Source organism: uncultured Roseovarius sp., assembly GCF_913054395.1.
Classification (GTDB): domain Bacteria; phylum Pseudomonadota; class Alphaproteobacteria; order Rhodobacterales; family Rhodobacteraceae; genus Roseovarius.
In genome coordinates this window covers 1-53,647 of record NZ_CAJXIP010000004.1, presented here as the reverse complement: position 1 = coordinate 53,647, position 53,647 = coordinate 1, and the positions used below count along the sequence as shown (strand labels likewise).

Here is a 53,647-nt window from a genome sequence, read left to right as displayed (position 1 = left end):
CCTCGCTTGATGTTGCGCCCGGCGAATGCGTGGCCCTTGTCGGGGCGTCGGGGGCGGGAAAATCCACCCTGATGCGGATGATCTATGGCAACTACCTGACCGCCTCGGGGCGGATCATCGTGGGGGATGTCGATGTCACAGGGGCCGCCCCGCGCGAGATTATCGCGCTGCGCCGGACCACGCTTGGCTATGTCAGCCAGTTTTTGCGGGTCGTGCCGCGTGTCTCGACGCTGGATGTGGTGGCCGAGCCGCTGCTTGCAACGGGAACCGCGCGTAGCGCGGCAATCGCCACCGCCCAGGGCCTTCTGGCGCGGCTCAATATCCCCGAGCGGCTCTGGTCGCTAAGCCCGACGACCTTTTCGGGGGGCGAGCAGCAGCGTGTGAACATTGCGCGCGGTTTTGCCTATCCCTATCCGGCGTTGTTGCTGGACGAACCGACGGCAAGCCTTGATCCGACCAATCGCGCGACCGTACTTGCGATGATCTGCGAGGCGAAGGAGCGCGGTGCGGCGATCATCGGCATTTTCCACGATCACGCGGCGCGCGATGTGCTTTGCGACCGCGAGCTGGACGTGACTCGGTTCACGCCGGGCCTTGCCGCATGAGCGGGCGCTTCATCGCGATTGTCGGCCCCTCGGGCGTGGGCAAGGACAGCGTGATGCGCGCCCTTGCAGCGCGCGATGCCCGGTTCGTGCTTGCCCGTCGGGTGATCACGCGGCCCGTTGATGCGGGCGGCGAGGTGTTCGACAGCCTCACCGAATCCGCCTTCGCCGCGCAAGAGGCCGCCGGGGGCTTTGCCCTGAGCTGGCGTGCGCATGGGCTTTGCTATGCGATCCCGGCCTCGGTCGATGCGGTGCTGGCCTCTGGGCGCGACGTTCTGGCCAACCTGTCGCGCAGCGTGTTGATCGAGGCAAAGGCGCGCTTTGCCCGCCTTGAGGTGATCGCGCTGAGCGCCGGGCATGACGCCCTCCTGGCGCGGCTTGTGGCGCGCGGGCGCGAGAGCGAGGCCGAGATCGCCCGCCGACTTGAACGCGCGGATTTCACCCTGCCGCCGGATATTGCGGCGCATGTTGTAGAGAACGACGGGGCGCTTGACGATTGTGTCACGGCCATCCTGTGCCATCTTGATCCCACCATGACTGCGCGAAAAAGCGAGATATACCAATGACAAAAGACACAATACTCGCCAACGCGCGGCTTGTTCTGAAGGATGAGGTGATCCTTGGATCGCTTCGGATCAGGGGCGGGCGGATCAGCGGCATCGACAGCGGCGGAACGGTGCCTTCGGGGGCGTGTGACATGCAGGGCGATTTTGTGGCGCCGGGATTGGTCGAGCTGCACACCGACAATCTTGAGCGGCACATGTCGCCGCGTCCCAAGGTGGACTGGCCGCATCGCGCCGCGATTATGGCGCATGATCGCGAGTTGGCCGGCACCGGGATCACAAGCGTGTTCGATGCCATCCGGGTCGGGTCAATCGTCTCGGGCGACGGGCGGCGCTATGGCAAATATGCGCGCCAGATGGCCGATGAAATCCTGTCGATGCGCGCAGCGGGTGCGCTTCGGATCAGTCACCATATTCATCTGCGCGCGGAAATCTGTTCCGAAACCCTGATCGAGGAGCTGGCCGAGTTCGGCCCGGAGGATCGCGTGGGCATCGTGTCGATGATGGATCACACCCCCGGTCAGCGCCAGTTCAGCGATTTGCAGAAGTACAAGGATTACGTCTGTGGCAAGCACGGCCTGGATTCGGCGGCATTTGGTGATTACGTGACCTTTCTGCGTGGTCTGCAAGAGCGGTTCGGCACCACGCATGAGGCTGCGACTGTTGCCGCCGCCAGGCGCTATGGCGCCACGCTGGCCAGCCATGACGACACCACCGCGGCCCAGGTCGCCGCCAGCCATGCCCATGGTGTGACCCTGGCCGAGTTTCCGACCACGCTTGAGGCGGCAGAGGCATGTCACACGAACGATATCGCCACCATCATGGGCGCGCCCAACCTGATCCGGGGCGGGTCGCATTCGGGCAATGTCGCGGCGCTTGATCTGGCGCAGGCGGGGCGGCTTGATATCCTGTCTTCAGATTACGTGCCGGCCGGTTTGCTGATGGCTGCGGTCCAGCTTGGCACGCTTTGGGGCAACATGGCGCGCGGGCTTGCGACGGTCAGCGATACCCCGGCAAGGATGGTCGGGCTTGGCGATCGCGGGGTGCTTCGCGTTGGCGCGCGCGCGGATATGGTCCGCTTTTCGATCCTCGAAAACACGCCGGTCCTGCACGAAACATGGTGCGAGGGGCGGCGTGTGTTCTGATCAGGCAAGCGGCAGGCCCCTGGGTGACGGGCGGTGATGCCCGTGGATGGCATCACCCAAGCGCATGGGTCATGACATTGCGAAGCAGGCGCGAGACGTTGTTGTCGTAATCGTTCCAGGGCAGGCTTCCGCAAAAGGTGATCGAGCCGGTGGCAAAGACACGCCCGCCGCCGGGGTATTCGGCATAGATCATGTCGGCATGCATTGCGTCCGCCGCGCTGCCGCCGGTCAGGTTGGTCAGATGGGTCAGCTGCTCTTCCGGGACCAGCATGAAACCGGTGTCGCGGGTGACCGAGCGCGCCAGAAGGACGGCGTTGTCCGGGGTGCCGATGCGATGGTCCATATGATCAAGCTCAAATCCCGCCGCACCATTTCCCGAGAATCCGAAATCCCCGATCAGCTCGTCGTCGATCCCGTCAAAAACCCAGTCGTATTCGGGGTCTGTGCAGACCCGGCAATAGGGGTCGCCAAAGAATTCGCCCTGTGCGGCAAAGCCGATCCCGACAAGGTCTTGCGGGGCACGTCCGTTGCGCCGCCAAAGCCCGCCATAGCCACCGTCAAAGGCGTTGTAATACTCGCCCGGTTCCGCCGCCCAGGCCCGGATGCCATCCTCGGCGCGGCGGATTTCAAGCAGGCTGTCGTTTTCGTCGTGTACCGCTATGCGCCAGTAGAACCCATTGCCGCCGAGATACATCAACATGCCGCCGCCATCGCGGTAATCGCGCAGCGCATCAAGGGTGTTGGCGGTGTGGTATTCGGGATGGGTCGCGGTGGTCACGACGTCGTAGCCACTTATCGCCGCGACGCCGTCGTCATGCAGCTCGCGGTCGGTGATCACGTCATAGTCGATCCCCATCGCATGCAGCCAGCTTATCAGGTGCGAATCGGCGGGAAAATGGCGCAGGCCCGAACAGGGCGTCGTGCCAAAGGTCAGGTAACCGGGGCGCAGGTTGAACAGCGGGCGGTGATGCGAGCCATGGCAGATTCCCGAGCCGTCGGCATGATAGTTATAGGTCGAGAGCCCATATTGCGGGTACTCTGCGGGGTTGTATGGATAGGCATCCCATTCGGCGATGCGGTCTTGCCAGGAGGGCTCGTAATCCGGGCGGGCGTGGTTGCCGTAGATCGTATAGGTAAAGGTCGAGATCAGCACACAGAGCCTGGCCTTGGGCCGCCCGAGCGGGGCGCAGACAAAGAACGGGATCGCGTCCGCGTGCCCGTCACACTCAAGCCGCATTACATAGACGCCCGATGGCATGTCCTCGGGCAGGGTAAAGGTGAAATCGGTGTCCCAGCCGAAATCATAGATGTCATCATTGTGGAAATGGATCGCCGCGTAATGCGCGGGTTTGTGGGTCCAGTTCATTTCCGACCCGTCCCAGGCCGAGCCGGTAACGGCACGCGCGGGAAAGTTCACAAGGCCAAGATCGGGGCCTTTTATCGCCTCTGCGGTGGTTGTCCTGATGCCCTTGGAAAAATCCCAGGCCGCGAGAATCCGATCGTCTACAGCAATGCCCGGCGCCTCGATTTTTCCATTGAAATGCTGGCTTGCCGTATCCCCGTCATGGCGCGCGGCGACGGTTGGCTGTGCGGTGGTTGCGAGGGCACCAATGCCCGCGCCACTCACCACGCAGGGTGCCCGGTCGCGTGCCGCCAGCGGGTGTTGCTCAAGGATGATGGCGTCCTTCGTCACCCGTGCCTCGATCCGGGCCCATTTGCGCAGCTTGAGGGGCTGGCCGGTGGTGATCACCCGGCCCTCCACGCAAAGGCTCGCGGCGCCGGTCTCGTCAAGACGCAGGTCATAGGGACCAAACCCAAGCACGGTTTGAACCGTGCCGGTAATCAGCGTGGGATAGACTGTCGCCGAAAGGGTGATCGACGCCTCGGGATCTGCGCGCAGTTCACCCTTTGCGATCCCGTAGGACCCTGCCGCAAAGGGGCGGTGGACAGAGGGAAAGGATTGGGTGGCGAAAAACGCGCATGCGTCCTCTTCCACGATGCCTGCCCCCTCGGGGTTGGGATCGGCGCTTATGGATCTCACAAGGCGCGCTGTGAAGGGCTGCGCTGCGGTCGACGAGACCTTGAAGGCCAGTGTTTCGCCGGGTCGCGCCGACAGGCGGTCCACATATCCCAGAAGAGGCAGGTCTTGGGGGTTTGTTGTCATCGTGTTGGTCCATAAACAAGATTTGGAAGATAGGTGACCCAGTCCGAGTAAAACACCAGAAGCAGGATCATCAGCCCATAGGGGATCAAAAGCGGCAGCACTCCGACCGAAATCTCTTCGATGGAGATCTTGCTGATCCGTGCGGCGACGAACAGGTTGACGCCGATGGGCGGGGTCAGAAAGCCGATCTCGCAGGTCATCACGGTGAAGATGCCAAACACCACCGGATCGACCCCGAGGCTTGTCACCAGCGGAAAGAACACGGCGGTGAAGATGATGATCTGAGGGATGCTTTCAAGCCACATGCCGACAATGATGTAAAACACGCCGATCAGCAGCATCACCAGCCAGGGGTACGCAACCAGCCCCTGGAACAGGGCAAGCACCGAACTTGGGATGTCAAAGATGGTGACCAATTGGCCAAAGGCCTTGGTCGAGCCGAGAATGAACAGAACCGAGCCGATGACGATGGCCGTGAACTTGAACGCATGGAACAGCTTGGCCCAGGTCAGGCCGCGATAGATGAACATGCCGACAAACAGGCCATAGGCAACGGCCACGCCCGCGGCCTCGGAGGGGGTGAAGATGCCCGCGTAAATGCCGCCAAGGATGATCACCGGCGCCATCACCGCCCATTTGCCCTCCCAGAAAGCCGTGAGAAGCGGCCCCCAGCGGAATTTCTCGCCGGTGCCGCCATAGTCGTTTTTCAACGAGATCACGAAGACCACCACCATCAGCATCAGACCCAGCACGATGCCAGGCACGATCCCGGCCAGGAACAGGCGCGGGATCGACACATCGGTGACAAGCGCGAAGATGATCAACAGGTTTGAGGGCGGAATCATGCTTCCCAAAGCGCCGGCAGAGGCGGCGATCGCCCCGGCAAAGCGCGACCGATAGCCCTCGGCCTGCATGGCGGGGATGGTGATTGATCCGATGGCCGCCGTGGTCGCAGGCCCAGAGCCTGAAAGCGCGGCAAAGAACATGCAGGCGACGACGGTCACAAGCCCCAGGCCGCCCTTGTAGGCGCCGACAAGCTTTTGCGCGATATTGACCAGCTTTTCGGACATTCCGCCCTGTTCCATGAGCTGCCCGGCCAGAATGAACAGCGGGATGGTCACCAGCGGAAAAGGTTCGAACGCGGTCCAGGCGGCCTGGGCCATCAGGGTCATCGGAATATCGGCGATGATCAGCCCGGCAACGGTGGCAATGCCGGCCGCAAAGGGAATGGGCACGCCGATCGCCATGGCAAAGACAAAGACGACGGCCATCAGGATCGGCCCGTTGGCCCCGCCGAGGACGGCCATGATCAGGGCGACAATCATCGCGACAAGCACGATGACCGGAATGACGGAAATCCGGGGTTTGGGATCGGTGATATCGTTCATAGCGGCAGCCCCTTGAAGGCGTCAGAGCGCCAGCGCCAGTAGACCTGGAGAATGCGAAACAGCATCAGGACGAATAGCATCGGAATGAACATCTGGATCCAGCGCTGTTCGATCCCGAGGCCAGGTGTCTGATAGGTGACATTGAACAAAAGCTGCGTATAGGTGGTTGTCTGTGCGATCATGAAGAGAACGAAACCGACCCAGAGCGCATCGGCCAGCACGACACAGCCGACCTGAAGCGCGCGGGGCAGGCGGCTTATCAGAAGGGTGATGCGGATATGCGCGCGCTCGCGCACCGCCATCGTCGCGCCAAGATAGACCGCAAAGATCATCCCATAAACGGCGGTCTCTTCGGCCCAGGCGGCGGCAGAGTGAAAGAAGAACCGCAGCACCACCTGCATCAGGACAGAGCCGACGACGATACAGAGAAACAGGGTACAGAGGACTTCCTCGAAATACCGGTCAAGTTTGGCGAGCACTGCGACCTCCGGGTGATTGCGCTAAAGTCATCGGGAAAAACGGGCGCGCAGGGATAGCGCGCCCGAAAAGCCGGGAGAGATGGGGGCGGGCCTAGTTTGCGGCCGCGCGGATGGCCGATACCAGGGCGGTGAAAGCCTCACCCTTGTCGGCGGCATAGCTATCCTGCACCCGCTGACCGGCGGCGATGAAATCGGAGCGGTCGAACTCGGCTGTTGTCATGCCGCCTTCGCCCACGAGAAAGGCGCGGATTTCATCGACCTGACGGGTCATTTCCTCTTTCTGGTACATGCCCGCTTCGCGCGCGGCGCGCATCACGGCGTCGCGCTGGTCATCGTCGAGCTTGTCCATGATCCGCTGGCTGGCGAACAGCGGCGAGAAATAGGTGAAATGCTCAAGCGCCGTGAAATAGGGCATGATTTCATAGAATTTCTGCGACTTGATAAAGGATGTGCCGTTGTCGGCGCCCTCGACCGTGCCGGTCTGCAGGGCGGTCGGCGTGTCCGCCCAGGGAAGCGGAATGGGGGCTGCGCCAAATTCGGTGAAGGTATCAATCATCACCTGGTTCTTGGGCACACGCACCTTGAGGCCTGCCATATCCGCCATCTTGGTGATCGGGTTGCGCGAGTTGTAGAAATCGCGGTCGCCGACAAAGCCGTAGGTCAGAAGGTAAACCCCGGTCGCGGCGTGAAGCTGATCGGCGAAGTCCTGTCCGACCTCACCTTCGAGCACGCGGTAAGCGTGGTCCTTGTCCTCGAAGATATAGGGCAGGACGAACGCATCCATCAGCGGGAAGTGGGGCGAGATGTTGTTGCCGGTGATCACATGCATGTCGACGGTGCCAAGCTGCATCGCCTTGAAGGCCTCGTCTTCGCCCATAAGCTGACCGCAGCAGCGGACTTTGACGTCAATCGTGCCGCCGGAATATTCTTCGGCCAGTTCCTCGAACTTGTCGGCCAGCACCGCGTAGGTGCTGCCTTCGGCGGCGGCATAGCCAAGGTTGATGACAACATCCCCGGCCATGGCCGATTGTCCGGTAAGCGCAAGCGCAAGTGCAGATGCCGCCACGGGCAGCGATTTGAAAATTGGCATTGATCTCTCCATGTCGTGCGTTTGGTTTTTTATTATTCGGACAGGTTGGCATGAAGGGCCATGCAAGTATAATATCAATTTGGTTCATTCTGATACTTTTTGGGCATCATGCAATTTGGTCTTCGCCATATCCGCTACTTCATGGCCGTCGCGGACGAGCTTCACTTTCGCCGCGCCGCTGAACGTCTGGGCATCGCGCAGCCCGCGCTTAGCCGGGCCATCCGCAATCTTGAGGATCAGCTTGGGGTGGAGCTTTTTGATCGCTCGAACCGCAGGATTGCGATCACGCAGGCGGGTAAGACCTTTCTGGATGGCTGTCGCGGGGTGATCAATGCGGTCGAGCATACGGTCGAGAACACCCGCCGCGTGCATCAGGGCCAGATCGGGACCCTTCGTATCGGTTATACGGATATGGCGATTGCCGGCTTGCTGCCGCGACGGCTCAAGGATTTTCAGGAACAACAGCCGGGCCTTGTGTTGCAGCCGCATCACGATGTGACCACGACCCAGCTTCACAAGCTGGAGGATGGCGAGCTTGACGTCGGCTTTGTGACCGGCCCGATCAGCCGCATTGGTTATGATCAATGCCTGATCCAGTCCGAACGATTTGTCTGTGTGCTTTACGACCATCACCCGCTGGCAAAGCGCAAGAGCATCCGCCTCGAAGAGCTGGCGCATGAGGTTTTCGTTCATGGCACCTCGAAGGATTGGGAGCATTTTCACGCCTATCTCATTCCCTTATGTCGCCGGTCCGGCTTTGTGCCCCGCGTCGTTCAGGAAGCGTTCAACACGGCCGGCATTCTTGGGCTTGTGGCCTGTGGCATGGGCGTCACGATCCTGACCGAGAGCGTGCGCGGATCGGCGGGGGCGGGGCTTGTCGTGCTGCCGCTCGAGGATATTGCCGAACAGCTTCAGACCGTGGCGATCTGGAAGGCCCGGAGCGGCGACCGGGCCACCGGGCTGTTCATAGATTTCCTGCGCGAGGCCGGGGAGGAATAAGGCCGGGTGCCACTCTTGGCTTGCCATGCGCGGCCTCTCGCCCTAATCACGCCCCCACAGCACTTGACCCAATCAACATCGGGGGGCCACGCCTTGCAGACGCCTTTTTACCTTATTGATAAGTCACGCCTTTTGCCGAACATGGAAAAGATCGCCTGGTTGCGCGAAGCCTCCGGCGCCAAGTCCCTTCTGGCGCTGAAATGCTTTGCGACATGGTCGGTTTTCGATTTCATGTCCGAGTACATGGATGGGTCCACCTCATCTTCGCTATATGAGGTAAGGCTTGGGCGCGAGAAATTCCCCGGCGAAACCCACGCCTATTCAGTGGCTTACGCAGATCATGAGATCGACGAGGTTCTGGCGAATTCGGACAAGATCATTTTCAACTCGATCGGTCAGCTTGAAAAGTTTGAGGGCCCGTCGCGGGGCCATGTGCGCGGATTGCGGGTCAATCCCGGTGTCTCGACCTCTGATTTCGATCTCGCCGACCCGGCCCGCCCGTTCAGCCGCCTTGGCGAGGGCGATCCCGAAAAGATCGCGCGCGTGGCCGACAGGATCAGCGGGCTGATGTTTCACAACAATTGTGAAAATGACGACTTTGCGCGTTTCGACGAGATGCTGACGCTGATCGAGGACCGCTTCGGGCCGATCATCCGGGGAATGGACTGGATAAGCCTTGGCGGCGGCATTCATTTCACCGGCGAGGGCTATCCGCTTGACCGTCTCGCAGAGCGCCTGAGGCGGTTCGCAGAAGACAATGGCGTGCAGGTCTACCTTGAACCGGGCGAGGCGGCGATCACCGGAGCGGCAACCCTTGAGGTCAGCGTTCTGGACACGCTTTACAACGGCAAGAACCTTGCCATCGTCGACAGTTCGATCGAGGCGCATATGCTCGATTTGCTCATTTATCGTGAATCTGCCAAGGTAAGCCCTGACACTGGCGATCACGAATGGATGATCTGCGGTAAATCCTGTCTTGCCGGTGATATCTTTGGCGAATTCCGGTTTGACGCGCCGCTCAAAGCGGGGGATCGGATTTCGTTCCAGGACGCGGCGGGCTATACGATGGTCAAGAAGAACTGGTTCAACGGGGTGAAGATGCCCGCCATCGCCATCCGCGAACTTGATGGTACGATCCGCCTTGTGCGCGACTTTGACTATGCCGATTTCTCGGCAGCCCTTTCCTGAACAAACACAAGAGGTCTTTTGGATACATGAAACGCAACGTTCTCATCATTGGCGCCGGCGGCGTCGCTCAGGTTGTGGCGCATAAATGCGCGCAGAACAACGATGTGCTGGGGGATATCCATATCGCCAGCCGGACGCTCTCGAAATGTGAGGCGATCCTGGAGAGCGTGCGTGACAAGGCGGCGATGAAGCAGGACGGCGTTCTTGTGGCGCATGAGGTCGATGCGATGGACAGTGCCGCCGTGGCCGCGCTGATCAACAAGACCGGCGCGCAGATCGTGATCAACGTCGGTTCGCCCTTCGTGAACATGACCGTGCTCGAGGCCTGCATCGAAACCGGGGCCGCCTATATTGATACGGCGATCCATGAAGACCCCGCCAAGATCTGCGAGACGCCGCCCTGGTACGCGAATTACGAATGGAAGCGCCGCGATGCCTGCGCCAAGGCCGGGGTGACGGCGATCCTTGGGGCGGGTTTCGATCCCGGCATGGTCAACGCCTTCGCGCGCTTTGCCGTGGACGAGTTCATGGACGAGGTGACGTCAATCGACATTGTTGACATCAATGCCGGCAGCCACGGCAAGTATTTCTCGACCAATTTCGACCCCGAGATCAACTTTCGCGAGTTCACCGGCACGGTCTATAGCTGGCAGGAGGGCGAGTGGAAGACCAACAAGATGTTCGAGGTCGGGCGCGAATGGGATCTGCCGGTGGTCGGCAAGCAAAAGGCCTATATGTCGGGCCATGACGAGGTGCATTCGCTTGCCGCCAATTATCCGCAGGCCGATGTCCGGTTCTGGATGGGCTTTGGCGATCACTACATCAACGTCTTCACCGTGCTGCAAAACCTCGGCCTTCTGTCCGAACAGCCGGTTGTGACCGCTGAGGGGCTGGAGGTCGTGCCGCTCAAGGTGGTCAAGGCGGTGCTGCCCGATCCCTCAAGCCTTGCACCGAACTATACCGGCAAGACCTGTATCGGTGATCTGGTCAAGGGTACCAGGGACGGCAAGGAGGTCGAGGTGTTCGTCTATAACGTGGCCGATCACAAGGACGCCTATAACGAGGTCGGCAGTCAGGGCATTTCCTATACCGCCGGCGTTCCGCCGGTCGCGATGGCGATGCTGATTGCCGATGGCACCTATGACACGGCGAAAATGGTCAATGTCGAAGAGCTTGACCCCAAGCCGCTGTTTGCGCTGCTTGACCGGATCGGATTGCCGACCCGCGTCAAGGATGAGGCTGGCGACCGCTCCTGGGCCGAGGTCTGATGCCAATGGCGGGTTCGGGCGCTTTGCCCCGGATCCGCGCCCTTGGGGGGCAACAGGCAGCGATCAATGCCGTGCCCGGTTCGCAGACCCCCGCCGCCCGGTAGACGACACAGCCCGGAACGCGGTCCCGGCCCTAGCCGTCGGGGGGCTGTGGGATTTGAACGTTATGTTCCAGCGCCGGTTCCGCAGATGAGCTGTTCAGGATCACGATCGGACAGCGGGATGCATTCAGCAGCGCTTTTACCTGATCGCTCGAGCGTACCGGACCGCGCGCCAGATCAATCACCACGGCCTGTGCGTTGATCCGCGCCAATTGGGCAAGGGCCGCTTGCAGCGTGACAAAGTGCCGGGCCGCGATCTGGCCCTGTTCGGCCTGCGGCGGGGTGTCGGCGCCAATACGATAGACCACGGTTTGCGCCTTGAACTGATCGGCGAGCACCTCGCCCATGGCAACAGCCTCGGTGTGTGCGGTGGTGGTGTTTTCAAACACGACAATCTTACCCGGAACAGGATGAAGCGCGCGGTAGCCGAAAATCAGGATATCCCAATCCTGCCCGGATTTCAGCGAGCTTTCCACAAGATCGCCCGCGCCCTGTTCAAACGTCCAACGCGAGGTCGAGGGCGCGGCGATTTCTGCCAGACGGCGGCGAAAAGCCTGCGCATCGGCGTTCATCATGGTGCGTATCTGAGTGGGGGAGGGAAGGTAGATCAACGTGCCGCTGGCCGAGATCACCCGCTGATTGGGACAGTGGCATATGCTTCGCAGGGTTTCGTCCTCTATCAGCAATCCGCCCAGTTGCCCGGTTGGCCCAGCCAGCATGTTGCGCGCGATGCGCAGCGCGGCCTGGGCATCCGCAAAGCTGCTTGCCCCGATAAGAATACGCATGTTTGTACGGCTGGTCGGTGTCATCCGTTTTTGCCCTTTTCGTCCGCCCCGGTGGCTTTCTCGCCAAAACGTTTTCGGGTTTGCGCGTAAGATCTCAGGCGGTCTTCTATCAGGCGGTTCAATGTGCCCTTGGGAAATATGCCGCGCCGGTCGCGTCGTCCGGCGGTCTTGCCGGTCAGGATTTCAATGCCCTCGTCGATCGTCGTGACCTCGATCACGCGAAACTTGCCGTCGCGCACGGCTTCGACGACATCTTCGCGCAGCATCAGGTGTTCGACATTCGACGCCGGAATCAGCACGCCCTGCCGCCCGGTCAGCCGCCGCGCCTTGCAGATATCGAAAAAGCCTTCGATCTTTTCGTTGACGCCGCCGATCGCCTGCACTTCGCCCATCTGGTTTACCGATCCGGTAACGGCCAGCCCCTGATACACGGGCACGTCGGACAGGGCCGACAACAGCGCGTAAAGCTCGGCCGACGAGGCGCTGTCGCCGTCGACGCCGCCATAGCTTTGTTCAAACACAAGGCTGGCATGCAGCGACATCGGGACATCAAGCGCGTATTGAGTCGACAGATAGCTTCCAAGGATCATGACGCCCTTGGAATGCAATGGTCCGCCCAGTTCGACCTCGCGTTCGATGTCGATGAACTTGCCCGTTCCCATGCGCACGCGGGCCGTGATCCGCGAGGGGCGGCCAAAATGATGCTCGCCGATTCCGATCACCGACAGGCCGTTGACCTGGCCGACGACCGATCCGCTTGTGTCGATCAGGATGGTTTTGCGCACAACTGCCTCTTGCAGGCGGTCCTTGATCCGCGAGGCCCGGTGATCGGCTTCGCGGATGGCCTTTGCGATATCGTCCCGTGTCATCACCGCGCGTTTTGCCAGACCGGCATAATGGTCGGCCTCGCGCATCACATCCCGCAGCGCCCCCAGTTGCAGGGTGAATTTCTGCGTATCATCCGCGAGCCGCACCGCATGATCCAGAAGCCGTGCCACCGCCTCTGCGCTCAGCGGTCGCAGCTTTTCCTTGCGCGCGTGCGTGGCCACCACCTGGGCCATCAGTTTCGCGCTTTTTGCCGACCGCGGCATGTCGTCTTCAAAATCGGCCTGTAGCTTGAACAACTCTCCGAATTCAGGGTCAAGCATCAGCAATAGCATATGAAGCCAGCGATCGCCGATCAGAACAACCCGCAGATCAAGTGGAATGGGCGCCGGCTCAAGCGAGACGGTCGAGGACAGCCCCATGCGATCGGCCAGCGAGGTAATGGTGATCGAACGGCATTGCAGGCAGCGCTTCAGCCCGTCCCAGGCAAATGGCTCGGTCAGGATCTGACGCGCATCAAGCACCAGATAACCACCATTCGCGCGATGCAGCGCACCCGGTTTGATATAGGTGAAATTGGTGACCAGGGTGCCCATTTCTGACATGTATTCGATCCGCCCGGTCAGCTGGTTCAGCGTCGGCAGGGTTTCGAAGATCACCGGGGCAGCAGAGGATTGCGCGCTTTCATGCGAGACCATGATGTTCACGGCGTAACGATCGAACTGCGGCTCGCGGTGGTACTTGTGGATGGCTTCGGGAAAGGGGCCGTCACTGGACTGGCTCTTGGTTTCAAGAAACAGTTCGGCATTGGAAATCATGTCTTCTCTGACGGCTTCAAGATACTCAAGGATGTTGGTTTTGCCCGAGAATGCGTTGGCCACCTCGCCGACCCTGACGGAAACGACCCTTTCGGCCATGCCCGCGTTCAGGTCTTCGATCCGCTTGCGGTGTTCTTTTTCAAGTTGCGGCCCGTGTTTGAGAATGGCGGCCAGTTTGTCCTGCAAACGCTCGATCTTTTCGTCTATCTTCTCGCGCTCTTGCGGATCGAGGGCCTCATAGGCCTCGGGCTTGATCGGTTGGCCATCCTTCACCGCCGCCAGCATGAACCCCATGGGCGTTCGCAGCAGGGCGACATCCTCGGCCTGCGCCTGTTCGGCAAAATCGGCGATCGGCTCTTCGTGTCTCTCGCCGAATTCCTGTTCGATGGAACGGCGTTGGGTCTGGTATTCTTCGGATTCAAACAACGCCGGAATTTCATTGGCAAGATCGTCCACAAGGTCCTGCATCGCCAGTTTGAGAACCTCGGCAGAGCCGGCGGCTAGGCGCATGGCGTGGGGTTTGTGCGGCGCGTCGAAATTGTTCACATAGACCCAGTCATTCGGCGTCGGGCGCTTGGCCGCGTGTTTCGACAACAGGGTTTTGACGGTCGAATGGCGCCCCATGCCCGGCGTGCCCAGAACGTAAAGGTTGAAATCCTGATGACTGATGCTGGCAGAGAGTTCTATGGCCCCGATGGCGCGCTCCTGGCCGATCAGCCCATCATGCGGCTTCAGATCCTCCGTGGTATCGAACCCAAGCTCCGCGGGGTCGCATTCCACCCGGAGTTGGGCCGCAGGAATTTCACCGGGCAGAGGGTCGGGCGTTGCTTTTCTGGCGGTCATCCTGATCGTTTCCCTTCATGTGCCAGTGGCAGCGTGACCCAGGCAGGTCCATGCCCAGACATCTTTGAACCGGCCCCTTAAAGGCGGTTTGGGTGTTCGGCGGGGGGCTGATGGCGGTGGTAAATGACGCACCACTCGCAAAGATGGGCAAGCCGTTCGTCCATGTCGTCATCGGCGATCACCTTGCAGGACCGGGGCTTGATCTTGAGGGCTTCGATGATCTCTTTCACGCCCTCTACGCGCGAATGAAGCTGCAAGGGGCGCAAGTCGCCAAGATCGTCCCAAACCGTCCGGTGCAGGGTGACGACACCATCCTTGACCGAAATTCCGATATTGCCCGCGTCGATCCGGCAATTGCAACTGATCTGTTCCCAGATGGCCTTTTCTATCCGTGCATCCGTGTTCATTTTCCGTTCTCTTGATCCCGCTTGTATTTCAGGGGCAGATTGCCATGGAAATCCGAGTTTAACTTGACGTACATCAATTGCCGGCATCGCCCGCCGCGCGATGCCCAGAGGAGGCCCGGGGACCATCCGGAGGCCACCCGGAGATTGCCCGCGCGACATTGACCTAGGTCAGGTCAGCCGTGTTGCCGAACCACTAGGATGAACTCTGACGCAGCTTTTATCGAGTACAGCCATGGAACAGACCGAAAGTGATATTGCGGCGACCCTGAAAATCGGGGAGTCGCAGTGGTGGCAGGCAGGTTGGGTCAAGGTCTTGGGCCTGGTGGCCGTCATTGCTGCGGGCGCTGCCTATTGGATGGTGAGCGGGGCCAGGCAGGAGCAGGTCGAATATGTGACCGCCGAGGCCGCAATCGCCAGTTTCAGGGTCACTGTGACCGCAACCGGGACCGTCGAGCCGACAAACCTTGTCGAGATTTCAAGCGAGTTGTCGGGCACGCTGGCCAATGTCTTTGTGGATTACAATGATCGCGTCGAGGTGGGCACGGTTCTGGCCGAGCTTGATACCGTCAAGCTCGACGCGCAGCTCGCAGTGAGCAAGGCGGCGCTGGATTCGGCGATTGCGCGGGTCGCAATGGCGCAGGCGACGCTGGACGAGGCAAAAGAGCGCTATGAAACGGCGCTTAGTCTTGAAGGGCGCGGGATCACCTCGCGTCAGGATTTCGTGGCGCAACGCGCCGCCTATATCCGCGCGCAATCCGAATTGCAGTCGGCGCGCGCCGACCGGGCCCTGGCCGAGGCCAGCCTTGATTTGCAGCAGGCCGAACGCGACAAGGCCTGTATCTGTTCGCCGATCAAGGGGGTCGTGCTTGATCGCGCGGCCGATGCCGGTCAGATCGTGGCCTCATCGCTCTCGGCGCCAATCCTGTTCACGGTGGCCGAAGACCTGAGCAAAATGGAACTGCGGGTCGATGTGGACGAGGCCGATATCGGCCAGATCGCGGTTGGCAACAGTGCCGAGTTTACCGTCGATGCCTATGATGAAGAACGCTTTCCCGCCGAGATCGCCGAGATCAGGTTTGCCCCCGAAACGGTGGAGGGCGTTGTGACCTACAAGGCAATTCTGACCATCGACAATTCGGACATGCGGCTGCGCCCTGGAATGACGGCGACGGCCGATATCGTGGTGGCCCGATTGAGTGACGTCCTTAGCGTGCCCAATGCCGCGATACGTTATACGCCCCCTGTCGCGCCGGGGGAAAAGCAGGAGCGCAGCGGATTGCTTGGCATGCTGATTCCTTCGGCGGGCAATGACCCGCAAAGCGGGAATGCAAAGACGCTTTGGGTTTTGCGCAACGGCGTGCCCCAGGAAATCGCCATTCGCGCCGGGGCAAGCGATGGCAGGCTGACGCAGATTCTTGAGGGGGGCCTGGCGCCCGGCGACCTTGTTATCACGGATCGTATAGATGGCTGACACCCCGCTCATTCAACTGAAGGGCATTTCACGCATCTATGGCGCGGGGGAAACCGAAGTGCGCGCGCTTGACGGCGTTGACCTGACCATACGCGAGGGCGAATTCGTGGCGATCATGGGCCCCAGCGGATCGGGCAAATCCACGGCGATGAACGTCCTTGGCTGTCTTGATGCGCCGACCGGCGGTGAATATTACTTTGGCGGCGTCGAGGTCGATAACCTGAGCGCCGATCAGCGTGCCCTTCTCAGGCGGCATTATCTTGGCTTTGTCTTTCAGGGCTACAACCTTTTGCCGCGCACGAGTGCGCTTGATAACTTCATCCTGCCGCTGATCTACAAGGGGTTGGCGCGCGCCGAGCGCGAGGCCCTGGCGATGCAGGCGCTTGACAAGGTCGGGCTTGCCAATCGCGCGGGGCACGACCCCTCCGAACTGTCCGGTGGCCAGCAACAGCGCGTCGCCATCGCGCGCGCGCTGGCCGGGCGCCCCAAGGTCGTGCTTGCGGATGAACCGACCGGCAATCTCGATACCCGGAAATCCGCCGAGATCATGGAGGTCCTGCGCCACCTCAACCGGTCCGAGGGGCTGACCATCATCATGGTGACCCATGAAGAGGATATGGCGGATTATGCCGACCGGCTGATCTGGATGGTGGATGGCCGTATCGAGCGCGATACGCCGACACGAAAGGTGGCCTGAGATGTTGTGGGAGACAGTCAAGCTTGCCCTTCAGGCGATCCTGCGCAACGCGCTGCGGTCGTTCCTGACCGTGCTTGGCATCGTGATCGGCGTGGCCGCAGTGATCGCAATGGTCACGGTGGGGCAGGGCTCGGCCGATCAGGTGACGGCGGATGTCGAAAAGCTTGGCAGCAACGTGTTGATGGTCATGCCCGGTCAGGATGCCATGCAGGGCGGGCCGGGCAATTCGGCGGCGCCGCTGTTTTCCCTGCGCGACAATGAACGCGTGCAGGAACAGCTTGGCGTGGTGGATATCGCGGCGCCGCTCAGCGCGACCCGGTCGCGCGCGGTCTTTGGCAATGAAAATCACCGCACCGATGTGGTCGGCGCCGACAACCGTTATTTCGATGCCGCCGGCTGGGAGGTCGAGCGCGGCCGCCTTTTCGAGCCGTCAGAGCTTCAGTCCGGCAAGCCGGTCTGTATCCTGGGCGAAACCGTCCGCAAGGAACTTTTCGGCGCGGCGGACCCTCTGGGCGAGACGATCCGGATCAGATCCCTGTCCTGCGAGGTGATCGGATTCCTGCGCTCCAAGGGGGCCTCGACCTTTGGCAGCGATCAGGATGATTTCGTGATCATGCCGCTCAAGGCCTATCAGCGCCGCCTTGCGGGCAATACGGATGTTTCGTTTTTCTATGTTGCCGTGCATGAAGGCGTGCCCACCGACCGCGCCAAGGACGAGATCGAGCGCCTGATGCGTGAAATCCGCCGCATCGGTCCGGGTGAAGAGGACGATTTCACCGTCATGGACATGAAGCAGCTTGCAACGATGCTGTCGGGTATCACCGATATCCTGACCGGGCTTTTGTCGGCGGTTGCCGCCGTCAGCCTTTTGGTCGGGGGCATCGGGATCATGAATATCATGCTGGTATCGGTCACCGAACGCACGCGCGAGATCGGCATCAGGCTTGCTGTCGGTGCGCAGGCCCATCAGGTGCTGATGCAGTTTCTGGTCGAGGCGATCGTTCTGTCGCTTATCGGCGGGTTGATCGGGATCGTGCTGGGCCTGATCCTGGGCCTTGTCGGGGCGAATGCCCTGTCGGTGCCTTTCGTTCCCGACCCGAAAATCGTGCTGTTGGCCTTCGGGTTTTCGGCGGCGGTGGGCGTGATTTTCGGCTATTTTCCGGCGCGGCGGGCGGCGCGGCTCAATCCGATTGACGCCCTGCGCCATGAATAGGGGGCCGCAAACACCTCAGGAGGATCAAATGGCAGGATTTCAGGATCGTGAAGATGCAGGAAAGGCGCTTTTGGCGGCCCTTCAAGAGGTTGATCCGGCAAACACCGTTGTCATTGCCCTGCCGCGTGGCGGGGTGCCAGTGGCGCAGGAGATATGCAAAGCGCTGAAGCTGCCGCTTGATCTTGTGTTCGTGCGCAAGATCGGCGCGCCGATGCAGCCCGAGCTTGCGGTCGGCGCCGTCGTCGACGGGGCCAGGCCCGAGGTTGTGGTGAATCACGAGATTGCCCGCAACCTTGGTCTGTCCGATGCGCAGGTCAGCGAGATGGCACAGACCCTTCTGCCCGAGATAGCCCGGCGCCGCGCGACCTATCTTGAGGGGCGCGCCCCGATTGATCTTGCGGGGAAAACCGTGATCGTCGTTGATGACGGCATTGCCACGGGGGCCACCGTAAAGGCCAGCCTGATTGCGGTGCGCAACAGGGGTGCGGCGCATATCATCCTCGCGGTGCCGGTCGCCCCGCCGGACACATTGCACGAGCTTGAAACCCTGACCGACGAAATCGTCTGCCTGTACGCCCCCCGTTATTTCGGGGCTGTCGGTGCCCATTACAGGTATTTCCCGCAAGTGAGCGACGCTGAGGTGATCGCGGCATTGCAGGACGCGCGCCGCGCGCCCTGATTTCAGAGATGCCTTGAAATCATCAGGCGGGAAAACGCCTCGTCAATCAGCTTTTCGCTTGTGTCCTGCGAGTCTGCCAGTGCCAGAAGGTTTATCGAAACGCCGTTTTGCGCCGTCGGGGGCGCGGTCAAGATCACGCCTTCGCGGGTGTGGCGCGCGTGGTAGAGCAGGTCGTCAAGCCGGGCCAGACAGGTCGCCGTGTCGAGGGCGGTGATTTCGGGACGAAGTTCCTGCACCACAAGGAACCCGGCCGGAAGCCTGCCTGAATTGAGGGTCTTCGCCAGCGTCATGGGAATGGAGACACCGCCCCATCTGCCGTTGCATTCGATCCAGTGGAGCGTTGGCGCCCCGCTTTTCGTGCGACAGACAACGGCATCGAAACTGCACCGTCCGAAATATCCCAGGGCCTGCAAGACGCTCGCAATCGCGATCGCGCCCGAGGTAAGGGCGGTTTGCAGATCGTCGGGCAGAGTAGAGCGCGCGGCCCCGACAAACGCGGCCCCGGTGCCACGCACATGTTGCTCGAAGACACCTTCCGGGTGGGGTGGGCCCTGGTCGGGATGCGGTATCCAGAGCTGGACAGAGGGGCTACAGAAAACGTCGCTGTCCCAGACGCCGATCAGGATCGGGAAGCCTTCGTTCCAGCCGCTCTCCAACAGTCTGGCGTGCAGAAAACTCTGGATATAGGCAGGGCTCTTGTCGGCAAAAACTGTGCTTTCGAACCTGATGTTGCCGGACGAACCGGCACTATCGGGCACTTTGGCAACCACGCGGTCCGCGCGTTTGGACAGATAGGAAATCTGCGCCGCCGCCGCGACGAGGTCAAATCCCATCATGGTCGGAGGCGTCGCAGTTGCGCCGAACAGGCGGTGTACCAGATCTGCAAACCAGAGCTTGTCGTTGACCCGGCGCGATACGCGCGGCGAGGGGCCGCAGACATGCATGAGCGTTCCGGTCGCCTCGCCAAGGCGTTTTGCCAGATGCCAGGTACTTCGCGTTGTCAGATAGGCCTTTAGCGTCAGGCCGTTACCGGACGCCGTGATCGCCCCGAGATGATCGACCAGTGCAGGCCAGGTGTCGGCCTCTTTGCTGATGATCCCGCGGAAATTGTCCGGAGCGCTCAGATAGCTCACCTGCGCATGGTCGAGGTGTTGGGCAAGATAGCTCTCGTATACCCTGTCGCGATGTCTGACCAGCACAAGGTCGGACGGGCGGGCAAGGAGTGCCATCCGGTAATCCCGGCGCGATTGCATGACCCCGTGTAGCAACGGGATTTCGGCCTGATCCCCGATCAGAAGGGAGGTGCCCGCCGCCTGACCCTGTTGCACATAGGGGCCGAAATCCAGCGAAGAGCAAAGCGCGGGTTCATCCCTGAGCAACTGGCGGGCCAGTTCCTTTGTCGCGTGTCCCTGTGATCCTCCAGCCGTGTCCGGCACCCTGTCACCTTTCATCAACGATACGCCCGAGGCTAGCCAATGTTGCCGGATACAAATTGACCTGTGTCAGCCGGGCATGAAATCCGCGCTGCTAGGGTGATCCGAACGACAGGGAGCTGTGACCATGTGCCGTCTTTATGCAATGCACGCCAACGAGCCGACGCGCGTCGAATGCGGGCTGGTCAAGGCCCAGAATGCGCTCATGATCCAGAGCAAGGGCGACATGATGGGCTATGCCCACGGCCACGGCTGGGGCGTGGCGGATTATCCCGATGGCGTGCCGATGATCGAAAAGCAGACATGGGCCGCCTTTCACGGTGAACATTTCACTCGCAAGGCGGCGCGGATCTATGCGCGCACTGTTGTGGCGCATGTGCGCCGGGCGACGGTTGGGGGAACCAGTATCGAAAACACCCACCCGTTTCATCACGGGCGCTGGATTTTTGCCCATAACGGCACGATCCCCAACTTTGACGAGGTGCGGGTCAGGATGCTTGATCATATCGACCCGTTGCACCGGGTCGAAATTCTGGGCACCACCGACAGCGAGCATATCTTTCGCTACCTGATGAGCCTGTTTCTGCATCATCCCGAGCGCGGATTGCTTGAGGTCGTGCAACAGGGGTTGCGGCAGGTTCTGGCCTGGTCCGCCGAGATCGACCCCGAGGCACGGGTGGGCCTGAATATCATCCTGACCGACGGTCTGCATCTGATCGGGTCGCGTTATAACCGCTCGCTCTTCAGCCTGCGCCGCGATCACGTCTTCATCTGCGGCATCTGTGGCAAATCCCATGTTCACCACGCGTTGCGCACGCCCTATCGGTCGCTTGAGGTCGCCTCGGAGCCGGTCACATCCGAGGATGACTGGATAGAGGTGCCCGACAAAACGGTGTTTTGCGTGACGGATGACTATCGCCTGGAACAGCACCCGCTCTGAAATGAAGTACTCAGGTCTCACCGGGCGGTTGCGGGATTTCCGGCGGCGGCGCGGGCACGTCTTCCGGCATCTGCGGTGACGGGGCCGGATCGGTCGGCTGTGGCGCCTCCGGGGGGGTGGGCACCGGCCTTGGGTCGCTGGGGTTGGGCACCTCGGGTTTCGGCTCGTCTGGCGGGCCGGCGATGCTCTGCGGGGGATGATCGGGATGTTCGGGGGGCTGATGTGTCATGACGGTTTTTATATCTCGGCTAGTCCAACAACGTAATTCTCGCCATAGGCCTCAGCGCATCTTGGACAGGTGGTGTAGAACATGAAGATGCGCCTGGCCTCGTGGCCCATGGCCCTGGCGGCGACTTCCATTTCATGCGCCCATTCCGCCGCGTATCTGTACGGCCCCTCAAACACGCGAGTGATGAAGGTGCCCGATAACCGGACCATTTCCTCGCCTTCGACATCGCCTGTCGCTGCAAAGTAATGCTCGGCTTCCCAGGGGGACAGATCGCGGCTCAGGGTGAGCATATTCCTGGGGTCGAAGGCGCCATCGGTTTCCATACGGTTCTGAACACGTGAGAAAACCGCCCCCATGTTCATCGGCACATGCATGACGCTTTTCGAGGTTGCGCGCACAAACAGCTTGTCCTTGAAATGCAGGGTGCGATGGTCCCAGCCCTTGGGGTCAAATCGTGGACAACAGCCGGTCGTGTTGTCGGTGGTATCGTGATCAGGAAGTTTATTGACCTCCATTGCGGGTCTCCTGTGCGAGAATGGTTCAGTCTAGCGATTGTCCCGAGCGGCGCTTTGATTTCAATCAGTCGGGACAGGCGCGCGCACATCCCTGAGCCGGGCAATGGCGCCGGGGCAATGCGTTTCAATCTCGTCCATGTGAATTCTCCAGCATGCTGTTTCATGATCTCTTGATGATGACAAAATTTAGAGCCGGTGAATTGACCTTGATCACTTCGTTCGCGGGCAGGTCGTGACATTATCCCAACGGACTGAAAACGGAGACTGTCATGAAACCTGTCGTTACCTGGATTGTGCTGGCGAATGCCCGCACCGCGCGCATCGTGCAAAACAAAGGCCCCGGAAAAGGTGTCATCCCGACGAAAGAGCCGGTTCTGCAAGCGCCTGACCCTGTCGAGTTTTCCGACGATTCCGGGGTGTTTCAGAATAGTGCCGATCACAGCCATCTGGCGGGGGATCGGACCGATCCCAAACGCCTGAGCGAAACCGCCTTTGCGCGCATGATCCTCGAGCGCTTGACAGAGGCGTCCGTGCAGGGGGATTTTGACCGGCTTGTTCTTGTTGCCGGGCCGCATATGCTTGGCACGCTGCGCGCCGAGATGCCCGAGGGGTTGCGCGATGTCGTGACGAGCGAGGTTGACCGGGACCTGACGAATATGACGCTGGACGATCTGCCCAAGCAGCTTGGTGAATTCATGGCCGTCTGAAAGGTGGCGCGGGTCAGCGGGCTTGCTGACCCGCCTGTGCTTCAGGTCTTGTGAATCTCGACCTTCTGAATCGACTCTCTGGTTTCGGGCGGTTTGGCGATATGCAGACTGAGGACGCCATCGCTGAACTTAGCCTTCACGGCACCTTCCGCAGGCTTGAAGCCAAGCGGGATTTGTCGGCGAAAACTGCCATAGCTACGCTCGATCCGGTGATAGTCTTTCTCTTTCTCCTCGTGGTCGCTGCGCTTTTCGCCCTTCAGCACAAGAACCTGACCCGAGATCGAGACATCAAGATCCTCTTCCTTGACACCGGGCACTTCTGCCGTGACTTCCACGGCGTCATCACTTTCGGCGAGATCAATGGCCGGGAAAAGGCCGTTGAAGCCAGGTTTGGATGTCTCATCGGTATACAGCCCGGGATAGCCGCGGAACCGGTCAAGCATGTGGTTCATTTCCTTTTGCAGGGACTGAAAAAGTGTCGGCGTCATCCCATCATCCGAGAAAAGGCCGGGCAGCGTGTTCCTTGTCATCTGAGATCTCCTTTCTTCAGAAAAGATGCAAAGGCGCATCACGGATATCGGTAGCAGTTTTGCGGCCCGCCAGATTGACCCGGATCAATCCGCGCGCCCTCAGGCGGGATATGATCACAGGTGAAACTTGCCCGGAGATTCCGATGCACTCGCCTCGCCGTTTTTGCGCAATCCTCGCCCTGATCTTTGGCTGGACCGCTCTTGCCGGGCCGGTCAGGGCCGAACCGCAGGCCTTCACACATGGCGGTGACCGGTTCCTTGCGGGCGATGCCGTCAGTGTCGGGGGCCCGATCTTCGGGCGGATGATCGGCAAGGCGCCTGATGCCCCCGAGAGCGGCAAGACCCCGATTGCCACGCAATGATGTCGCTTTTTCAAAAGGAGACCTGCAATGTCAAATCAAGGGCTGGAAGTTATAGATCATACCGTCCATCTCACGCATGAATGGATCAATGACCTTTCGGAACGGCTTGGCTGGTCGTCAAAGTCGAGCACGTTACGGATGCTGAGGACCGGGTTGCACCAGATCCGCGATCATCTCGGTGTCAACGAGGTGGCGCAGTTTTCCGCCCAGTTGCCTCTGCTTCTGCGCGGGATGTTCTTTGAGGGCTGGGTGCCTAAAAACACCCCGCTAAAGGAACGTCACGCCGCCCAGTTCATCGCGGCGATCGAAGAGCAGGTCGGGCAGGTGACGGAATACCGCGGCGCCGAAGATATCACGGCGGTCTTTCACCTGCTGAATGCGCGTATCTCGCGTGGCGAGATCGAGGGTGTTCGCGCCACCCTGACCAAGGAGATCCGCGCGCTTTGGCCCGCACCATGACAGATGGCGCCGCGGTGATGGCGGGCCCCGGCGATCGTGCCGTCCGGTCTTAGGCGTCGTCGCCTTTGGCGGTGGTTCTAAGCGCGTCAGGCCTGAGGATGACCACGGTATAGATATGTTCCACCCGGAGAATCCCGGCCTTGCGGAGTTGGCCAAAGGTGCGGCTTATGGTTTCTGTGGTCAGCCCCAGGAAATCGGCTATGTCGGCGCGGCTCATGGGAAGTGTGATCCGGTCATCGCAGTCCAGGCCGTTCCCGGCGCGTTCGCATAGCGTCAGAAGAAACGACGCCAGCTTTTCCGAGGCGGATTTTCGGCCCAGCATCATGAAATGATCCTGCATGGCGCTGATCTCCTGAAACGCGGCCTCAAGAAGGGCGCGCTGCAAGTGCGGGTTGTTGGTGCCATCTTCCAGCGCCGAACTGCAATAGGGCCTTACCTTGGCTTCCGTCAGCGCATCGCAATCGGTATGATGCCGCCCGTTGCTTGGAAAGCCGACTATATCGCCGGGATAGCCGAATGCGATCACCTGTCGGCGGCCATCCTCCAAAAGGCGGGTCAGGCGCAGCACGCCCTCGATTACCTCATAGACATGCATGACCTCATCGCCTTCGCGATAAAGATATGCACCGGACCTTATGGTCCTGACAGGACCTGATTTCGAGGGGACGACAGCGGGGACGGCAGAACCGATGGAATTGAATCGGTGATACTCCGTGGAAAAGGTGACATACATTTGTGATCCCCCGAGTCGGCCCGAGATAACCTTGGATTTTGTTTGTCGCAGGAGGTGTCACCTGTTTGTAGTGAATTGTATCAAATTGTATTTTCTACATTGATCGGTTAAGAATGCTGTCTATCATTGTTTGAAAATTAGCTGGCAACAATCCGTCTCAAGAGGGGGTTGATATGCGTAGCACGAGTGTATTGGTTGTTGACGACGACAGTAAAATGCGAAAATTGCTTCGAAACTGCCTTGAAGGGGACGGTTTCAAGGTGTTCGAGGCCGCCAGTGCCGCTGGCGTGTTTGACGTACTTGGACAGAACGATATAGCGCTTGTAACGCTTGATCTTCAGATGGCGCCCGATGACGGTTTCGATATTGCCCGCCGGATACGGCAAAATTCTGCTGTACCCATCATCATGGTCACCGGACGGGATGACGTTATCGACCGGGTCGTCGGGCTTGAGATCGGGGCCGATGATTACATCACCAAGCCGTTCCACATCCGCGAAGTTCTGGCGCGGGTGCGCAGCGTCCTGCGGCGTTCGGTCGGGACAGGGGTGAAGGCCTGCGGTTGCAGCGGGCCCTGCAACTGCGAGGAGGACAGTCGCGCCAAACGTGAGCCGATCTATGTCTTCGATAATCTCGTGGTCAGGCCAGACCGCCTTCAACTGGTGGACCGTTCGGGCAATGACTGTCCGCTTACAAGCGGCGACTTCCGGCTGTTGCAGGTGTTTCTGGATTGCCCGAAGCGTCCACTTTCGCGCAATCAGCTCATGGATATGACCGGCGGGACAGAGTGGAACCCGCTTGACCGGACCATCGACAATCAGGTCGCCCGGCTTCGCAAGAAGATAGAGCGCGACCCGGCCAATCCCAAGCTGATCAAATCGGTGCGCGGGGTCGGTTACATGTTTGCCAGCGACGTCAAAAAGACAAACGCTCAGGATTCATCGGCCAGCAGCGCGGCCAATCTCGATACGAGATCGGCCTGACGATAAGGCTTGTGCAGGACGTCGAAACTTACATCGTGCGGCAGTTTTGCGCTGATGATATCGCTGGTATAGCCAGAGGTGATCAAAAGCTTGACGGTCGGGAATTCCGCTTTGATCTTCGCCGCAAGATCGTATCCGCTCATCTTTCCCGGCATCACGATATCGGTGAAAACGACGTCGACCTTCAGCCCGGCCTGTAACAGGGCATAGGCCTGATCGGCGCTCGTGGCCTGATGTGTCTGCAAGCCCAGATCGCGTATCCGTTTGAGCGACAGCTTCAGAACCTGCGGGTCGTCCTCGACAATCAGGATCTGCCGTTCAAGCCAGCGTTGCGTGCGCGCGTCGGTCGGTACGGTGGGGGGGCGGGCCGCAGTCATGGTATCACGGGCCGGGAAATACAGCCCGAAGCTGGTGCCAATTCCGGGTTCGCTGTAAAGCGTGATATGGCCGCCGGACTGACGCAGGAAGCCGTGCACCATAGCAAGGCCAAGACCGGTGCCGCCATCCGCCTTGGTGGAAAAGAAAGGCTCGAAGGCGCGGCGCTGCGCCTCGCGGTCCATGCCGTCGCCGGTGTCGCTGACGGACAGGCGGACATAGGCGCCGGGGCTGATGTCGAGTTCCTGTGCGATATAGGCGTCGTCAATGACCACATTCGAGATCGAAAAGGCAAGTTCGCCCGAGCCGTGCATCGCGTCAACCGCGTTCATCACCAGATTGACTATGGCCGATTGCAATTGCGATTGATCGACCAGGATCGTGTCGGTGTTATCATCAAAGTCGGTTGTGATCGCATAGTTGCCGCCAAGCGTGGTCTTCAAAAGCGAAATCGTGGCATTGCACACCTCGCGCAGATCTGTGGCAACCGGTTTCAGGTCGCCCTTGCGCGCGAATACCTTGAGCCGCGAAATAAGATCGGCCCCAAGTTCCGCCGCATCCTGCGCATCCTCCACGAATTCGCGGGTTTTTTCATCGGTGCAGCGCAGCCCCAGAAGTTCGAGGTTGCCGATTATGACGGTCAGAAGATTGTTGAAGTCGTGAGCGATCCCGCCCGTCATCTGGCCAACCGCATCCAGACGCTGTGTGCGCGTCAGCGCGTCTTCGCTGGCATGGCTTTGTGTCAGGTCGTGCAGTGTGGCAACAAAAAGATCCTCGCCGCCGATCCTGGTGTGCCCCACCGACACATGCAGCGGGAAGATGTCGCCGGTCCTGCGCCGCCCCTCGATGTCACGCCTGATGTCGATGACGCTTTTTTCGCCGGTGTTCAGATAGTGGGTCATGAACCCGTCATGTGTGTCGGCGTGGTCGTGCGTCATCAGAGTGTTGATGCTCTGGCCGATCAACTGCCCGTCCTCATAGTCGAACAGGCGGTCCGCGGCGGCGCTGGCGCGCAGGATGGTGCCCCCGCCGTCAGATATGATGATCGCATCAACAGCGGCCTGCATGATCGCAGTCAAAAGAGCCGTATCTGTTGCACCTGTCATCTGGCTGTTTCCTCGTACCCGGACAAATCTGCCAAGTGTCGACGTTGAACTTCAAGCGGATTTCGGAGCGCTCCTTTAATCGTGAAGTTTATACACGGTCTGGTCGCGTGACTTTCGGGTGTCGCTCAACCGGACCGCGCATTGGGCCATATGGTCCTTTCCTTCGTATGCAACGTGTTGAACAGGTTGATATAGCCCAGCAGATCGGACAGCGTCACAACCCCGAGCAAAGTGTGACCGACGGCGACCAGGTACTTTCGCTGACCTGTTGCCGTGATCCGGTTCAGCAGGTCCTGAACCGGCATGTCCGGCGGAACGCAGTTGTTCGTATCGGTGGCAATGAACACATCGCCCACTTTCGTATTGGACCAGTTTTCCTGATCAATCAGGCTTAGAACATGGCTGTCCACAAGCCCCAGAAGAACACCGTCTTCCACAACCGGCACGAAACTGCTGCGCTGCACCAGCATGATCCGGTTTACCAGCATCGAAAGCGTTATGTCCGGATGGCAGGTCACCGGGTTCTTGCTCATCAGGCTTTGTACGGTCTTTCCCCTGAGAGAGGTTTTCATCAACTGCTGCTCATAGCCTGAGCGCGCGGCCAGTAGCAGGAATATGCCAATGAAAATTTGCCAGAGCCCGCTGGCGGTTTGCCCGCCGAACAAGAGCAAAAGCCCAAGCGCCATCAGCACATAGGCAAACGTGCTGCCGGAATTGGCGGCGATTTTGGTCGCGGAAAGGACGTCGCCGCTGCGGTGCCATAAATAGGCCCGCAACACGCGGCCCCCATCAAGGGGAAAGGCGGGGACGAGGTTGAAGAGGGCAAGGACCAGGTTGATCAGCCCCAGGTAGGACAGCACTTCGGTGATCGGCGCCCCAAGCCCGGCGAACTGGCCGACTCTGGCCAGAAACCAGAACATCGCTGCAAGCGCCACGCTCATTGCCGGCCCGGCCAGGGCGACCCAGAACTCTACGCTGGCCTCCTCCGGCTCGGCTTCCAGCTCGGCCACGCCGCCAAACAGAAACAGGGTGATGCTCTTGATCTTGACCCCGTAAAACCGCGCGACAACGGAATGGGCGAGCTCATGCAGGATCAGCGAGCCGAAAAAAGCCAACATCGCAAACAGCGCCATCAGGAGATACGTGGTTTCCGGCTGGCCTTCGACAACCTGCGGAAAATACTGCCGGGACAGGGTCCAGGTGATGAGGGTCGCAATCAACAGCCAGCTTGGGTCAAGCCTGATGTCAAAGCCTTGCAGGGTGAAAATTTTGACGGCACGTGAGAACATGGCGCACTTCGATCATTTTTCTGGAAACCTACCAGTTTGATCGACTACGGAATTGACTTCCCTCAATTTCCACGCGCGCCTTGGCGTCAAGGCCCGGCGGCTACACGGGCCTTGGCGCTGGCATGGCGCCGGATCAGGACAACTCCGCCCTCATGCCGTCAAATCAGATCAGATCGCAACGCAGTCGGCGAAATAGTGCACGACACCGTCATTCCCGACCTCCTGTACAAGACCGTGGATATCGGTCTCGAAGCCCGGACATTCGCGACCGAACTCGCGATTGAATTTCAGATATGTCACGATTTTCCTGTTGAACACCTCACCGGGAATCAACAGGGGGATGCCCGGCGGATAAGGGGTGACAAGGCTGGTGGTGATGCGCCCTTCAAGATCGTCGATCGGCACGCGCTGTGTGGTCCGGCGCGCGATATGCGAAAACGCCTCGCTCGGGTTCATCGCCGGCGTCAGATCACTCAGGTACATATCGGTGGACAGGATCGCCACATCGTACTTGGCATAAAGGCTGTGGACATGCTGGCACAGATCCTGAAGCCCCATGCTTTCATAGCGCGGCTGCTTGGCGCAAAACTCGGGCATCGCACGCCACATCGGCTGGTTCTTGTCGTAATCGTCCTTGAACTGCTGCAAGGCGGTCAAAAGGGTGTTCCAGCGGCCCTTGGTGATGCCGATGGTGAACATGACGAAAAAGCTGTAGAGGCCGGTCTTTTCGACGACGACGCCGTGCTCGGCCAGGTATTTGGTCACGATAGAGGCCGGAATGCCGGTCTTTTCAAAGCGCCCGTCAAGATTGAGGCCGGGGGTGATGATCGTCGCCTTGATCGGGTCGAGCATGTTAAAGCCCGGCGCCATCTCGCCGAAGTCATGCCATGACTCTTCGCCGTCCGAGGGCTGTACGCCATCGGCATCGGTCTTTTTCAGAACCCAGTCTTCGGCCTCGCCGATGCCCTCATCGTCAAGCACATCGGGGCCCCAGACCTGAAACCACCAGTCGCCTTCACCGAATTCCGCATCCACCTTTTGCATGGCGCGCCGGAAATCGAGCGCTTCGGCGATACTTTCCTCGACAAGCGCCGTACCTGCGGGCGGTTCCATCATCGCGGCGGCCACGTCACAGCTTGCGATGATGCTGTATTGCGGGCTGGTGCTGGTGTGCATCAGGTAGGATTCGTTGAAGAGGTGGCGGTCAAGCGGTGTTTCCTGGCTGTCCTGCACAAGCACGTGGCTTGCCTGACTTATCCCGGCCAGAAGTTTGTGGATCGACTGGGTGACATAGGTCACCGAATGCACCGGGCGCTCGCGGTTGTTCCCCATGGCGTGGAAATCGCCATAGAACGGGTGAAACGCGGCGTGCGGCAGCCAGGCCTCGTCGAAGTGGAGGTTGTCGACATAGCCGTCGAGCACCTCCTTGATCGTCTCAGTGTTGTAGAGCACGCCGTCATAGGTGGACTGCGTGAGGGTCATGATGCGCGGCTGGACGGTATCGGCATCGACACCGGCCAAAAGCGGATTGGCGCGGATCTTGGCCTTGATCGAGTCGATCTCGAATTCGCTTCGCGGAATCGGGCCGATGATGCCGAAATGATTGCGCGTGGGTCGGAGGAAGACGGGAATCGCACCGGTCATGATGATGCTGTGCAGGATCGACTTGTGACAGTTGCGATCGACCACCACCACGTCGCCCGGCGCCACCGTGTGATGCCAGACCATCTTGTTGCTGGTGCTGGTGCCGTTGGTGACGAAAAAGCAATGATCGGCGTTGAAGATGCGCGCGGCATTCCGCTCGGAGGCGCCGATGGCACCGTCATGGTCAAGCAGCTGGCCCAGTTCTTCGACCGAGTTGCAGACATCGGCGCGCAGCATGTTCTCGCCGTAAAACTGGTGATACATCTGCCCGACGGGGCTTTTCAGGAAGGCCACGCCGCCGGAATGTCCGGGGCAATGCCACGAATAGGAACCATCTTCGGCATAGTCGAGCAGCGCCTTGAAAAACGGCGGCTGAATGCCTTCCAGATAAAGCTTGGCCTCGCGGATGATGTGGCGGGCGACGAATTCGGGCGTGTCCTCGAACATGTGGATGAAGCCGTGCAATTCGCGCAGGATGTCATTGGGCAAATGGCGGCTGGTCTTGGTTTCGCCGTAGACATAGATCGGCACCTCGGCATTCTTGCGGCGGACCTCTTCGACAAAGTTGCGCAGGTTGGTGATCACCGGGTCAATGTCCGGGCCGGGGCTGAATTCCTCGTCGTCAATCGACAGGACAAAGGCACTTGCACGCGATTGCTGTTGTGCGAATTGCGTGAGGTCGCCATAGCTTGTGACGCCCAATACCTCGAATCCCTCGTTCTCGATGGCCTGCGCCATGGCGCGGATGCCAAGGCCCGAAGAATTTTCAGAGCGGAAATCTTCGTCGATGATAACGATGGGGAAGTGGAATTTCATGAAACTCTCCTTTCAGGAGACCAGCAGATGGGGCCGACGCGCAGTCCGTAACCGAGTCAGTCCGGGAATCCGGGCCGTTTCGGTCTGGAATCCGTTTGTTTCCTTTGATCCGGTCACAGTCAAGCCCTGCCGCATCACCGCTTGCCGCGTCTCGCGGCCGCGCCGGTGCCTAGCTCGATGATCTCTGCCGTGATGGCCTCTTGGCGTACCCGGCTGAGCGTGGCCTGAAACGTTTCGAGTTCGCGCGCGATCTCGCTGCCTGCGGAGGACATCGCTTCCATCCTTGCTTCGTTTTCAGACGCAAAGGCATGAAGCGCTGCCTTGCAGACCTGCGCATTGAAGTAATCCTGCCCCAACGACGCGATCAGGGTGTCGTCGGGCAATTGGGTCAACGGGCGCTCTGCCGTGGTCTTGGGAAGATCGGCCAAATCTATCGGAAACAGGCGCTGCCTGACTAGGGCAGGGCGGGCCGATTTCCAGCCGGTGAACACAACGTCAAGGCAGTCGATGCGCCCTTCTGCAACCGCGCGATAAATGGCCGTGGTGATCTGATTGGCCAATCTGGGAATGCGGGGCGTGTGCGAGGGCAGGGGCGCCGTCCAATGCGGTTTCAGCCCGCGGGCGGTGGCGATCGACAGCCCACGGTTACCGATGAGGAACAGGTAGGCCGGATCGTCCCGCGCACCGATACTGTCAAGCACGCGCTCGCTGAAGGCGCCTGCGAACCCGTGCTCGGCACAAAAGACCAGAAGGCCCGGCCGATCATCCCCGCTTTTGGCCGCGGTGCCGGGGGGTGTCTTTTCGCGGGCGAGAACCCGCGACATGGCTGCCGCGATGGTCGCGGCATAGCTGTCGACGGCAAAGGCCTGTGCGCGGGCCTGTTGGGCTCGGGCGCCGGCGATGCCTTTCATGGCATTCACCACCGCCCCCAACTGGCGGATGCCGTCGATCCGGGCGCTGATATCTGCCAGCCGTTCGGTCATGGGCCGGTTTCCCCTTCAGGGGGTGCGTTCGCCCCGCCGGTGTCGCCTGCGAGCGAGCCGGCGAGACGGGTGAGCGTTTTCATAAGCGCGGCGCGGCCCGTTTCATCAAGCTTTCCGGTCTCGGCAAGGCGGCGGAGCGCGTCGGCTGCGTCATTGTCCAGAGCGCCTGGCAGTGCGGTGCGGAAACGCGCAACCGCAGCCAGCGGCAAGGGGTCGAGCAATCCGTTCTGTACCGCCAGCATAAGCGCGATCTCATCCGCCAGACGGTATGGCATATGCTGCGGCTGACGCAGGGCCTGTCTGATCCGGGCGCCGCGGGTCAGCTGTTCGCGCACGTGGCTGTCGGGCATGCCGCCGAACCGGGTAAAGACCTCCAGTTCGAGAAACTGCGCATAGTCGAGCCGGAGCGAGCCTGCGGCCTTGCGCAACACGGGGGCCTGCGTCTTGCCACCGACGCGGCTGACGCTAAGGCCGATATCCACAGCCGGTTTCTGACCCTGATGGAACAACGCAGAGTCGAGCACGATCTGCCCGTCGGTGATAGAGATCAGGTTGGTCGGGATATAGGCCGACAGGTTGCCCGACACCGTTTCGGCAATCGGCAGGGCGGTCAGCGAGCCGCCGCCACGTGCCTGTGACAGCTTGGCGGCGCGCTCCAGCAGGCGGGCATGAACATAGAAGACATCGCCGGGATAGGCCTCTCGTCCGGGCGACTGGCGGGTCAGCAGAGCGATTTCGCGGTGGGTGGCCGCATGCTTGGAAAGGTCGTCGATCACGATCAGCACATGTTGGCCCTTATCGCGGAAATATTCGGCCATGGTCATGCCCGCATAGGGCGCGATCCACTGCAATCCCGGCGCTTCGGCGGACCCGGCAACGATGACGATGCAGCGCGCAAAGTTTCCCAGCGACTGAAGCGCGTCGATTGCGCGGCGGACGCTGGATGTTTTCTGCCCGATAGCGACATAGATGCAGATCATGTCGCTCTGCGCCTGCGCGATCATCGTGTCTATCGCCAGGGTGGTCTTGCCGGTCGAGTGGTCGCCGACGATCAATTCCCGCTGGCCACGGCCAAGCGCGAAAAGCGTGTCCACCACGACGATCCCGGTCTGAACCGGATCGGTCACGAGATCGCGCTCGGTGATGGAGGGGGCGGGTTGCTCTATCGGCATGTGCGGCCCGGTTTTGATCGCCCCCCTGCCGTCGAGCGGTCGGCCAAGCGGGTCGACGATCCGCCCAAGGAGCCGCTCGCCGACGGGAACGCTCACGACCTCTCCGGTGCCAAAGACCGCATCGCCGGCCTCGACATCGGTGGCGGCATCCAGAAAGACGCAGCCGATCATATCGGGGTCAAGCACGCGGGCAAAGCCGACCTGCCCGCCTTCAAATCGCAGCACTTCGTCAAGGCACACATTGCGCAGCCCCGAGATCATCGCAACGCCGTCGCCGATCTCTTCGACCCGGCCCCGGTGTTCGGTGCGCGGTCCCAGAACCGCCTTGTTCAGCGCGACATGCGCCGCGCCGACCCAATCAGGAGTCTCATTGGCCATCTGTCACCGCTTTCCTGATCTGCGCCAGATCCGCCTGCCAGCTGTTGTGGAGAACAAAATGCGGGCTGCGCAGTTCAATCCCGGCGATCAGGCCGGGATCGGTGACGAAGCGCAGCTTTGGTGTGCCGCCAAGGGCCGTCTGTATCGCCTTTTCGATCTTCTCGTGGTCGGCATCGGTATTGCCGGGGGTGACAACTTCTAGGCCATTCGCCCCATCGGCCAGTGCTGCGCGGTCAGCGGCAGGCATCTGTTCGATGGCCGTGATGAGTTGGGACAGAAAGGCGGATTGTGCCGCGGGGCCGTTCATCCGTTCCAGAAGCCGCGCCGCAATCTTCAGTGACAGTTCGGACGCCCGCGCTGCATTGGCTTTGCGCGCGATCTCGGCATCGCGTTCCATGGCAGTCGTGGCGGCTTTCATCATTGCGTCGGCTTCGCCGCGGGCCGCAGTGAGGATCGCCCTTGCCCGTGCCTCGGCCTCTGTTCTGGCGTCGTCAAGTGTCGCACTGCGCTCAGATGCGATGCCTGCGCGGGCCTGCATTGCCTCGGCCAGTGCTGCATCGGCCCTGGCCTGTGTCGCCTCGGCCGTCGCGATGACCGCATTTGCCGTGTCCTGACGTCTGGCGATTGCGGCGGCGACAGGCCGCCAGAACAGGCGCGACAAAAGCCACACGAGGATCAGGACGTTGATCGCCTGCAATCCGAGCCCCCAGACGTCGATTGTCATCGGATCAGGCCAGCAACGGATTGGCAAAAAGCAGCAAGAGCGCGATCACCAGACAGTAGATCGCGGTCGTTTCGATCATCGCGAGGCCGACAAACAGCGTGCGCGAGATCGTGTTTGCCGCTTCGGGCTGTCGTGCGATTGCGTCCATCGCGGCGGCGACGGCTCGGCCTTCGGACAGCGCCGGGCCAAGGGCGCCAAATGACACGGCGAAGGCGGCCGAGATAATGCTGGCCAAACTGAGATAGTCCATCAGGTATCCTTTTGAGTTGGGGAAGGGGAGGGGTCCGCATCCGGTGATCCGGCCCTGCGGTCCTGGATGGTGGACGAGATGAAGACCATTGCCAGAACCGCAAAGATATAGGCCTGAACCAGTCCGGTCAGAAGGTCGAGCGCCATGAGCGGGACAGGAACCAGAAGCCCGGCCAGTGAGGCGACGATGCCGATGACAAAAACGCCGCTCATCACGTTGCCGAAAAGGCGCACGAACATGGAAAACACCCGCGTCAGGCTTTGCATCATGTTGAGCGGGATCATCACCGGGTTGGGGGCCGCGAAGGTCCTGAGATAGCCACCGACCCCGCCCCGGCGCACACCGAACCAGACGATCGACAGAAAGACCAGTGCGGCGAGGGCGGCGTCGGTTTCCAGATGTGCTGTGGGTGGCTCGACGCCCGGCACCAGCGAGGACCAGTTCGCCATCAGGATGAACAGGAACAGCGTGCCGATGAAGCCGCGGTAGGGCGCCGGATCCGCGCCGCTGGTCTCGGCTATCTGTGTGTCGAGCATGCTCACCACAAGTTCGAGCGCAGCCTGGCGCCGCGTCGGGCGAAGCTCAAGTTGACGGGTCAGCAGGACCGCAGCCGTCGCCAGCACCGTCATGATCGCCCAGGTGGTGACTATCGCTTCGGTGATCGCAACCGGCCCCAGTTGAAACAGTATGGCGGATTCCAGTGGAGAATTCATGCGCGGCCCCCTTCCGTTTTGCCAAGCATCAGCCGCCTGGCAAGCAAAACACCGCCCAGTGCGGTCAAAAGTGCAAAGCCCCCCGCCAGGACGGCAAGATAAAAGCCGGCACCGAGACCGGCGAACCGGCCCAATGTGAGAACAGCCGCAAGAAGGGGGGGGCCCCCGCCGAGGATCAGCTCCGTTGTCCGGCGCAAGGCGCTGAAATATGCGAGCCCGAGCAACAGGCCGACGGCAAAGCAGATCGGCAGGCTCAGCGACAGGGGAACGGCGTGCAGGTCGATCATCGTGAGTTCATCCATTTCCATGCGCTCCAGCCTCCAAGGCACAGCCCCAGAAGCATCAGGGGCGCGCTCCAGAAGATGCCGGTCCCGTGGCGCGCATCAAGCCAGCGGCCGATGAACAGGCCCGCCAGTGTCGGGGCCACGAAGATCCAGCCAAGCACGCCTATCTGCGCCAGTCGGCGGCCGATCGACATTTCACCCTCGCGCAGCCAGCGCTCGTGGCGTTCCCGGCGCAGGCGGGCCTGTGTCACCAGCGGATCATCGTCCGGGGTCTTGGGATCGGGGGCGCTCATCGGAACTCGCCTGCGTTTGCGCCGAGCGTCAGGCGGCTGACCATGCGGCGGATCGCATCTATTTGCAGGCGCATCGTTTCGACGTGCTCGATGCGTTCCTCGTCTGCGTCGGCCTGAAACCGGGCGAGCACCCGTTTGTCCAATGTGGCCAGGTCGTCGCCCGGCACCGCCTCGCGGGTTGCGATGTCAATGGTTGACGCGCCCCCGACGGTCATCACCCCGCCGCGCAGGGCGCAAAAGCGCTCGCGATTTGCCGCGCGCCAGCTTACGATCGAGATCGCAAGCGCGGTCAGGAATGGCGCATGGCCGGGCAAAACGCCGAAACTTCCGCTTGCGTCCTCGGCCCGCAGTGCGTCGATGTCCTCGTCGATCACGACCGCAAGGGGGGTGATGATCCGGAGCCTCATGTCATGGCCCGGATGTCGGGGGGGCGTTCCGCCGAGGCCTTCATCTTTGCATCCTCCAGTGTGCCGATCATGTAAAGCGCGTGTTCCGACCAGTCATCGGTCTCGCCATCAAGTATCGCGCGGCACCCAGCAAGCGTGTCGGCAAGCGGAACGCTGGCACCCGGCGTTCCGGTAAAGGCCTCGGTGACCATGAAGGGCTGGGTCAGGAAACGCTGCAACCGCCGCGCCCGCGTCACGATCAGCCGGTCCGCGGTGCCAAGCTCTTCGACGCCCAGCAATGAGATGATGTCGCTCAACTCCCGGAAGCGGGCCAGCGTCTGGCGGACCTCTTCGGCGATCCGGTAATGGTCAGCGCCCACCACGAGCGGGTCAAGTAACATCGACGACGAGGCCAGCGGGTCAATCGCCGGATAGAACCCCTCGGTCGCCTGCGCCCGTGACAGAACAATCACGCAATCCATATGGCTTGAGATGGTCGTGACGGCCGGATCGGTGAAATCGTCTGCCGGGACATAGACCGCCTGAATGGCCGTCACCGAAGACCCGGCGACCGAGGCGATACGTTCCTGAAGCCTGGCCACCTCGGTTGCCAAGGTCGGCTGATAGCCCACGCGAGAGGGCAGGCGGCCAAGCAGGCTCGAGACTTCGCCACCCGCCTGGACAAAGCGAAAGACGTTGTCCATCAGAAGCAGCACGTTCCTGTGGCTGTGATCCCGGAAGTATTCCGAAATCGTAAGCGCGGTCAGCGGGGCACGCCAGCGCGCGCCGGGTGGCTCGTTCATCTGGCCGTATACCATTACCGTTCGGGGAAGCACGCCCGACTCCCGCATTTCCGTCAGCAACTCGTGCCCTTCGCGCGACCGCTCGCCGACCCCAGCAAAGACCGAGATGCCTTCGTATTTCTCGACCATGGCGCGGATCAGTTCCATCACCAGAACGGTTTTGCCAACCCCGGCCCCGCCGAACATCGCTGCCTTGCCGCCCTGCGCCATGGGCATCAGCAGGTCGATGACCTTGATGCCGGTTTCGAACATATCGGTCGTCCGTGTCTGAGAGTGCAGGACAGGCGGCAGCGCGTGAATCGATCGTCGTGGGGTATCCCCTGGCAAGGGTGCTCCGTCATCCTTTGGATTGCCCACCACATCCAGAAGCCGACCAAGGACATTTTTTCCGACGGGCACGCCAACCGGCCCGCCGGTCGCCCGCACCGCAACCCCGCGCGCAAGCCCGACCGTGGACTGAAAGGCCACAGCGCGCACCGTGGTCAGGTCGAGATGGGCGTGAACCTCGACAATAAGCGGGCCGGGTCGCTCCCATTCCACCACCAGGGCCGAGTTGATGGGCGGCAGCTCTGCCGTTTGAAAGACCACATCGACCACGGCGCCCCTGACGGCGTGTACGATGCCCTTGGGCCGAATGGACATGTCGACGGTTCTGTCGGGCACTTGGATTTGCTCCATGTGTTTCTGACTGCTGGCGGCCTGACGTGGGGCGGCTGCTGGATACCGGAGTTTATGCACAGGTCCGTGACGTCGCCTTGATCTGCATCAGTCATATCGCGGGCGCTGGGCGCCTGTGGGCGCGCCGCGCGCCTGTGGGACTATGACATTCCGGGCAAAGACTTGCCTTGATCTTATGTGGATGCGCCTGACGGCCCTGGTTTGATATTGATCGAATGCCGTTTCCGGGTGGATATTACAAACGCCATGCAGATCGAATTTGTGAGTGTCTTGGCGCGGTTAAAAGGCTAACCTTGCATATGACCTTTTGGAAAAATCATCGGGCTGACGTCAATTCTGCGAAATTTTGAGGTGTAATGACCCGAAAACCCAAAACGCCACCCGCCGATGAGCCCGCCGCGACCGCGCCCCCGAAAAAAGCAGTTGCAAAGGACGCTTCGGCATCAGGTCCGCCGGTTCCTGTCGTCTGTCTCGGGGCGTCGGCCGGTGGCCTTCAGGCGCTTGGTGAATTTCTGGATAATGTGCCGTCGAAAAGTGGCGCGGCCTATGTCGTGATCCATCACGCCGACCCGACCCACAAGAGCCTGATGGCGGACCTGCTGGCAAAGCATACCGACATGGCTGTCCTCCCGGCCGAGGATCAGACCCGCGTCGCACATAATCATGTCTACATCATTCCCCCGGCCAAGTACCTTGAAATCCGGGCAGGGGTTCTTCACCTGTCGGATCAGGCGGACCGTCGCGGCACGCGATTGCCGATCGACAGATTTCTGAGGTCGCTGGCGCTGGACCTTGGTCAGAACGCCATAGCCGTCATTCTGTCGGGGGCCGGCAGTGACGGCTCGCTCGCCATCCGCGAGATCAAGGAGGAGGGCGGTATCGTTCTGGTTCAGGACCCCGACGAGGCCGTGCATGGCGGGATGCCCCGCAGCGCGATTGCGACCGGGGCGGCGGATCACATCGTTGCGGTTGCAAGGATGCCGGAAATCATCGGCGCCTATATCCGTCATCCTGTGATTCAGAACACCAAAGCGAAAAACGTCATACGTGAAAACGCGAAAGGCCTGTTGCAGGATTTCACGGCTGTTTTGAAGGCCTGTTCGCCGATCAACTTCGATCACTACAAGGAAGGCACATTGTTGCGCCGGATTGAACGGCGGATGGCGCTTCGGCATATGGAGAACTCGCGCGATTACCTCGCCCTGCTCAGGGATTCGCCGGAAGAGGCACAGAACCTTCGGGCCGACCTGTTGATCAATGTGACATCGTTCTTCCGCGACCGCGAGGCCTTCGAACATCTGGACACGACGGTGATCGACGGGTTGATCAGATCGCATGATGCGTCCCGCCCGGTGCGTGTCTGGGTGCCGGGATGTGCCACCGGCGAGGAAGCCTACACGCTGGCGATGCTGTTCATCGAAAAGATATCGCAGCTGCGAAAGGACGTGAAGCTCCAGATATTCGCCTCTGATGTCGACGAGGCCGCCCTTGCCGTGGCGCGGGTCGGCGTTTATCCGGATTCGATTGTCGAAAACATCACTCCGGGCCGCCTGAGACGGTTTTTTGTAAAGGAAGATCACAGTTATCGCGTGACGCCGGAACTGCGCGATGCGATTGTTTTCGCCAATCAGAACATTCTTGCAGACGCCCCCTTTTCCAAGCTTGACCTGATCTCCTGCCGCAATCTGATGATCTATCTGACGCCCGAGGCGCAGGACCGGGTGCTTCGGATGTTTCATTTTGCCCTCGGCGAAGGTGGGACCCTGTTTCTGGGCATGTCCGAAACAGCCGGGAGCAGCGATACCCTGTTTCAGCCGCTGTCGAAGAAGTTCCACATTTATAAACGCTCGGGTCATGTGCACAGCCGCTGGCTGGATTTCCCGCGCCTGCAAGGCCCTCTGGCCGGCAAGACGCCGGTCTCGCCGCATGGCCCGGAAGAGACCACGGGCCGCAACCTTGCGGAATTGAGCCAGCGCCTGCTGGTCGACCATTACGCGCCGGCGGCCGTTCTGATCAATGCGCAGTCCGAAGCGCTTTATTTCGAGGGTCCGACTGACAAGTACCTCAGGGTGCCCACGGGCGAGAACAGCCGCGATATTCTGGCCATGGCGCGTCAGGGCCTGCGGGCGCGTCTGAGCAGTGTGATCCGGGGGGCGCGGCAGAATGAGGCATTTTCCGAAGGCATCGCGAGGGTCACGCGGGAAAACACTCAGATAGCGGTCAGGATCGAGGCGCACCCGGTGAACCTGGACAATTCCAAGCTGCTGCTTGTGACGTTTATTGATCAACCGACGGGAGCCGCCTTGCCGCCATCGGAAGAGGCCGCGGGAACGGAGAGCCGCCATCTGGAGCAAGAGCTGGCGGCCACGAAGGCCGAGCTGCGCGACACGATCCGGGATTTTGAGCGGTCAACAGAGGAACTCAAGGCCGTCAATGAAGAAACCATGTCGATGAATGAAGAATTCCAGTCGACCAACGAAGAACTTGAGACCTCGAAAGAAGAGCTGCAATCCCTGAACGAAGAATTGACGACGCTCAATACCCAGCTTCAGCAGAAGATAGACGACGAGCGCCGCATATCGGATGATCTCAACAACCTTCTGGCAAGTTCAGGCATCGCAACCCTGTTTCTGGACAACGATCTCAGGATCATGCGTTTCACGCCCGCCACGCGCGACATCTTCAATCTCATCAGCAATGATGTCGGGCGACCGTTCAGTGACATCACTGGCAAGGTCACGGATCCTGATCTGTTCAAGGATGTCGAAACGGTGCTGGCAACCCTTGCGCCCCTGGAATGCGAAATTCGGGGCGAGGGCGGGCGGTGGTTCATTCGGCGTGTTTTGCCCTACCGCACCCAGGAGGGCAAGGTAAGCGGCGTTGTGGTGACCTTTGTCGAGGTTACCGAGATCAAGACCCTGCAACGTCAGGCATCTGCGGCGCGCATGTTTTCGGAAAGCATCGTCAACACGCTGCTCGAACCTTTGCTGGTGCTTGATGACAGCCTGACCATCCTTTCCGTCAGCCAATCCTTCCGCCGGATATTCGGAACCAACGGATCAGAGCTTGTCGGTCAGAACCTTTTCTCGATTCAGGGGGGGCAATGGGATGACCCAGGGCTGCGCACCCTGATCGAGGCGATCCTGCCGGAAAAAACAACGGTAGAGGCATATGATATCACCTTGACTGCCGGGGATCGGGGCAAGCGGGACATGGTCTTGAATGCCCGCCGGATCGAGGGCGGACCCGAAGGGCAGGAACTTATCCTTCTGGCGATGGACGATGTGACCGAGCGAAAGCGGTCGGAACAGATCATTCTGGACCGCGAAGCCCGTCTGAGTGCCATTCTGGACGCGGTTCCCGAAGCGATCGTGACAATCGACGAGCAAGGTGTCGTCGGGAATTTCAGCCCCGGCGCAGAGGCTATTTTCGGCTATTGCGCGGACGAGGTGATCGGTAAAAATGTCAGCATGCTTATGCCGGAGCCGCATTTCGGCCAGCACGACGGCTATTTGAAGAAGTACCTGAAAACCGGCGAAAAGAAGATCATCGACACCGGTCGCGACATGGATTCCCGGCACAAAGACGGCTCGCTCATGCCGATCCGCCTGAGCGTTTCGGAACTCGAACTTGACGGCGCGCGGCATTTTCTTGGCATCATGCACGACCTGACCATTGAAAAGAAGCAGCAGGCCGAATTGCATCGCGCCCAGAAGATGGAGGCAGTCGGCCAGTTGACTGGCGGGCTTGCGCATGACTTCAATAACCTGCTGACCGTCGTGATCGGTAATCTCGAGCTTCTGGAAATGCGGACCGAAGACAGCACGATGCTTGAATTGGTGCATCAGGCGCTTGAAGCATCCAGCCTTGGCGCGGCTCTTACCAGTCACCTTCTGTCCTTTTCCAAAAGCCAGTCCCTTGCGCCCGAACGCGTTGCCCTGAACGCGTTGGTGAAGGTCATGCTTCCGATCCTCGAGCGCACCATTGGCGAGCATATAGAGATTGAAATCCGGCTTGCCGATGATCTTGAAACGACGCTCGCCGATCCGGGCCAGATCGAAAGCGCCATCCTCAATCTTGCAATCAATTCGCGTGATGCGATGCCCGAGGGAGGGACGATAACAATCGAAACGCTCAATGTTTCGCTCAATGCCAGATATGCCGCATCAGAGGTTGACGTGAAGCCCGGAGATTATGTGTGCCTGTCTGTTTCCGATACGGGCGTGGGCATGCCTGCCGAGGCAAAAACGCGTGCATTCGAGCCATTTTTTACAACCAAGGGGCCGGGCGACGGGTCGGGGCTTGGGCTTAGCATGGTTTATGGTTTTGCCAAGCAATCCGGTGGGCACGTCGCGATTCACAGCGCGATGGGTGAGGGAACCACCGTGAGCCTCTTTCTGCCTGCGGTGTCGGGCGAGGTGAAGTCAAAGGCCGTCGCGGGATCGGAAAACGTTGCCGAGACCTGCAATGAAACCATCCTTGTGGTCGAGGACGATCCAAAGGTCCGGCGCCTGACGGTCGCCCGGCTTCAGGAGTTGAAATATCAGGTTCTTGAGGCCTCCGACGGACCCGAGGCGATCGCGCTTGTCAGGCAGCGACAGGATATAGCTCTCGTGCTCTCGGACGTTGTGATGCCCGGCGGAATGAGCGGGTTCGATGTTGCGGACAAGGCGCGGGCGCTGCGGCCTGATCTGAAGGTTCTGCTGGCAACCGGTTATGCCAAAGGCGTGGATATGCGGGGTGCGGGGCTATCGGAAAACGACTATGCCATCCTGAGAAAGCCCTATGGTTTGAAGGAATTGGCCAAAGCCTTGAGAAAACTTCTGGACTGACCGAACCACCGCCGTTCTTTCAACGCCGGTTCGTGTCGTGGTCTGCGCCCAATACATCAGTCCCCGGAAGCTTTGCCGGGGGCGGTGCTCACGGTGACGTGGGCCGGTCTTATCAAACGCTTGCCAAGGGCCAGGCCGGGGCGGTGCAGGGCGAGGACATGGCCGGGTTCCACCTTGTCGGTTTCCTGTGCTTGCAAGGCTTCGTGCCGCTCGGGGTCGAATGCGGTGCCCTCTGGCGTGATCGTGGTGACACCGAGAACCTTCAATCCGGCCTCGAACGCCGTCTTTATGTTGCAAAGCCCTTCAACGTAGGACGCAAGAGCGGGTGTATCGGCCTCAGGGCTTTTGCGCGCTGTCTCGATTGCAACCGTGACCGCGTCGAAGGCGGGCACCAGCGCTTCGACGGCAACGGCCAGGCCATGCTCGCGCCCGTCAAGGCGGGCGGCATTGGCGCGTTTTCTCGCGTTCTCGACCTCTGCAAGCGCTCGCATCCATTTATCTTTTATCTCCTCAAGTTCTGCGGCGGGATCCGGGGGCGATGTTTCACCATCCTGATCTTCTGAGGTGGTTTCAGGGGTTTCGGCGGTGTGATGTTTCGGGTCCATGCTGTTCTCCTTTCCTGGGGCTTCGATGTCAGCGCATGACAAGGAAAATGCGGGCCGATCCGCGTTGAATCGTCAAAGCGAGCGCGCCGTCGACCTTCGCAAGCTGTTGGCGCACCTCGGAGACCGAGGCGACAGGCACCCGATTGACGGCCAGGATAATGTCGCCGACCTTGAGCCCGGCGTGCGCCGGGCGGCTGTCTGGCTCGAGACTGGCGATCACCACCCCTGAGAGATCGCCATAGAACGGATCTCCCGGTTGCAGATTGCGCAGGTCGGCCCCCGACAGGCGGCCAAGCCCGCGCGCGCCCTGACCGGCGCCGCCCTGCGCGCCCCGGCGCATGATGACGTCGAGCGTTCGGGGCTGACCGTCGCGGATGATTTCGATCTCGATCCGTTTGCCAATCCGCTTGAGGCCGATCTGGCTGCGCAGGTCGGCGGAACTGGCAATTGCGCGCCCATCGACGGAAACGATCAGGTCGCCGGGCAGCAATCCGGCCTCTGCGGCGGCGCTATCGGGTTCGACCTGGGTGATGACGGCCCCGAGACCGGCGTCGATGCCCAGTGCTTCGGCAAGGTCGGGGGTGAAATCCTGTATCATGACGCCAAGCTGCCCGCGCCGGACCTCGCCGAATTCGGCAAGTTGGTCTGCCACCGCGGCGACCATGTTCACAGGCACCGCAAAGCCGATTCCGACATTGCCACCCGAGGGCGCGATGATCGCGGTGTTGATCCCTGCTAGCCGCCCGTCCAGCGTGACCAGCGCGCCCCCCGAATTGCCGGGGTTGATCGAGGCATCGGTCTGAATGAAATCCTCATAGCCTTCGATGTTCAGCCCGCTGCGCCCGAGGGCGCTTACAATGCCCGAGGTCACGGTCTGGCCAAGGCCGAAGGGGTTGCCGATCGCAAGAACGTAATCGCCCACCTGCAAGCGGTCGCTGTCGCCCAGGTCAAGGGCGCGCAGGTCATCCGCCTCGATCCGCAGAAGGGCGATATCGGTGCCGGGGTCGCTTCCGATCAGGGTTGCCTCGAATTGGCGGCGGTCCTTGAGGGTGACGATAATGCGCTCGCCGTTTTCCACGACATGGTGGTTGGTCAGGACATACCCCTCTTCGGCGTCGATGATCACGCCCGATCCCGCGCTCATCTGGCGGCGGGTCTGGGGCTGTTGCTGAAACGGCTGCAAGTCAAAGAAACGCCGAAAGAAGGGATCGTTGAACAGCGGGTTAAGCTCGGCTGTCTGGCGGCTTTCGACGGCAATATTGACCACTGCAGGGGTGACTTCGGCCAGCAAGGGCGCGAGTGTCGGAAGCCCGTCTTCGTTGAGGTACAGCGGCCGGTCGGCGGTCTGCGCCGCGAGCGGCAGGGCAAAGGTCAGGGTGCAGATGCAGAGGGCCAGCACCATGCGACCAAGACGAGAAGCAAATGCAGTCATTGCCAGTCTCCTTAAGGCAAAACAAAAAGCGGGCCGTGGCCGAACCCTGCGGATGACATCACAGCCCGGACGGAAAGGTTTCGTCCTCCGTCTTGTTGCTCAGCGTGGCGAGGGGCGTGACGGCGCTGGACCGGTCGATCCAGACGAACGCGTCATATTGGTCCGACAGGGTCGCATGGCTGTAGTGGCTCGCCCGTTCGGTTTCAGGCCGATAGATCACGCCGATGTAGCGTTCCAGCCTGGCCTCGGCGATCAACCGCCTGAATGCGGGCGTCTGATCCTTCCTGAAGTCCCAGAGAAAACGCTCGAGATCGACGGCGTGACAGAGCGCCTCATAGCTCTCGGCAAGCGGGGGGCGGATGGTTTTGATCTCCATCGGGCTGTCCCATTCCGACGCGGCCGCCACCGTGCCGGAGCCCGTGCCAAAGCCGATCAGGGCCGCCGCATCGCCATAGTCCTCACGGCAGAGCTGACCTATATTCAACTCGCCGCGACTGCGGCCCATATCCGTATGCCGGGCATCGCCGATATGGGAATTATGCGCCCAGACCACAGCCTTTTTATCGGGTCCGGCATGGTTGAGGATGTGGCGCAGGGTCTGGAACATATGCCGGTCCCGCAGGTTCCATGACAGGTTCGAGCCATAGTACATCACCCGGTAATATCGCTCTGCATTGGCGACAAGCCGCGCGTTCTGCGTCGCATCAAAGAACTGGTCGCCGTCCTGCGGGACATAGCTTAGCTGTTTCTTGAGCAGATCGACCAGAATTTGCGTCACGGGTTTTTCGCAAACCGAAAACCCATGCGTGAGCGCCGCGCGCCCGTAGGCGGCGGGTTCGCGTGCCCAGGGTCTCAGGCAGGCATAGCGCGCGCGCGCCACCTGCGCGGCCTGTTCATCGACGCGATCGAGATAGGACAGGACTTCGGCGATCGAGGCATTCATGTTGTAAAGATCAAGTCCATAGAAGGCGACGCGATCTTCCATGTCCTTTGCCGCGTTATGTTGCTTCAGGAACCCGGTGAAGGCCTCGAATTCGGCATTGCGCCACATCCAGCCTGGAAAGCGTGCGAAGGGCTGGCCCTTCATCGGCTCGTAGGGTTTGCCGCGTATCTGGTGATCGAGGGCCGCCGCATCGGGCCAGTCCGCTTCGACGGCGACGATCGAAAAGCCGTGTTTCTCGATCAGGCGGCGCGTGATGGCCGCGCGGGCCTTGTAAAATTCCGATGTGCCATGCGACGCTTCGCCGAGCAGGACGATGCGCTTTGATCCGAACCTGTCAAAGGATTGCGCAAAGGCGGGGTCATTGAGCGGCGGCAGGCTTTCGGCAGCGGCCCTGAGAACGGAGAAGACCCGGTCGGCCTTGGGCAGCGGCGCGGGTTTCGGGCGTTCGGGCACTTGCGCTCGCAGATGGGTCTTGAACCATGCGGCGGCATGCCCGATCACGATATCCAGCGTGTCCTGTTCTTCAAAAAGGTGCCCGGCGCCGGCGACAAGCTCTAGCTTTTTGGGGCAGGTCAGCGCGGCAAGCGCCTGTTCGTTCAGCTTGATCACCTCATGATCGCGACTGCCCACCAGGAGCAGGGTAGGACTTTGGACCTCGGCCAGGAAATCGGCCGCCAGATCCGGGCGTCCGCCCCGCGATACCACTGCGGCGACCCGTGCCTTAAGCTCTGCCGCCGCGACCAATGCGGCCCCTGCACCGGTACTTGCGCCAAACAGGCCCAATGGCAACTCCCCGATGTCGGGTTCGGACGCGATCCATAGTGATCCTTCAACCACGCGATCCGCCAGAAGCGGGATGTCAAAGACGTTGCGGCGATCCTGACCCTCCTGCGGCGTCAGCAGGTCAAACAGAAGCGTGGCAAACCCGTTCTCGTTGAGTTTTTCCGCGACATGGGCATTGCGTGGGCTGCGCCTGCTTGATCCGCTGCCGTGGGCAAACAGGACGATCCCCTGCGGGTTTGGGGGCACCGTCAGATCCCCGATCAGCCCGAGCGGTGGAATCGCCACCTGTCGTTCATGATACGGCGCGGTCTTTGACGGCCGGGGCGAAACCGTGGTCAAAAGGGCGACGGTTTCGTCGTCCGATAGCTGGTGAAAGTCCCGGTAGGCCCCGCCCACGCCGTGGAATGCCGTTACCGGGTGGACGCAAATGATGTCGTCGGCCTGATCATAGATGGCCTCCAGCGCCGATTTCGGCGCGACGGGCAATGCCACGACGATACGGGCCGGGCGGCCACCGCGTTTCAGGCCGATGAGGGCCGCCTTCATGGTGGCCCCCGTCGCCAGCCCGTCGTCGACAACCACAACGGTCCGCCCGGTCGGGTCAAGGCGGGCACGGTCGCCGAGATAGCGCGCCTTGCGTCGTTCAAGTTCGGCCCGTTGCTGGGCGACCGCCCGCGCGATATAGGCATCATCGGCCCCCGATACGCGCCTGATATGGTCATTGATGACAATTTGTTCGGCCGCCCCCTCTACAAGTGCGCCGAGCGCAACTTCGGGGTTTCCCGGCGCGCCGATCTTGCGCACCAGCAGCAGATCAAGCGGCGCCCCCAGTCTTTTGGCAATCTCGACCGCCACCGGCACGCCACCACGGGGCAGCGCATAGATCAGCGGCTCTTCAAGCTCCATGTCGGCCAGAAGCCGGGCCAGAACACGGCCTGCGTCGGTGCGGTTTGCGAAGTGTTGGGCATCCATATCCATGCTGGCAAGTCTACTGACTCTGAGGGCGGGCCAGATTGATTTTGCTCAATTAACGCCGTGATGTCGCATCTGCCTTGACGGATCAGGGAAAACCGTATCGGCGCAGGCGTCACTGGCAAGTTTCTGCCAGCTGCGGGCCCGAAGGTCATCGGCATGATTTACGTCAATTGCGTGACCCGCCATTATTTCAGAATGTGTCTGCCGCGTTACCGGCTTTTCATATTCGGAGGCGAAAAATGTCATGATGGGTGGGCGCGATCATTCCAAACCTCTCATTGGGAAGTCGACCAGTGGCGATCCTGTTCCAGCGAGAAAGGCGGATCCGGGCATGTCCTATGAGTTGCAGAAATCCCTTCACGTTCTCGGACCAAGGCCAAAGCAGGCTTTGGAGACCTTCGTGGATCTCGGTTTGTCGGATGTGGAAATCGCGCGTTATTTCAGGATTGCCACACAGCACGTCGGAGAATTGCGCCGGATCTGGGGGGTCTAGGGACCAACCCTGGATCGGGTACCCGAAGGCCGCGATTGTCTGCCAGATATCGAGATTAAGCGCCTTCAGCCGCGCAATAGCGGCATCAATCATGGCAATCTCGCGCGCGTGCCGCAAACAATAAGCCGATTGTCACCAGCGGGAATTGCTTTCGTGTCACTGGCGATCCCGCATCAGACGGGGGGGGCCGAACCCGATGTCCGGGTTCGGCAAGGGGGCACCTGTTATCAGGCGACTTCAGTCTCGCTACTGGTTTGAAGATAGACCTTCAGGCTGTCGTCAAGCGCATCGACCCAAGGCGTATGGTGTGCCGGGGCCTTCTTGCCGGTCATCGGCGAGGTGTGGCCATGGTTGCGGAAATCCATGATGCCCTTCTTCTTGAGCTTTTTCCATTCGAAGAAGGCCTGGTTGGACGCCTCGATATCAAAGCTGGGATAATCGGTTTCGGCGCTCAGTTCCTGAACATAGGCCCCTTGATAGCGGATGCAGGCGTAATCATCTTCAAGGGCGTCCTCCTCGGCTTCGCGCCTCTTGGGGTCGGCCATCATGGTGGCGGTATCGGGCAGGGCGATTTTGCCCAGGATGCAATCGCGCACCCACCAGGCCTGGGCGTCGAACATGTTGAATGTATACCACTGGTCCTGCATGCCCAGATAGAACAGGGCCGGGTTGTGGACATAGGCCACACCCTTGTAGAGATCCGCCGCCGCAAGGCGATTGGCGGTCTTGAGGCGCAGGTTGTCGGGCAGGAAGTCGAAATGGTGGCGATAGCCTGTACACAGGATGATGGCATCGACATCCTTGGTCGTGCCGTCCTTGAAATGTGCGGTGCGGCCATCGACCTTGATCAGGGCTGGAACCTCCTGCCAGTTGTCGGGCCAGTCATAGCCCATGGGCGCGGTCCGATGGGCGACCGTGACCGAGTTGCAGCCGTATTTCCAGCATTGAGAACCGATGTCCTCGGCGGAATAGCTGGTTCCGAGAATCAGGATGTCCTTGCCCGAAAATTCGCGCGCATCGCGGAAATCATGGGCGTGCAGGATGCGGCCATTGAACGATTCAAAGCCCGGATAATGCGGCACGTTCGGGGTCGAGAAGTGGCCCGAGGCCACGACCACGTGGTCAAACACTTCGGTGGTCTCGGAATCGGTCTTTGTGTTGCGTGCGGTCAGGGAAAATTTGCCGTTCTCAAACCGGACATCGCGCACAACGGTGTTGAACTGAATCTTGTCGCGCACGCCTGCGCGCTCGACACGGCCCTTGATATAGTCAAACAGGACGGCGCGCGGCGGATAGCTTGCGATCTCACAGCCGAAATGCTCGTCGAATGTGTAATCGGCAAACTCAAGTCCCTCTTTCGGGCCATTCGACCACAGATAGCGATACATCGAACCGTGGCAGGGATAGCCCGCCTCATCGACGCCCGTGCGCCAGGTGTAATTCCACAGACCACCCCAATCGGATTGCTTTTCGTAGCAGACGACTTCGGGCACTGCCTCGCCTTTTGCCGCCGCGGATTGGAAGGCACGCAATTGTGCCAGCCCGGACGGGCCTGCGCCGATGATTGCAACTCGTTTGTTTGTCATTGAGCGTTCTCCTATGTTGGAATGGACCAAAAATTATACTTTGGTTCTTTTGGTTCCTTTTAATAGGCCAAATAGTGCACCAATAAGTCAACAATAATCGGCAAATTGGTCAGTTTTCGTATATTGGCGGTTTGGTTACGCTCGCGGAGGGTATAAAAGAAGGCATGGAATCTTCGAACTTTGCACTGCGTTTGGCTATTTCCGGGGCGATGCCGCGATTGTCGGTGGGCATGGCGAAAACCGTGAATATCGGCTTTCTGGCCCCGCTGAGTGGGCAGGCCGAATCCTGGGGGCTGCCGGGACTGCATGGATGCCGCATCTGGGAAAGCTGGCTGAACAATGCCGGGGGGATGCTGATCGGCGGGCGGCGCTATCCTATTCGCATCCATGCCTATGATTGCGGCTATGGCCCGGACAAGGCGCGTGATGGTGCAATGCAATTGCTCCAGAACCACGACGTCAAGCTGATGATGATGCTCGGCGGGGATACTATTCCGCCGGTGATCGAGTTGTTGAACGAGCGCCGCATTCTGACCTCGACGCTTTTGCCCAGCGACCTGTCGCCAGATACGCCTTATCTGATCGCACCCAGCGAAGTGCACCCGATTTATGTGGTGACGGGGGTGGATTGGCTGGTGCGCGAGCGGCCAGAGTTGCGCACCGTGGCCATGTGCAGCCAGACCGACGGAATGGGCCTGCCGTCGCTTGCCACCTATCGCGCGGCGTTCAAGGCGGCGGGGCGGCAGGTGGTGAAAGAGGTAAAATATGCCTCGGAAGGCGCAGATGCGGCGGCGATCGTTCAACCGATGCTGGACCAGAACCCGGATATCCTGTGCTGGTGCACCAGCTATACGCCGATGGTACATGCGATGACGCAATACGCGTTTGAACAGGGCTTCAAAGGGCAGATCGTGTCCTGCACGCTTGACCATTACGAGGCGCTTGTCGAGAAGACCAGCCGCGAGTTCATGGAAGGGGTGGTGTTTCAGTTTCCGGATTTTGACGACCCGGAATTGCGGGAAAAGGCGTTTTTCTTCAACCAGCCCAACGTTTTCTTCGAGGAATACAACAACCTGTATCCGGGCAGTTGGAGTGCTGTAAGCTGGGAATATGCGGCTATTCTGGATATCTGGCATGCCGCCGTGGAAAAGGCCGGAACGGTCAATCCGGCGTCGGTCCTGGCGGCGATGAAGCAATTGGGGCATGTGACCCATGCCTTTGGCCCGGCGAATTGGTGGGGCAAGGATGTTTTCGGCATTGATAATGCGCTGGTGGGCGATTGGCCGGTGGTCACGATTCAACGGGGCAAGGCGCGGATCGTGGGCTTTGGATCAATTCCGGACTGGCTTGAGCGGCATAGCAAACTGCTCAAGGCGGAAATGCAGGACCTGGGCCAGATGTGGCAGCAACGGCTGCGTCATCCGGGCGAAACCACGGATCTGCTTGCCCGTAGCGTTCCGAAGTGATCAAAACTCCTGCAATAGCAGGTTTTGCTCTTCGACCAGATGCAGCTTGATAAACTCGACCGCCGAGGCGACATCGCGCGATGATATCGCGTTGAACAACGTATTATAGCGTTTCTGATAATCCTGAATGCGCTTGGGCGTCAGGTGGCGCCGCCGCAGCTTGGTGCGAAAGCTTTGCCGGTAGGTTTCGATCGACAGTTTGTAGCAGGATGCCAGGAGCGGATTGCCGGTGCCTTCGGCAATCTGGGTGTAAAGCTTTTCCTCAAGCTCGATGAATTTTTCCACATCGGTCTGGATGGTTTCGATCTCCGACAGTGTTTCCGAGAGTTCGGTGATCATCCTCGGCGTCATGTTGATGACGGCCAGGCGCACCATTTCGGGCTCCAGAATGCCGCGGACGACCAGATGATCCAGCGGGCTGGTCTGATCGGCGACCGATTCGGCCGACGTGTTGCGCGGCGTGACGGAACGATAGGTGACAAAGCTGCCCGACCCCGCGCGGCGGCGGATCGCCTTTTGGGTTTCCAGAACATCCAGGGCCTCGCGCACGGTATTGCGGGCGACGCCCAGTTCCGATGCAAGGGTTCGCTCCGAGGGCAGGCGCGTATCAATCGGATATTCTTCGGATTTGATCCGGGCAAACAGGGTATCCACGACAATTTGCACCGTGGCCCCGATGGGCTGCCTGGTGATCAGACCTTCGGCATTTTCGCTGAGTTTCTTATTCATTGTGGTCCCTGCGTAGCCTTTATTCCTGTGCATGTCACCATAGCTCTGTGCGGTGAGATATGCCAAACCCGATGCGTAATAGTGTGCGGCCTTGCCCGGTTATTTTCATTTGGCGCTTTGGCTTGGATCATACCAATATACTGACTTTCTGACGAATTGGTACTTTCGCCGCCGAAAAAATGACCTCAATGTGGGCTTGGATCAAGCAATTGAAAGATAAGGTAAAAAGCGGATTTCCGGTGGCCTCGAGGAACCGATATTGCGCCAAAATTTATAATATTAGTCCAAATTGAACCAATTTTCTTGGCATGATTAGGCTTGTCTGCTAGCGTTTTCGAACAGGACCAAGGCAAATTGTACGAACTGGTAGTGTTTTTCGACGATAAGATTGGGTTTGCGCAGCTGAGGTTTTGCCAAAAAACACTGCCCGAAAAACGGGCGGGCAACATGGGAGAATTTCAATGTTATCAAAGATCGTGGCCTCGGGTCTGACCCGTCGGACATTCCTTAAGTCATCTGCCGCCGCCGCCGCGGCAAGCAGCCTTCCGGGGGCGGCCCTGGCCGCCGACAAGGTCATCAAGATCGGCTTTCTGGCGCCTTTGACCGGGCCAGTGGCGGCCTGGGGCAAGCCGGGGCTCGACGGCTGTGAAATCTGGGCGGAACGGGTGAATGCGGCGGGGGGCATCAAGCTTGCCGATGGCAATTACTCGGTCGAATTCGTGGGCTACGACAACGAATACGATCCCGCCAAGGCATGGACCGGCGCGATCAAGCTGATCCGCGAAGACGGTGTAAGCTTTGTGATGATGCTTGGCGGTGACACATGGCCGGGCGTACAGCCGGTGGCCGACAAGACCGGCATGCTGTTTTCGACTTTGCTGCCAAGTGACCTTGGCCCCGATACGAAAACATTGATTGCACCGGCCGAGGTGCACCCGATCTATAACGTCACCGGCGTTGAATGGCTTGCCGAGAACAAGCCGGACCTGAAGACCGCCGTGATCTGTGCGCAGGACGACGCTTTGGGTCTTCCGTCGGTTGCCACCTATCTGGCCGCGTTCGAGGCCGCAGGTATCGAAATGCTGGATGAGCCGCTGTTGTTCGACCCGGCGACGACCGATTTCGCTCCCGTTGTGACGAAATTGATCTCGGGCAACCCCGATATCGTCTGTCTGGACACGTGCTATTCCGATTATGTGCACCCGATTGCGGAACAGCTGTTCCAGCAGGGGTACAAAGGCCAGATCATCAGCTGTACAGCGGATTTCTATGATCAGATGATCGCCAAAACCTCAGAGGAATTCATGGAAGGTTTCATCTTCCAGTTCCCCGATTTCGACGATGCGGCGCTGAATTCCGATCAGATCAACTTTGCCGATCCCAACGGATTTTACGCCGAGTTCAACAAGCGGTTCCCCGGTCAATGGGGCGCGGTCAGCTGGGAATATGCCTCGATCATGGATCTGTGGCGGTCGGCCGCCGAAAAGGCCGGTTCCGCCGCGCCCGACGCCGTGGTTGCCGCAATGAAGGACGGCGGCAACGGGGCGCATGCGTTTGGCGATGCCAAGTGGTGGGGCAGCGAGCTTTTCGGGATCGACAACGCGCTGGTCGGTGACTGGCCGGTGGTGGCGATTGAGGGCGGCAAGGCCACGATCAAGGAATTCCGCAATATCCCGGCGTGGTATGAAAAACACGGCGACCTTCTGGTCAAGCACATGAAGGCCTATGACCAGATGTGGGATCAGCGCGGCTAAGGTCACGCAGGAACAGGCAAGGGGCGGTGCCGATCAGGGGGGCCGCCCCGAATTCCCCTAAAAACAGAGAAACGTAACGATGCTGGACCTTCTCGCGCAGACCGGCCTGAACGCCGTATATGCTGCTAGCTATATTTCGCTGATTGCCGTCGGACTTGTGCTTATCTTCGGGGTGATGGGCGTGATCAACTTCGCCCATGGCGAGCTGTATATGGCGGGCGCCTATACGGTTGTTTTCCTCTACACCGATTGGCAGTTGCCCTTTTTCGTCGCCGTTGCGGCGGGGTTGATATTCGTCGGGTTTCTGGGGCTTGCGATGGAGCGCACGCTTTTCAGGCCGCTGCGCGACAACCCGTTGGGCGGGCTTGTGGCCTCAATCGGGTTCCTGATGATCCTTCAGGCGCTGGCGGTGATGGGCTTTGGCGTGCGGATGGAAAACATTCCCCCCGCGACCCAATATGTGATCGAATTTTCCGACAGGGTGCGCCTGCCGCTGGCACGGCTTTATGTCATCGTCGCGGCGGTTGTCTTGCTGGGCA

At 60.3% G+C, this 53,647-nt stretch carries 49 protein-coding genes; 20 read left to right on the top strand and 29 right to left on the bottom strand.

Annotated elements, in window-relative coordinates; all coding sequences use genetic code 11:
- The 3 genes from phnL to QZ522_RS01225 form a co-directional block, all read left to right on the top strand.
- Positions 1–605, top strand: a 605-nt coding sequence (gene phnL, locus QZ522_RS01235; RefSeq protein ID WP_294606617.1) for a phosphonate C-P lyase system protein PhnL, incomplete at its 5' end; no start/stop codon positions are given.
- Positions 602–1,168 (top strand): phosphonate metabolism protein/1,5-bisphosphokinase (PRPP-forming) PhnN, encoded by a 567-nt coding sequence (phnN, locus tag QZ522_RS01230; protein ID WP_294606615.1) that lies wholly within the window; start codon positions 602–604, stop codon positions 1,166–1,168. The genes phnL and phnN, both read left to right, overlap by 4 nt.
- Positions 1,165–2,310: an alpha-D-ribose 1-methylphosphonate 5-triphosphate diphosphatase gene (locus tag QZ522_RS01225; protein ID WP_294606613.1), complete on the top strand. Its 1,146-nt coding sequence runs from the start codon at positions 1,165–1,167 to the stop codon at positions 2,308–2,310. Before phnN ends, QZ522_RS01225 begins: the two co-directional genes overlap by 4 nt.
- A 52-nt stretch (positions 2,311–2,362) precedes the next feature.
- On the opposite strand, the gene QZ522_RS01220 is transcribed toward QZ522_RS01225, so the two are convergent.
- The 4 genes from QZ522_RS01220 to QZ522_RS01205 all read right to left on the bottom strand — a co-directional run bounded on the left by QZ522_RS01220 (position 2,363) and on the right by QZ522_RS01205 (position 7,431).
- Positions 2,363–4,474: a N,N-dimethylformamidase beta subunit family domain-containing protein gene (locus QZ522_RS01220; protein ID WP_294606611.1), complete on the bottom strand. Its 2,112-nt coding sequence runs from the start codon at positions 4,472–4,474 to the stop codon at positions 2,363–2,365.
- Complete coding sequence (locus QZ522_RS01215; RefSeq protein WP_294606609.1) at positions 4,471–5,862, bottom strand: TRAP transporter large permease; 1,392 nt, start codon at positions 5,860–5,862, stop codon at positions 4,471–4,473. Before QZ522_RS01215 ends, QZ522_RS01220 begins: the two co-directional genes overlap by 4 nt.
- Positions 5,859–6,341, bottom strand: coding sequence for a TRAP transporter small permease (locus QZ522_RS01210; protein ID WP_294606607.1), 483 nt, complete (start codon positions 6,339–6,341; stop codon positions 5,859–5,861). Before QZ522_RS01210 ends, QZ522_RS01215 begins: the two co-directional genes overlap by 4 nt.
- Before the next feature lie 91 nt (positions 6,342–6,432).
- Complete coding sequence (locus QZ522_RS01205) at positions 6,433–7,431, bottom strand: TRAP transporter substrate-binding protein (protein ID WP_294606605.1); 999 nt, start codon at positions 7,429–7,431, stop codon at positions 6,433–6,435.
- A 108-nt stretch (positions 7,432–7,539) separates the two neighbouring features.
- On the opposite strand from QZ522_RS01205, the gene QZ522_RS01200 reads away from it, so the two are divergent.
- The 3 genes from QZ522_RS01200 to QZ522_RS01190 all read left to right on the top strand — a co-directional run bounded on the left by QZ522_RS01200 (position 7,540) and on the right by QZ522_RS01190 (position 10,886).
- The gene (locus QZ522_RS01200) at positions 7,540–8,430 is read left to right on the top strand and encodes a LysR family transcriptional regulator (protein ID WP_294606603.1); all 891 of its coding nucleotides are present in this window, start codon (positions 7,540–7,542) and stop codon (positions 8,428–8,430) included.
- 93 nt (positions 8,431–8,523) lie between these two features.
- Positions 8,524–9,618, top strand: coding sequence for a carboxynorspermidine decarboxylase (locus QZ522_RS01195; protein ID WP_294606601.1), 1,095 nt, complete (start codon positions 8,524–8,526; stop codon positions 9,616–9,618).
- Between the two features lie 26 nt (positions 9,619–9,644).
- Positions 9,645–10,886, top strand: a complete 1,242-nt coding sequence (locus tag QZ522_RS01190; RefSeq protein WP_294606599.1) for a saccharopine dehydrogenase family protein — start codon at positions 9,645–9,647, stop codon at positions 10,884–10,886.
- A gap of 133 nt (positions 10,887–11,019) precedes the next feature.
- Here the strand turns inward: QZ522_RS01190 and QZ522_RS01185 are convergent, their stop codons facing one another.
- The 3 genes from QZ522_RS01185 to QZ522_RS01175 form a co-directional block, all read right to left on the bottom strand.
- Positions 11,020–11,796, bottom strand: coding sequence for a hypothetical protein (locus QZ522_RS01185; RefSeq protein ID WP_294606597.1), 777 nt, complete (start codon positions 11,794–11,796; stop codon positions 11,020–11,022).
- Positions 11,793–14,258, bottom strand: a complete 2,466-nt coding sequence (locus tag QZ522_RS01180; protein WP_294606595.1) for an ATP-binding protein — start codon at positions 14,256–14,258, stop codon at positions 11,793–11,795. The genes QZ522_RS01185 and QZ522_RS01180 overlap by 4 nt, the downstream gene beginning before the upstream one ends.
- A 77-nt stretch (positions 14,259–14,335) precedes the next feature.
- Positions 14,336–14,665: a BON domain-containing protein gene (locus QZ522_RS01175; RefSeq protein ID WP_294606593.1), complete on the bottom strand. Its 330-nt coding sequence runs from the start codon at positions 14,663–14,665 to the stop codon at positions 14,336–14,338.
- A 232-nt stretch (positions 14,666–14,897) separates the two neighbouring features.
- On the opposite strand from QZ522_RS01175, the gene QZ522_RS01170 reads away from it, so the two are divergent.
- The 4 genes from QZ522_RS01170 to QZ522_RS01155 are packed head-to-tail and all read left to right on the top strand — an operon-like array spanning position 14,898 to position 18,725.
- Positions 14,898–16,136 carry an efflux RND transporter periplasmic adaptor subunit gene (locus tag QZ522_RS01170; protein ID WP_294606591.1) on the top strand — a complete coding sequence of 413 codons (1,239 nt, stop codon included), beginning with the start codon at positions 14,898–14,900 and terminating at the stop codon, positions 16,134–16,136.
- Positions 16,129–16,833, top strand: a complete 705-nt coding sequence (locus tag QZ522_RS01165) for an ABC transporter ATP-binding protein (protein ID WP_294606589.1) — start codon at positions 16,129–16,131, stop codon at positions 16,831–16,833. Before QZ522_RS01170 ends, QZ522_RS01165 begins: the two co-directional genes overlap by 8 nt.
- Before the next feature lies 1 nt (position 16,834).
- On the top strand, positions 16,835–18,046 hold the full coding sequence (locus QZ522_RS01160) for an ABC transporter permease (RefSeq protein WP_294606587.1): 1,212 nt from the start codon (positions 16,835–16,837) through the stop codon (positions 18,044–18,046).
- A gap of 28 nt (positions 18,047–18,074) precedes the next feature.
- On the top strand, positions 18,075–18,725 hold the full coding sequence (locus QZ522_RS01155; RefSeq protein WP_294606585.1) for a phosphoribosyltransferase family protein: 651 nt from the start codon (positions 18,075–18,077) through the stop codon (positions 18,723–18,725).
- A 2-nt stretch (positions 18,726–18,727) separates the two neighbouring features.
- On the opposite strand, the gene QZ522_RS01150 is transcribed toward QZ522_RS01155, so the two are convergent.
- Entirely contained in the window at positions 18,728–20,104 is a 1,377-nt protein-coding gene (locus tag QZ522_RS01150) for a hypothetical protein (RefSeq protein WP_294606583.1), read from the bottom strand.
- A 181-nt stretch (positions 20,105–20,285) separates the two neighbouring features.
- On the opposite strand from QZ522_RS01150, the gene QZ522_RS01145 reads away from it, so the two are divergent.
- Positions 20,286–21,098, top strand: a complete 813-nt coding sequence (locus QZ522_RS01145) for a class II glutamine amidotransferase (protein ID WP_294606582.1) — start codon at positions 20,286–20,288, stop codon at positions 21,096–21,098.
- A gap of 10 nt (positions 21,099–21,108) precedes the next feature.
- Here the strand turns inward: QZ522_RS01145 and QZ522_RS01140 are convergent, their stop codons facing one another.
- Positions 21,109–21,327: a hypothetical protein gene (locus QZ522_RS01140; protein WP_294606580.1), complete on the bottom strand. Its 219-nt coding sequence runs from the start codon at positions 21,325–21,327 to the stop codon at positions 21,109–21,111.
- A gap of 8 nt (positions 21,328–21,335) precedes the next feature.
- Entirely contained in the window at positions 21,336–21,842 is a 507-nt protein-coding gene (locus QZ522_RS01135) for a hydrolase (protein WP_294606578.1), read from the bottom strand.
- Between the two features lie 269 nt (positions 21,843–22,111).
- Here QZ522_RS01135 and QZ522_RS01130 point away from each other — a divergent pair, with 269 nt between their 5' ends.
- Positions 22,112–22,549 carry a host attachment protein gene (locus QZ522_RS01130; protein WP_294606576.1) on the top strand — a complete coding sequence of 146 codons (438 nt, stop codon included), beginning with the start codon at positions 22,112–22,114 and terminating at the stop codon, positions 22,547–22,549.
- Between the two features lie 41 nt (positions 22,550–22,590).
- Here the strand turns inward: QZ522_RS01130 and QZ522_RS01125 are convergent, their stop codons facing one another.
- Entirely contained in the window at positions 22,591–23,079 is a 489-nt protein-coding gene (locus QZ522_RS01125) for an Hsp20/alpha crystallin family protein (RefSeq protein ID WP_294606574.1), read from the bottom strand.
- 143 nt (positions 23,080–23,222) lie between these two features.
- On the opposite strand from QZ522_RS01125, the gene QZ522_RS01120 reads away from it, so the two are divergent.
- Both QZ522_RS01120 and QZ522_RS01115 read left to right on the top strand, forming a co-directional pair.
- On the top strand, positions 23,223–23,441 hold the full coding sequence (locus QZ522_RS01120) for a hypothetical protein (protein ID WP_294606573.1): 219 nt from the start codon (positions 23,223–23,225) through the stop codon (positions 23,439–23,441).
- A 27-nt stretch (positions 23,442–23,468) separates the two neighbouring features.
- Entirely contained in the window at positions 23,469–23,900 is a 432-nt protein-coding gene (locus QZ522_RS01115; protein ID WP_294606572.1) for a DUF2267 domain-containing protein, read from the top strand.
- Positions 23,901–23,949: 49 nt separating this feature from the next.
- Here the strand turns inward: QZ522_RS01115 and QZ522_RS01110 are convergent, their stop codons facing one another.
- Positions 23,950–24,633, bottom strand: a complete 684-nt coding sequence (locus tag QZ522_RS01110; RefSeq protein ID WP_294606571.1) for a helix-turn-helix domain-containing protein — start codon at positions 24,631–24,633, stop codon at positions 23,950–23,952.
- A gap of 173 nt (positions 24,634–24,806) precedes the next feature.
- Here QZ522_RS01110 and QZ522_RS01105 point away from each other — a divergent pair, with 173 nt between their 5' ends.
- Positions 24,807–25,616 (top strand): response regulator, encoded by an 810-nt coding sequence (locus QZ522_RS01105; RefSeq protein WP_294606570.1) that lies wholly within the window; start codon positions 24,807–24,809, stop codon positions 25,614–25,616.
- On the opposite strand, the gene QZ522_RS01100 is transcribed toward QZ522_RS01105, so the two are convergent.
- The 12 genes from QZ522_RS01100 to atpD all read right to left on the bottom strand — a co-directional run bounded on the left by QZ522_RS01100 (position 25,565) and on the right by atpD (position 37,474).
- On the bottom strand, positions 25,565–27,097 hold the full coding sequence (locus QZ522_RS01100; RefSeq protein ID WP_294606568.1) for an ATP-binding protein: 1,533 nt from the start codon (positions 27,095–27,097) through the stop codon (positions 25,565–25,567). The genes QZ522_RS01105 and QZ522_RS01100 overlap by 52 nt on opposite strands.
- A 125-nt stretch (positions 27,098–27,222) precedes the next feature.
- Positions 27,223–28,386, bottom strand: coding sequence for a site-2 protease family protein (locus tag QZ522_RS01095; RefSeq protein WP_294606566.1), 1,164 nt, complete (start codon positions 28,384–28,386; stop codon positions 27,223–27,225).
- A 168-nt stretch (positions 28,387–28,554) separates the two neighbouring features.
- Positions 28,555–30,846 carry an arginine/lysine/ornithine decarboxylase gene (locus QZ522_RS01090; protein WP_294606564.1) on the bottom strand — a complete coding sequence of 764 codons (2,292 nt, stop codon included), beginning with the start codon at positions 30,844–30,846 and terminating at the stop codon, positions 28,555–28,557.
- Between the two features lie 134 nt (positions 30,847–30,980).
- A complete protein-coding gene (locus tag QZ522_RS01085) occupies positions 30,981–31,829 on the bottom strand; it encodes a FoF1 ATP synthase subunit gamma (protein WP_294606562.1) in 849 nt (282 codons plus the stop codon).
- A complete protein-coding gene (locus tag QZ522_RS01080; RefSeq protein ID WP_294606560.1) occupies positions 31,826–33,379 on the bottom strand; it encodes a F0F1 ATP synthase subunit alpha in 1,554 nt (517 codons plus the stop codon). The genes QZ522_RS01085 and QZ522_RS01080 overlap by 4 nt, the downstream gene beginning before the upstream one ends.
- Positions 33,369–34,103, bottom strand: coding sequence for a hypothetical protein (locus tag QZ522_RS01075; protein ID WP_294606559.1), 735 nt, complete (start codon positions 34,101–34,103; stop codon positions 33,369–33,371). Before QZ522_RS01075 ends, QZ522_RS01080 begins: the two co-directional genes overlap by 11 nt.
- A 4-nt stretch (positions 34,104–34,107) precedes the next feature.
- Positions 34,108–34,353, bottom strand: a complete 246-nt coding sequence (locus tag QZ522_RS01070; RefSeq protein ID WP_294606558.1) for a F0F1 ATP synthase subunit C — start codon at positions 34,351–34,353, stop codon at positions 34,108–34,110.
- Positions 34,353–35,066 (bottom strand): F0F1 ATP synthase subunit A, encoded by a 714-nt coding sequence (locus QZ522_RS01065; RefSeq protein WP_294606557.1) that lies wholly within the window; start codon positions 35,064–35,066, stop codon positions 34,353–34,355. Before QZ522_RS01065 ends, QZ522_RS01070 begins: the two co-directional genes overlap by 1 nt.
- Entirely contained in the window at positions 35,063–35,368 is a 306-nt protein-coding gene (locus QZ522_RS01060; RefSeq protein ID WP_294606556.1) for an ATP synthase subunit I, read from the bottom strand. The genes QZ522_RS01065 and QZ522_RS01060 overlap by 4 nt, the downstream gene beginning before the upstream one ends.
- Positions 35,350–35,643: an AtpZ/AtpI family protein gene (locus tag QZ522_RS01055; protein ID WP_294606555.1), complete on the bottom strand. Its 294-nt coding sequence runs from the start codon at positions 35,641–35,643 to the stop codon at positions 35,350–35,352. Before QZ522_RS01055 ends, QZ522_RS01060 begins: the two co-directional genes overlap by 19 nt.
- Positions 35,640–36,050, bottom strand: coding sequence for a F0F1 ATP synthase subunit epsilon (locus tag QZ522_RS01050; protein ID WP_294606554.1), 411 nt, complete (start codon positions 36,048–36,050; stop codon positions 35,640–35,642). Before QZ522_RS01050 ends, QZ522_RS01055 begins: the two co-directional genes overlap by 4 nt.
- On the bottom strand, positions 36,047–37,474 hold the full coding sequence (gene atpD, locus QZ522_RS01045) for a F0F1 ATP synthase subunit beta (RefSeq protein WP_294606619.1): 1,428 nt from the start codon (positions 37,472–37,474) through the stop codon (positions 36,047–36,049). The genes QZ522_RS01050 and atpD overlap by 4 nt, the downstream gene beginning before the upstream one ends.
- A 392-nt stretch (positions 37,475–37,866) precedes the next feature.
- Between atpD and QZ522_RS01040 the strand changes: the two genes are divergently transcribed.
- Positions 37,867–42,342, top strand: a complete 4,476-nt coding sequence (locus QZ522_RS01040) for a chemotaxis protein CheB (protein ID WP_294606552.1) — start codon at positions 37,867–37,869, stop codon at positions 42,340–42,342.
- A gap of 56 nt (positions 42,343–42,398) precedes the next feature.
- On the opposite strand, the gene QZ522_RS01035 is transcribed toward QZ522_RS01040, so the two are convergent.
- Genes QZ522_RS01035 through QZ522_RS01025 form a run of 3 tightly spaced genes read right to left on the bottom strand, consistent with a single transcriptional unit; the run spans position 42,399 to position 47,083 of the window.
- Positions 42,399–42,947, bottom strand: a complete 549-nt coding sequence (locus QZ522_RS01035) for a nucleotide exchange factor GrpE (RefSeq protein WP_294606551.1) — start codon at positions 42,945–42,947, stop codon at positions 42,399–42,401.
- A gap of 28 nt (positions 42,948–42,975) precedes the next feature.
- Positions 42,976–44,379 carry a DegQ family serine endoprotease gene (locus QZ522_RS01030; RefSeq protein WP_294606550.1) on the bottom strand — a complete coding sequence of 468 codons (1,404 nt, stop codon included), beginning with the start codon at positions 44,377–44,379 and terminating at the stop codon, positions 42,976–42,978.
- 58 nt (positions 44,380–44,437) lie between these two features.
- A complete protein-coding gene (locus QZ522_RS01025; RefSeq protein WP_294606549.1) occupies positions 44,438–47,083 on the bottom strand; it encodes an alpha/beta family hydrolase in 2,646 nt (881 codons plus the stop codon).
- A gap of 328 nt (positions 47,084–47,411) precedes the next feature.
- On the opposite strand from QZ522_RS01025, the gene QZ522_RS01020 reads away from it, so the two are divergent.
- Complete coding sequence (locus QZ522_RS01020; RefSeq protein WP_294606548.1) at positions 47,412–47,573, top strand: hypothetical protein; 162 nt, start codon at positions 47,412–47,414, stop codon at positions 47,571–47,573.
- Between the two features lie 227 nt (positions 47,574–47,800).
- Here the strand turns inward: QZ522_RS01020 and QZ522_RS01015 are convergent, their stop codons facing one another.
- Positions 47,801–49,159, bottom strand: coding sequence for an NAD(P)/FAD-dependent oxidoreductase (locus QZ522_RS01015; protein WP_294606547.1), 1,359 nt, complete (start codon positions 49,157–49,159; stop codon positions 47,801–47,803).
- Between the two features lie 164 nt (positions 49,160–49,323).
- Here QZ522_RS01015 and QZ522_RS01010 point away from each other — a divergent pair, with 164 nt between their 5' ends.
- Positions 49,324–50,625 carry an ABC transporter substrate-binding protein gene (locus tag QZ522_RS01010; RefSeq protein WP_294606546.1) on the top strand — a complete coding sequence of 434 codons (1,302 nt, stop codon included), beginning with the start codon at positions 49,324–49,326 and terminating at the stop codon, positions 50,623–50,625.
- On the opposite strand, the gene QZ522_RS01005 is transcribed toward QZ522_RS01010, so the two are convergent.
- Positions 50,626–51,354, bottom strand: a complete 729-nt coding sequence (locus tag QZ522_RS01005) for an FCD domain-containing protein (protein ID WP_294606545.1) — start codon at positions 51,352–51,354, stop codon at positions 50,626–50,628.
- A gap of 461 nt (positions 51,355–51,815) precedes the next feature.
- Between QZ522_RS01005 and QZ522_RS01000 the strand changes: the two genes are divergently transcribed.
- Together QZ522_RS01000 and QZ522_RS00995 are read left to right on the top strand one after the other, a co-directional pair.
- On the top strand, positions 51,816–53,108 hold the full coding sequence (locus tag QZ522_RS01000; protein ID WP_294606544.1) for an ABC transporter substrate-binding protein: 1,293 nt from the start codon (positions 51,816–51,818) through the stop codon (positions 53,106–53,108).
- A gap of 79 nt (positions 53,109–53,187) precedes the next feature.
- Positions 53,188–53,647: branched-chain amino acid ABC transporter permease (locus QZ522_RS00995; protein WP_294606543.1), on the top strand; the 460-nt coding region annotated here is incomplete at its 3' end.

What these genes read in the sequence shown, in the direction of transcription:
- atpD (WP_294606619.1), bottom strand. Translation starts at nt 37,474, where the DNA reads ATGTCCATTCGGCCCAAGGGCATCGTACACGCCGTCAGGGGCGCCGTG.
- phnN (WP_294606615.1), top strand. Translation starts at nt 602, where the DNA reads ATGAGCGGGCGCTTCATCGCGATTGTCGGCCCCTCGGGCGTGGGCAAG.
- QZ522_RS01065 (WP_294606557.1), bottom strand. Translation starts at nt 35,066, where the DNA reads ATGAATTCTCCACTGGAATCCGCCATACTGTTTCAACTGGGGCCGGTT.
- QZ522_RS01110 (WP_294606571.1), bottom strand. Translation starts at nt 24,633, where the DNA reads ATGTATGTCACCTTTTCCACGGAGTATCACCGATTCAATTCCATCGGT.
- QZ522_RS01115 (WP_294606572.1), top strand. Translation starts at nt 23,469, where the DNA reads ATGTCAAATCAAGGGCTGGAAGTTATAGATCATACCGTCCATCTCACG.
- QZ522_RS01155 (WP_294606585.1), top strand. Translation starts at nt 18,075, where the DNA reads ATGGCAGGATTTCAGGATCGTGAAGATGCAGGAAAGGCGCTTTTGGCG.
- QZ522_RS01000 (WP_294606544.1), top strand. Translation starts at nt 51,816, where the DNA reads ATGTTATCAAAGATCGTGGCCTCGGGTCTGACCCGTCGGACATTCCTT.
- QZ522_RS01085 (WP_294606562.1), bottom strand. Translation starts at nt 31,829, where the DNA reads ATGACCGAACGGCTGGCAGATATCAGCGCCCGGATCGACGGCATCCGC.
- QZ522_RS01130 (WP_294606576.1), top strand. Translation starts at nt 22,112, where the DNA reads ATGAAACCTGTCGTTACCTGGATTGTGCTGGCGAATGCCCGCACCGCG.
- QZ522_RS01005 (WP_294606545.1), bottom strand. Translation starts at nt 51,354, where the DNA reads ATGAATAAGAAACTCAGCGAAAATGCCGAAGGTCTGATCACCAGGCAG.
- QZ522_RS01180 (WP_294606595.1), bottom strand. Translation starts at nt 14,258, where the DNA reads ATGACCGCCAGAAAAGCAACGCCCGACCCTCTGCCCGGTGAAATTCCT.
- QZ522_RS01140 (WP_294606580.1), bottom strand. Translation starts at nt 21,327, where the DNA reads ATGACACATCAGCCCCCCGAACATCCCGATCATCCCCCGCAGAGCATC.
- QZ522_RS01175 (WP_294606593.1), bottom strand. Translation starts at nt 14,665, where the DNA reads ATGAACACGGATGCACGGATAGAAAAGGCCATCTGGGAACAGATCAGT.
- QZ522_RS01135 (WP_294606578.1), bottom strand. Translation starts at nt 21,842, where the DNA reads ATGGAGGTCAATAAACTTCCTGATCACGATACCACCGACAACACGACC.
- QZ522_RS01010 (WP_294606546.1), top strand. Translation starts at nt 49,324, where the DNA reads ATGGAATCTTCGAACTTTGCACTGCGTTTGGCTATTTCCGGGGCGATG.
- QZ522_RS01050 (WP_294606554.1), bottom strand. Translation starts at nt 36,050, where the DNA reads ATGAGGCTCCGGATCATCACCCCCCTTGCGGTCGTGATCGACGAGGAC.
- QZ522_RS01105 (WP_294606570.1), top strand. Translation starts at nt 24,807, where the DNA reads ATGCGTAGCACGAGTGTATTGGTTGTTGACGACGACAGTAAAATGCGA.
- QZ522_RS01035 (WP_294606551.1), bottom strand. Translation starts at nt 42,947, where the DNA reads ATGGACCCGAAACATCACACCGCCGAAACCCCTGAAACCACCTCAGAA.
- QZ522_RS01215 (WP_294606609.1), bottom strand. Translation starts at nt 5,862, where the DNA reads ATGAACGATATCACCGATCCCAAACCCCGGATTTCCGTCATTCCGGTC.
- QZ522_RS01090 (WP_294606564.1), bottom strand. Translation starts at nt 30,846, where the DNA reads ATGAAATTCCACTTCCCCATCGTTATCATCGACGAAGATTTCCGCTCT.
- QZ522_RS01080 (WP_294606560.1), bottom strand. Translation starts at nt 33,379, where the DNA reads ATGGCCAATGAGACTCCTGATTGGGTCGGCGCGGCGCATGTCGCGCTG.
- QZ522_RS01225 (WP_294606613.1), top strand. Translation starts at nt 1,165, where the DNA reads ATGACAAAAGACACAATACTCGCCAACGCGCGGCTTGTTCTGAAGGAT.
- QZ522_RS01075 (WP_294606559.1), bottom strand. Translation starts at nt 34,103, where the DNA reads ATGACAATCGACGTCTGGGGGCTCGGATTGCAGGCGATCAACGTCCTG.
- QZ522_RS01125 (WP_294606574.1), bottom strand. Translation starts at nt 23,079, where the DNA reads ATGACAAGGAACACGCTGCCCGGCCTTTTCTCGGATGATGGGATGACG.
- QZ522_RS01145 (WP_294606582.1), top strand. Translation starts at nt 20,286, where the DNA reads ATGTGCCGTCTTTATGCAATGCACGCCAACGAGCCGACGCGCGTCGAA.
- QZ522_RS01205 (WP_294606605.1), bottom strand. Translation starts at nt 7,431, where the DNA reads ATGCCAATTTTCAAATCGCTGCCCGTGGCGGCATCTGCACTTGCGCTT.
- QZ522_RS01185 (WP_294606597.1), bottom strand. Translation starts at nt 11,796, where the DNA reads ATGACACCGACCAGCCGTACAAACATGCGTATTCTTATCGGGGCAAGC.
- QZ522_RS01070 (WP_294606558.1), bottom strand. Translation starts at nt 34,353, where the DNA reads ATGGACTATCTCAGTTTGGCCAGCATTATCTCGGCCGCCTTCGCCGTG.
- QZ522_RS01040 (WP_294606552.1), top strand. Translation starts at nt 37,867, where the DNA reads ATGACCCGAAAACCCAAAACGCCACCCGCCGATGAGCCCGCCGCGACC.
- QZ522_RS01190 (WP_294606599.1), top strand. Translation starts at nt 9,645, where the DNA reads ATGAAACGCAACGTTCTCATCATTGGCGCCGGCGGCGTCGCTCAGGTT.
- QZ522_RS01020 (WP_294606548.1), top strand. Translation starts at nt 47,412, where the DNA reads ATGTCCTATGAGTTGCAGAAATCCCTTCACGTTCTCGGACCAAGGCCA.
- QZ522_RS01015 (WP_294606547.1), bottom strand. Translation starts at nt 49,159, where the DNA reads ATGACAAACAAACGAGTTGCAATCATCGGCGCAGGCCCGTCCGGGCTG.
- QZ522_RS01095 (WP_294606566.1), bottom strand. Translation starts at nt 28,386, where the DNA reads ATGTTCTCACGTGCCGTCAAAATTTTCACCCTGCAAGGCTTTGACATC.
- QZ522_RS01170 (WP_294606591.1), top strand. Translation starts at nt 14,898, where the DNA reads ATGGAACAGACCGAAAGTGATATTGCGGCGACCCTGAAAATCGGGGAG.
- QZ522_RS01165 (WP_294606589.1), top strand. Translation starts at nt 16,129, where the DNA reads ATGGCTGACACCCCGCTCATTCAACTGAAGGGCATTTCACGCATCTAT.
- QZ522_RS01200 (WP_294606603.1), top strand. Translation starts at nt 7,540, where the DNA reads ATGCAATTTGGTCTTCGCCATATCCGCTACTTCATGGCCGTCGCGGAC.
- QZ522_RS01160 (WP_294606587.1), top strand. Translation starts at nt 16,835, where the DNA reads ATGTTGTGGGAGACAGTCAAGCTTGCCCTTCAGGCGATCCTGCGCAAC.
- QZ522_RS01120 (WP_294606573.1), top strand. Translation starts at nt 23,223, where the DNA reads ATGCACTCGCCTCGCCGTTTTTGCGCAATCCTCGCCCTGATCTTTGGC.
- QZ522_RS01220 (WP_294606611.1), bottom strand. Translation starts at nt 4,474, where the DNA reads ATGACAACAAACCCCCAAGACCTGCCTCTTCTGGGATATGTGGACCGC.
- QZ522_RS01060 (WP_294606556.1), bottom strand. Translation starts at nt 35,368, where the DNA reads ATGGATGAACTCACGATGATCGACCTGCACGCCGTTCCCCTGTCGCTG.
- QZ522_RS01025 (WP_294606549.1), bottom strand. Translation starts at nt 47,083, where the DNA reads ATGGATATGGATGCCCAACACTTCGCAAACCGCACCGACGCAGGCCGT.
- QZ522_RS01030 (WP_294606550.1), bottom strand. Translation starts at nt 44,379, where the DNA reads ATGACTGCATTTGCTTCTCGTCTTGGTCGCATGGTGCTGGCCCTCTGC.
- QZ522_RS01055 (WP_294606555.1), bottom strand. Translation starts at nt 35,643, where the DNA reads ATGAGCGCCCCCGATCCCAAGACCCCGGACGATGATCCGCTGGTGACA.
- QZ522_RS01100 (WP_294606568.1), bottom strand. Translation starts at nt 27,097, where the DNA reads ATGACAGGTGCAACAGATACGGCTCTTTTGACTGCGATCATGCAGGCC.